This is a genomic window from Empedobacter sp. R750, from assembly GCF_030324345.1.
Classification (GTDB): Bacteria; Bacteroidota; Bacteroidia; order Flavobacteriales; family Weeksellaceae; genus Empedobacter; species Empedobacter falsenii_C.
This window is the reverse complement of the sequence record NZ_JACAGF010000008.1, coordinates 57355-115025: the sequence shown is the minus strand read 5'-3', so window position 1 is coordinate 115025 and position 57671 is coordinate 57355. Positions and strand designations below refer to the sequence as shown.

50 protein-coding genes and 2 tRNA genes (2 of these 52 only partly in view) are annotated in these 57671 nt (G+C 31.1%); 21 read left to right on the top strand and 31 right to left on the bottom strand.

Annotated elements, in window-relative coordinates; all coding sequences use genetic code 11:
- The 13 genes from HXZ74_RS09985 to HXZ74_RS09925 all read right to left on the bottom strand — a co-directional run.
- Positions 1-1226, bottom strand: the 5' portion of a protein-coding gene (locus HXZ74_RS09985; protein WP_286475150.1) for a tetratricopeptide repeat-containing protein. Its footprint begins 22 nt before the window's first position; 1226 of the gene's 1248 nt are visible here — the first part of the coding sequence; it begins with the start codon at positions 1224-1226; the stop codon falls past the left edge of the window.
- 138 nt (positions 1227-1364) lie between these two features.
- On the bottom strand, positions 1365-4820 hold the full coding sequence (locus HXZ74_RS09980) for a DEAD/DEAH box helicase family protein (RefSeq protein ID WP_286475148.1): 3456 nt from the start codon (positions 4818-4820) through the stop codon (positions 1365-1367).
- 80 nt (positions 4821-4900) lie between these two features.
- A complete protein-coding gene (locus HXZ74_RS09975; protein WP_286475147.1) occupies positions 4901-5449 on the bottom strand; it encodes a hypothetical protein in 549 nt (182 codons plus the stop codon).
- A 7-nt stretch (positions 5450-5456) separates the two neighbouring features.
- The gene (locus HXZ74_RS09970) at positions 5457-6599 is read right to left on the bottom strand and encodes a restriction endonuclease subunit S (RefSeq protein WP_286475143.1); all 1143 of its coding nucleotides are present in this window, start codon (positions 6597-6599) and stop codon (positions 5457-5459) included.
- Positions 6599-8164, bottom strand: coding sequence for a class I SAM-dependent DNA methyltransferase (locus HXZ74_RS09965; protein WP_286475140.1), 1566 nt, complete (start codon positions 8162-8164; stop codon positions 6599-6601). The genes HXZ74_RS09970 and HXZ74_RS09965 overlap by 1 nt, the downstream gene beginning before the upstream one ends.
- A 65-nt stretch (positions 8165-8229) precedes the next feature.
- Positions 8230-9483 carry a hypothetical protein gene (locus tag HXZ74_RS09960; protein WP_286475139.1) on the bottom strand — a complete coding sequence of 418 codons (1254 nt, stop codon included), beginning with the start codon at positions 9481-9483 and terminating at the stop codon, positions 8230-8232.
- The gene (locus HXZ74_RS09955; RefSeq protein WP_286475136.1) at positions 9483-11957 is read right to left on the bottom strand and encodes an N-6 DNA methylase; all 2475 of its coding nucleotides are present in this window, start codon (positions 11955-11957) and stop codon (positions 9483-9485) included. The genes HXZ74_RS09960 and HXZ74_RS09955 overlap by 1 nt, the downstream gene beginning before the upstream one ends.
- 69 nt (positions 11958-12026) lie before the next feature.
- The gene (locus HXZ74_RS09950) at positions 12027-13013 is read right to left on the bottom strand and encodes a helix-turn-helix transcriptional regulator (RefSeq protein ID WP_286475134.1); all 987 of its coding nucleotides are present in this window, start codon (positions 13011-13013) and stop codon (positions 12027-12029) included.
- A 147-nt stretch (positions 13014-13160) separates the two neighbouring features.
- Positions 13161-13787 carry a hypothetical protein gene (locus HXZ74_RS09945; protein WP_286475131.1) on the bottom strand — a complete coding sequence of 209 codons (627 nt, stop codon included), beginning with the start codon at positions 13785-13787 and terminating at the stop codon, positions 13161-13163.
- 53 nt (positions 13788-13840) lie between these two features.
- Positions 13841-14446 (bottom strand): ATPase, encoded by a 606-nt coding sequence (locus HXZ74_RS09940; protein WP_286475129.1) that lies wholly within the window; start codon positions 14444-14446, stop codon positions 13841-13843.
- Positions 14447-14461: 15 nt separating this feature from the next.
- Positions 14462-15256, bottom strand: coding sequence for a hypothetical protein (locus tag HXZ74_RS09935; RefSeq protein ID WP_286475127.1), 795 nt, complete (start codon positions 15254-15256; stop codon positions 14462-14464).
- Positions 15257-15365: 109 nt separating this feature from the next.
- A complete protein-coding gene (locus tag HXZ74_RS09930) occupies positions 15366-16013 on the bottom strand; it encodes a DUF6266 family protein (RefSeq protein ID WP_286475125.1) in 648 nt (215 codons plus the stop codon).
- Positions 16014-17502: 1489 nt separating this feature from the next.
- Positions 17503-17587, bottom strand: a tRNA-Ser gene (locus HXZ74_RS09925).
- A 340-nt stretch (positions 17588-17927) separates the two neighbouring features.
- Between HXZ74_RS09925 and HXZ74_RS09920 the strand changes: the two genes are divergently transcribed.
- From HXZ74_RS09920 to HXZ74_RS09910, 3 genes are all read left to right on the top strand, one after another.
- Complete coding sequence (locus tag HXZ74_RS09920; RefSeq protein ID WP_286475123.1) at positions 17928-19367, top strand: glyceraldehyde-3-phosphate dehydrogenase; 1440 nt, start codon at positions 17928-17930, stop codon at positions 19365-19367.
- A 181-nt stretch (positions 19368-19548) separates the two neighbouring features.
- Positions 19549-21621, top strand: coding sequence for a RemA C-terminal-like gliding motility protein (locus tag HXZ74_RS09915; protein WP_286475120.1), 2073 nt, complete (start codon positions 19549-19551; stop codon positions 21619-21621).
- Between the two features lie 7 nt (positions 21622-21628).
- Complete coding sequence (locus HXZ74_RS09910) at positions 21629-21877, top strand: hypothetical protein (protein ID WP_280062506.1); 249 nt, start codon at positions 21629-21631, stop codon at positions 21875-21877.
- A 52-nt stretch (positions 21878-21929) separates the two neighbouring features.
- On the opposite strand, the gene HXZ74_RS09905 is transcribed toward HXZ74_RS09910, so the two are convergent.
- Complete coding sequence (locus tag HXZ74_RS09905; protein WP_280062505.1) at positions 21930-22967, bottom strand: hypothetical protein; 1038 nt, start codon at positions 22965-22967, stop codon at positions 21930-21932.
- Positions 22968-23071: 104 nt separating this feature from the next.
- On the opposite strand from HXZ74_RS09905, the gene HXZ74_RS09900 reads away from it, so the two are divergent.
- Entirely contained in the window at positions 23072-24583 is a 1512-nt protein-coding gene (locus tag HXZ74_RS09900) for a carbon-nitrogen hydrolase family protein (protein WP_286475117.1), read from the top strand.
- Positions 24584-24782: 199 nt separating this feature from the next.
- Here the strand turns inward: HXZ74_RS09900 and HXZ74_RS09895 are convergent, their stop codons facing one another.
- The gene (locus tag HXZ74_RS09895) at positions 24783-26051 is read right to left on the bottom strand and encodes a DUF3748 domain-containing protein (RefSeq protein WP_286475116.1); all 1269 of its coding nucleotides are present in this window, start codon (positions 26049-26051) and stop codon (positions 24783-24785) included.
- A gap of 200 nt (positions 26052-26251) precedes the next feature.
- Here HXZ74_RS09895 and HXZ74_RS09890 point away from each other — a divergent pair, with 200 nt between their 5' ends.
- The gene (locus tag HXZ74_RS09890) at positions 26252-27667 is read left to right on the top strand and encodes a phage tail-like protein (protein WP_280062502.1); all 1416 of its coding nucleotides are present in this window, start codon (positions 26252-26254) and stop codon (positions 27665-27667) included.
- 9 nt (positions 27668-27676) lie between these two features.
- A complete protein-coding gene (locus HXZ74_RS09885) occupies positions 27677-28189 on the top strand; it encodes a phage tail-like protein (protein WP_260392415.1) in 513 nt (170 codons plus the stop codon).
- Positions 28190-28237: 48 nt separating this feature from the next.
- Here HXZ74_RS09885 and HXZ74_RS09880 read toward each other — a convergent pair.
- Positions 28238-28322 (bottom strand) — tRNA-Ser (locus HXZ74_RS09880).
- Positions 28323-28499: 177 nt separating this feature from the next.
- On the opposite strand from HXZ74_RS09880, the gene HXZ74_RS09875 reads away from it, so the two are divergent.
- From HXZ74_RS09875 to HXZ74_RS09860, 4 genes are all read left to right on the top strand, one after another.
- Complete coding sequence (locus tag HXZ74_RS09875; protein ID WP_114999301.1) at positions 28500-28922, top strand: GNAT family N-acetyltransferase; 423 nt, start codon at positions 28500-28502, stop codon at positions 28920-28922.
- A 41-nt stretch (positions 28923-28963) separates the two neighbouring features.
- Complete coding sequence (locus tag HXZ74_RS09870) at positions 28964-30133, top strand: MFS transporter (protein WP_280062501.1); 1170 nt, start codon at positions 28964-28966, stop codon at positions 30131-30133.
- A gap of 376 nt (positions 30134-30509) precedes the next feature.
- Positions 30510-31940, top strand: coding sequence for a TrkH family potassium uptake protein (locus HXZ74_RS09865; RefSeq protein ID WP_260392013.1), 1431 nt, complete (start codon positions 30510-30512; stop codon positions 31938-31940).
- Between the two features lie 9 nt (positions 31941-31949).
- The gene (locus HXZ74_RS09860) at positions 31950-32645 is read left to right on the top strand and encodes a potassium channel family protein (protein ID WP_038334000.1); all 696 of its coding nucleotides are present in this window, start codon (positions 31950-31952) and stop codon (positions 32643-32645) included.
- Here HXZ74_RS09860 and HXZ74_RS09855 read toward each other — a convergent pair.
- On the bottom strand, positions 32632-33012 hold the full coding sequence (locus HXZ74_RS09855; RefSeq protein ID WP_114999305.1) for a hypothetical protein: 381 nt from the start codon (positions 33010-33012) through the stop codon (positions 32632-32634). The two genes, HXZ74_RS09860 and HXZ74_RS09855, sit on opposite strands and share 14 nt — an antisense overlap.
- Positions 33013-33265: 253 nt before the next feature.
- On the opposite strand from HXZ74_RS09855, the gene HXZ74_RS09850 reads away from it, so the two are divergent.
- On the top strand, positions 33266-33604 hold the full coding sequence (locus HXZ74_RS09850; RefSeq protein WP_286475113.1) for a hypothetical protein: 339 nt from the start codon (positions 33266-33268) through the stop codon (positions 33602-33604).
- A gap of 62 nt (positions 33605-33666) precedes the next feature.
- On the opposite strand, the gene lysA is transcribed toward HXZ74_RS09850, so the two are convergent.
- Both lysA and HXZ74_RS09840 read right to left on the bottom strand, forming a co-directional pair.
- Entirely contained in the window at positions 33667-34878 is a 1212-nt protein-coding gene (lysA, locus tag HXZ74_RS09845; RefSeq protein WP_180906035.1) for a diaminopimelate decarboxylase, read from the bottom strand.
- Positions 34879-35040: 162 nt separating this feature from the next.
- Positions 35041-36174: an MBL fold metallo-hydrolase gene (locus HXZ74_RS09840; protein ID WP_286475111.1), complete on the bottom strand. Its 1134-nt coding sequence runs from the start codon at positions 36172-36174 to the stop codon at positions 35041-35043.
- 128 nt (positions 36175-36302) lie between these two features.
- Between HXZ74_RS09840 and HXZ74_RS09835 the strand changes: the two genes are divergently transcribed.
- From HXZ74_RS09835 to HXZ74_RS09805, 7 genes are all read left to right on the top strand, one after another.
- Positions 36303-36851 (top strand): YeeE/YedE family protein, encoded by a 549-nt coding sequence (locus HXZ74_RS09835; RefSeq protein WP_038334022.1) that lies wholly within the window; start codon positions 36303-36305, stop codon positions 36849-36851.
- Positions 36852-36855: 4 nt separating this feature from the next.
- Positions 36856-37269: a YeeE/YedE family protein gene (locus tag HXZ74_RS09830; protein ID WP_038334026.1), complete on the top strand. Its 414-nt coding sequence runs from the start codon at positions 36856-36858 to the stop codon at positions 37267-37269.
- A 2-nt stretch (positions 37270-37271) separates the two neighbouring features.
- Complete coding sequence (locus HXZ74_RS09825) at positions 37272-37901, top strand: Crp/Fnr family transcriptional regulator (RefSeq protein ID WP_038334031.1); 630 nt, start codon at positions 37272-37274, stop codon at positions 37899-37901.
- 170 nt (positions 37902-38071) lie between these two features.
- The gene (locus HXZ74_RS09820) at positions 38072-38989 is read left to right on the top strand and encodes a YeiH family protein (RefSeq protein ID WP_280062499.1); all 918 of its coding nucleotides are present in this window, start codon (positions 38072-38074) and stop codon (positions 38987-38989) included.
- A gap of 114 nt (positions 38990-39103) precedes the next feature.
- A complete protein-coding gene (locus HXZ74_RS09815) occupies positions 39104-40498 on the top strand; it encodes an MBL fold metallo-hydrolase (RefSeq protein WP_286475109.1) in 1395 nt (464 codons plus the stop codon).
- 25 nt (positions 40499-40523) lie between these two features.
- Positions 40524-40793, top strand: coding sequence for a rhodanese-like domain-containing protein (locus HXZ74_RS09810; protein WP_038334123.1), 270 nt, complete (start codon positions 40524-40526; stop codon positions 40791-40793).
- Positions 40794-40818: 25 nt separating this feature from the next.
- On the top strand, positions 40819-41127 hold the full coding sequence (locus tag HXZ74_RS09805; protein ID WP_052217688.1) for a thioredoxin family protein: 309 nt from the start codon (positions 40819-40821) through the stop codon (positions 41125-41127).
- Positions 41128-41197: 70 nt separating this feature from the next.
- On the opposite strand, the gene HXZ74_RS09800 is transcribed toward HXZ74_RS09805, so the two are convergent.
- From HXZ74_RS09800 to HXZ74_RS09775, 6 genes are all read right to left on the bottom strand, one after another.
- Positions 41198-41425 carry a YHS domain-containing protein gene (locus tag HXZ74_RS09800; RefSeq protein WP_038334051.1) on the bottom strand — a complete coding sequence of 76 codons (228 nt, stop codon included), beginning with the start codon at positions 41423-41425 and terminating at the stop codon, positions 41198-41200.
- A 2-nt stretch (positions 41426-41427) separates the two neighbouring features.
- A complete protein-coding gene (locus tag HXZ74_RS09795) occupies positions 41428-42393 on the bottom strand; it encodes a hypothetical protein (protein ID WP_286475107.1) in 966 nt (321 codons plus the stop codon).
- A 10-nt stretch (positions 42394-42403) separates the two neighbouring features.
- Positions 42404-43444 carry a cytochrome-c peroxidase gene (locus tag HXZ74_RS09790; RefSeq protein WP_286475106.1) on the bottom strand — a complete coding sequence of 347 codons (1041 nt, stop codon included), beginning with the start codon at positions 43442-43444 and terminating at the stop codon, positions 42404-42406.
- Positions 43445-43488: 44 nt separating this feature from the next.
- On the bottom strand, positions 43489-44331 hold the full coding sequence (locus tag HXZ74_RS09785; RefSeq protein WP_286475103.1) for an MbnP family protein: 843 nt from the start codon (positions 44329-44331) through the stop codon (positions 43489-43491).
- Between the two features lie 84 nt (positions 44332-44415).
- Positions 44416-44763, bottom strand: a complete 348-nt coding sequence (locus HXZ74_RS09780; RefSeq protein WP_286475099.1) for a hypothetical protein — start codon at positions 44761-44763, stop codon at positions 44416-44418.
- 91 nt (positions 44764-44854) lie between these two features.
- On the bottom strand, positions 44855-45169 hold the full coding sequence (locus HXZ74_RS09775) for a hypothetical protein (protein WP_286475097.1): 315 nt from the start codon (positions 45167-45169) through the stop codon (positions 44855-44857).
- 531 nt (positions 45170-45700) lie between these two features.
- On the opposite strand from HXZ74_RS09775, the gene HXZ74_RS09770 reads away from it, so the two are divergent.
- Positions 45701-46078, top strand: a complete 378-nt coding sequence (locus tag HXZ74_RS09770; RefSeq protein WP_038334079.1) for a GreA/GreB family elongation factor — start codon at positions 45701-45703, stop codon at positions 46076-46078.
- Between the two features lie 104 nt (positions 46079-46182).
- On the opposite strand, the gene HXZ74_RS09765 is transcribed toward HXZ74_RS09770, so the two are convergent.
- The 4 genes from HXZ74_RS09765 to HXZ74_RS09750 all read right to left on the bottom strand — a co-directional run bounded on the left by HXZ74_RS09765 (position 46183) and on the right by HXZ74_RS09750 (position 53745).
- Complete coding sequence (locus HXZ74_RS09765; protein WP_286475094.1) at positions 46183-48552, bottom strand: T9SS type A sorting domain-containing protein; 2370 nt, start codon at positions 48550-48552, stop codon at positions 46183-46185.
- Positions 48553-48569: 17 nt separating this feature from the next.
- Positions 48570-51269 (bottom strand): M36 family metallopeptidase, encoded by a 2700-nt coding sequence (locus tag HXZ74_RS09760; protein ID WP_114999334.1) that lies wholly within the window; start codon positions 51267-51269, stop codon positions 48570-48572.
- Positions 51270-51708: 439 nt separating this feature from the next.
- Positions 51709-52518, bottom strand: coding sequence for a glutamate racemase (gene murI, locus HXZ74_RS09755; RefSeq protein ID WP_038334087.1), 810 nt, complete (start codon positions 52516-52518; stop codon positions 51709-51711).
- Positions 52519-52650: 132 nt separating this feature from the next.
- The gene (locus HXZ74_RS09750) at positions 52651-53745 is read right to left on the bottom strand and encodes a PepSY-associated TM helix domain-containing protein (protein WP_114999337.1); all 1095 of its coding nucleotides are present in this window, start codon (positions 53743-53745) and stop codon (positions 52651-52653) included.
- 68 nt (positions 53746-53813) lie between these two features.
- Between HXZ74_RS09750 and HXZ74_RS09745 the strand changes: the two genes are divergently transcribed.
- Together HXZ74_RS09745 and HXZ74_RS09740 are read left to right on the top strand one after the other, a co-directional pair.
- Positions 53814-56036 carry a TonB-dependent receptor gene (locus HXZ74_RS09745; RefSeq protein ID WP_038334089.1) on the top strand — a complete coding sequence of 741 codons (2223 nt, stop codon included), beginning with the start codon at positions 53814-53816 and terminating at the stop codon, positions 56034-56036.
- A 208-nt stretch (positions 56037-56244) separates the two neighbouring features.
- Positions 56245-56796 (top strand): lipocalin family protein, encoded by a 552-nt coding sequence (locus tag HXZ74_RS09740; protein ID WP_038334090.1) that lies wholly within the window; start codon positions 56245-56247, stop codon positions 56794-56796.
- Positions 56797-56872: 76 nt separating this feature from the next.
- Here the strand turns inward: HXZ74_RS09740 and HXZ74_RS09735 are convergent, their stop codons facing one another.
- Together HXZ74_RS09735 and HXZ74_RS09730 are read right to left on the bottom strand one after the other, a co-directional pair.
- Positions 56873-57424 (bottom strand): ferritin, encoded by a 552-nt coding sequence (locus HXZ74_RS09735; RefSeq protein WP_286475092.1) that lies wholly within the window; start codon positions 57422-57424, stop codon positions 56873-56875.
- Positions 57425-57550: 126 nt separating this feature from the next.
- Positions 57551-57671, bottom strand: the final stretch of a protein-coding gene (locus tag HXZ74_RS09730) for a hypothetical protein (protein WP_038334092.1). 434 nt of this gene lie beyond the right edge of the window; only the last 121 of its 555 coding nucleotides appear in the window; its start codon lies beyond the right edge, outside the window; it ends in the stop codon at positions 57551-57553.

The window sequence follows — 57671 nt, the reverse complement described above, 5'->3', positions numbered from 1 at the left end:
AAATTAATTGTTTCTTCAAAGGTTTCAATTTCCCAAGTTTCAGGATTTTGCTCTAAAAATTTAGTTTGAAATGCCTCAAATTCATTTTTGTTATTTAGTGCAAAGTAACAATTGCTTAATGTTGCATAAATCCACTTTAGATCACTTCTAATTTCAAAATCCTCATCCAATTTTAATTCTTCTATAATCTCAATAATTTTTTTACGCGTTTTTTTCGCTTCAACTTTCAAGTAAATTTTTTCATCTTCCTCATTTTCTACTGCAGATTTTAAATCTAAACATAAGGCGTAATTTTCTCCTGTATAATAATCTTGATTTATAGTAAAACCATTTTTATAATATTGAATTGCACGCTCCAAATAAGCTATTGATTTTTTATCATTAAGCCATAATCTCTTATAAATTGCACCTGTAATCCCTAATGTTTCAGGATCTGTTGTAAATCTATTATCAGGTTCCAATTCGTTAATGATTTTTAGAGCATCTATTAATGCGATATTCGGCTCTACGTTCTTATTCTTATATGTACAAAGTGCTAATTGTTGAGTGTAATACACATCATTATCCACTTTATTTTTGGCTAATTTCCAATACTTCGCTGCCTCTTCAAAATTTTCATTCGTCATTTCAATCCTTGCTTTTTCAGCTAAAGCAAATAAACTATCTTCTTTCTCTGCTAATTCTTGAATAACTTGTATATATTCATTTTTAGGTAAAGTATAAGGTTCAACCCCTCTGATATGATGAAATAATGGACTATCTACTTCTTTTGTTTTATCTACCTCAATAATCAAATTATGAAGTGCATTAATACTTCTCTCAGCTTCTGATACTCCAATATCTTCACCCATGTGTGAATAGGTAAACATTTTATTGTGACTTAAATCAAATGGAATTGTACCATCTTTCTCTCTCATAATAATAGTTGAGAATGGACGAGCTGCATGTCTTATTCCAAGTTCATAGATGGCATTTGCATTAAATGTTGTAATATCAGCAATCACTAAGTCCGCATGTATTAATAAAGCATACATACTTTTGTCGATCAAACCTGATTCTAGCACTTCATCTCCACGAACACATTTAAAACCTGCTCTTTCAACAGCTGGTTTTATAATATTGATGTAAGTACTATCTAAATCATAAGTCTTACCTAGTGTTGGATCAGTCTTTTTACCATATCCCATAATTACAAAACAAAGTTTTTGTTGTATTGTATTTTTCATTTTGAGTGTTATTAAATTTCTATTGCAAGATTACGGCTGACTTGTGCAATCTATTTGCATAGTTATTTTTACTTTATAAAAAAATCCTCCACGTGTTGTGAAGGATTTTTATCGTATTTTATTCAAAAGAAATTAATATTAAGAAACACGTTGTGCATTCTCGTTAACTTCATCAATTAATCGTATAATTTTACCAATTTTTGCCGTATCCTCGAACACCCCAAAAATACCTGAGTCACTATAATCTGTAAAAGGAGGTTGGGTCAACATTTTTTTGTCTAGCACCCCATTCACATTTAGGTAATCGATGATTTTTTCTACAAAAATAATTTGATTAGAATTTAAATTTTCAGCTTGAATGAAATCTGTGAAATGTTGTTCAACAGCAGTTCTTTCTAATCCTAATATTTTGCGAACAAATAAGGTTAATGAATCTGTTTGGTATTCCTTTTCTATTTCTTCTACTTTAAATTGTTCGTGTTGGAAGAAATTCTCTAACAATTCTAATTCTTGTTGAGTAATTGGAATATTTTTGTATAATTTATCAATAACAATATGATTCTTATTCTTGCGAATAAAATTCTCGACACGGTCTTTATAGCTTTGTAAAGAGGTATATGTCGCCATTAAATTATATTCTTCCACTTTATTATTATCCAAAGAATCTTCCAAGTAGGTGTACACTGGTTTTTCTTGATTTGTGTTTTTTAAGAATTGAATTAAATCGCGTAATTCAGTACGTAAAGCTTCAATACGGGCCAAAGAAATAGCGACCCAAAATTGATCTGATGAAACCGCTTTGATTGTTGCTTCACTTGGTTTTACTGAAGGAATATTTAATTTACCTTCTAAGGCTTTTCCAATTTCAGCAATGTTCGAAATTAATTTTTGCTGTCTTTTTTCCCCATTTAAAATTGCTAATTCTAATTGATAAATTAATAAATCGAACTTTTTAGCCATTTCATCCTTATCCTCGTTGTATGAAATTAGATGCGAAATATGATTTTGAATTTCTAAGATAGATGAATTGTTTAAACTGTACCAATTATTAATGTCGCGGTATTTTAATACTGCTTCCAACTGTTTACGCACTTCAAAACGTTTATCGTCTAATGCGACCACTTTTTGATGCAATAGTTTGATGTATTCATCTGCAAAAGTTTTTTCCTCTTCTGTTGCTTTGGCGTTGCTTTGAATAGTAAATACTACTTCTGTTTGTGCTTCAAATAAACGTTGCTGTAAAGGTTTTACAGAAGTCGATTGATGCCCATCAGGAAATTCTTCAAAGAATTCGAAGTTGCCACAAATGTCAAAAATTAAAAAGAATTCTTTGTCTTTTCCTGGACCAAATACATTGGCACATTTTCGTGTTCCACGCCCCACCATTTGCCAGAATTTAGTATAGGATTTCACTTCTTTAAAAAACACTAAATTTAATACTCTAGGCGCATCTACTCCTGTATCCATCATATCTACAGAAACAGCAATTTGAGGCATTTTATCAGGGCCCTTGTCGAAACAAAAATCTTCTAATAAAGCTTGTGCGTATTTCGTTTGATCATCGATGACTTGTAAAAATTTATTTCCATATTCTGGATACATTTTATTGAAACGCTCTTCGATAAATATGGCGTGTTTATGGTTCTTCGCAAAGATGATTGTTTTACCTAATTTGTCACCCGATTCTACTTTTAGCCCATTGTTCATTAAATGCTCTAAAACTAAATCGACCGTCTTTGCATTGAAAAGAAAACTATTGATTTTGTTGCTTGGAATTTCCACATCCTCTAAAAGATCTTCATCCGTATTGATTCCGAACACTTCTTCGAAATGTTTTTTATCTTTCTCTGATAACTCGCGGTATTTAAGCCCTTCTCGTTGAAATTTAACAGGCACTTTATAGGCTTTTGCAGGCACTAAATATCCTGCTTCTACAGCCGCATCTAATTCGTATGCAAAAGTTGGATTATCGTCTTCAATATCAAACAAATCATACGTATTTCTATCGATGTCTTTTTTTGGTGTAGCAGTTAAGCCAATTAACAACGCATCAAAATATTCGAAAATTGCTTGGTATTTTTGATAAACCGAACGGTGAGCCTCATCAATAATAATGACATCAAAATGACCAATTCCGAATAATTTATCTCCTTCATTTTTTACCTCATCAATACGATTTAGCATCGTTGGATAAGTAGAAAAAACAACACGCGTATCCTTTACGTCGTTTTCTTCCGTTAAATTGGCCGTTGATAAATTTGGTAAATGCTCGTTAAATGCATTTTTTGCTTGTTTAACTAAAGCTGTACGATCTGCTAAAAATAAAATACGTTTCGCCCAATTGTATTTTGTCAACATTTCGACTATGGCTGCGGCTGTACGTGTTTTACCACTCCCTGTTGCCATTACCAATAATGCTTTACGGTTACGACCTATCAAAGAAGTTTCGTTAGAAGTTACAAAAGCTTCGGCTACACGTTGTATGGCTTGCATTTGATAGGGACGTTCGACAATATTTTTATTGACTTGAAAGCTACGAATATCCTTGCGTTCCGTTCTTCTACGAATTAAAGTCTGTAACTCTTCTTTGGTATAGAACCCTGAAACTTTTCTTGGAATATAAAATGTATCGTCCCATAAATAGGTTTTAAATCCGTTGCTGTAAAAAATAATTGGTCGTTGCCCAAATTTTTCTTCTAAAGCGTTGGCGTATAAAAAGGCTTGGTATTTCCCTTTATCCGCATCATTTAGGGTGCTTTTTGCTTCGACCACTGCTAATGGTTTCCCGTTGTCGTCCCATAATACATAATCTATAAAACCATGACCTGAAGGATTCGCTGAAACAGGCATGTTTGTTATTGGGTATTCAATATCGTGTCCATTTGCCAAATTATCCCAACCTGATTCCCTTAATGCTAAATCAATCAGTTGCTTTCTGGTTTCTTTTTCGGAAGTTAATTCGGGTACATCAACCGTTTGTTGATATTGTTCGATACGTTCTTCTTTACGCGCTGCAATCAATTGATTTTTGGCTTCAATTTCAGCACGAAGTTTTTCGTTTTCTTCGGCTAATAGCTGTTCACGTTTAATGGCTCTTTCGTGCGCTAGTCTTTTTTCCTCGTTCTCTTGAAGTAATTTTTCAATTTCTTTTTGAGATTTATCTTGTTCGTTTCCGTAAGGAATTATCTTATCATCAAATGGAGGGATAATCGGATCTGTTTCGCTGTAGTACTTGCTAATCCATGATAAGAAACGAAACATATTTTTTAAAGCTTGTAACGCTTCGTATCCAGTTACTTTTTTACCATGAGCCCCATTGTTTCCAATTTTACGCACCACATCAATTTCTTGAAACATTGATGGTTTTACGATCGTTTTAAAAGAATCTGAGAACAATAAAGCAGCAAGATGTGTTTCGTATGGTCGATCTAACTCTTCGTCGTTATCGAATAACCAAGTTATAGCATTTTCTAAAGTGATACGACATAATACCGCTGCATGGCGAGGTGCAGTGAAAGCAAATTTTTCTGCTTCTTGCATGTCCTTGTACCATATAGGATATTCGTCTTTTAGAAAGGTAAAATTAGAGTTCATTGTGTTGTTGATTAGAAAGTGTAAGTTAGCAATATATCAAAAAAGCACAAAGGATTTCTTTGTGCTTTTCTATGATCTATTTAATGTCTGCACAAAATAGGATGACCATATTGTAATCGCCATAATTTTTCTATTTCGCTGGCATACTTGCTATATGCGTTTTCTTCTTTTAAGAAGGGTAAGACTTCGTGATGAATAGAATCATCGAAATTAAAAAATGAAACGGCAAATTGGTCGGTGTCTAAATTTGTATTAATAATATTTAACGTACCTGTCCTTGGGTTATTACAGTGAAATTCTTGCCGAATACGTTCCCTAAGACCAAAACCTGGTTTTAATTGATTTCTATAGCCGCCAATCCCGTTGTATATGACTTGAAAGTTATTGGTTTTGACTTTACAAATCCCTTGAAAATCTATTCGTTGATTTATGAGGTATGCCATGTTTACATGACGACTACCTTCTTGGGGTTGATATTCCATCGCCGCCAATTCATCGAACGTAAAAGCTGTCCAAATCCAATATAACCCTCTTTGCTTAGTTTTTAGATATGCATTAAGCTCTTGGAAAGGAATTAATGTTTTTAATTGCTCTTGCTGAATGTAGGCTACCGATGAAAGATCTACCATATTTGTTTTACTTTTTAAATGCTTGTTGCAATAAACTGTTGAATAAATCTTCGCTTTGTTGTAAAGCTTGTACGGCTAATTCTTTTTGCGCTTCTATATGTATAAAACTTTCTGCAAATTGATTTTGCAACTTTAATGGTGGAAAAATAAAATTAATTTTTTCTAATTCACTTTTTGAAATCATTTTTTTCATTCCATTATTTGCAAAATTTTGAATATATGTAGATGAATTTTTTAATAGATTATATAAAAAATAACTGTTCATTTCTGAATTAGGTTGAATAGCATTAATTTGTTGATTAAAAGACACTTTTCTATTTGTTAAAGCACATCTACCAATAGACTTAATACTACCTGCTATGCATGCTATTAAAATGGCTCCTTTATCAACTACACGTCCTTTTTTAGAACCGATTTCTGATAAATATTCTAACGCATTTGTAACGTATAATGATTCAGAATTAATATTATCAGTTTTGATCCATTCTATAAAATCTTGATCATAATACTCTTTTACTTTTCTTGAAGGAGTATTCCCAGTATAAATTTTCCCAAAATATTTTAACTCTTTTTTCTCCCAACCCTTCTCATTTTTAACAGGATCTCCAAACATATCGATGAATAAGGCTTGGATTAATTCGTCGTAATGGTTGATGATTTGTTGGTTCAATTGACGAATCTCGTCGGCTTTATCTAAACGTGCGGCAATGGCTTTTTGTACTTCTAAAGATGGTAGAGGGATATGGATTTTAGAAAAATTAGAATTATTAATTGCCTTTTGAGTAGCACCTGTACAATATTTATCTTTTTGTCTTTGAAAATCTTCTGCTAAAAAAATATTTTTTAAATAATTTATATCAACATTATTTTTTGGTCTAATCACAAGAAAACCTGTAGATACAATAATATTAGAAATATCATAAGTGATTACTTTTACTTTAGTAGTTCCTTGCATACGAGCAACAATGATATCGCCCTCTTTTACATTTAAATTCGCTCGTGAAGGTTTCTCTTCAAACGTTAAATATTCTAAATTTGTAATTTGATCTACATTTAAATCTCCTGTACTTAAAAAAGGTCTTTTCTCTTCATATGGAGATACAGAATCAGTAATTAAATCAACACAATTAAGTATTTTTTCTAAAACCATTACTTCAATAAATTTTCAAGTTCCACAATAGCTGCTTGGCGTTGTTTGTCTAATGCTTTAATGGTTGCAATGATGGTTGCAGGCGCTTCGTAGTGTACCTCTTCGTAAATTACTTCTTTGTAACGGTTAATGGATAAATCGTACCCATTGTCTACAATTTCTTGTTTAGGAACCAAGAACGATTGCGCTGTATGGTCTGCAAAAGCCTGTGGGATTTCTGTTTCCGTTAATTTATCGCTTATGTTTTGCCAATCCGTTAAAATGGCAGGAATGTCGCATTTACCTTTTACCTCTTCAACAATCTCTTGTGGCGTAGTGAAAACTTTCGCTGTTTGTTCTTCGGTAATTAAAAGGTTACGTTTATCATCTAAGCTGTACCCATCGGCTTGCATGTCGTAAAACCATACTTTATCTGTACCCCCTGCATTTGTTTTTGTAAAAATTAAGATGGATGTACTTACCCCAGTATAAGGCTTAAACACCCCAGCAGGCATCGAGATTACCCCTTGTAATTGGTGATTTTCGATGATTTCTTTACGGATTTTTTTAGCGGCAGCAGTACTCCCAAACATTACCCCTTGAGGAACAATAACAGCTGCACGTCCACCCACTTGTAACATACGCAGAATTAAGGATAAGAATAATAATTCGGTACTTTTCGTTTTTGTAATTTGCAATAAACTTTTTTCTACCTCATCGTAATCCAATGCTCCTGTAAAAGGTGGATTCGCTAAAATTAATGAATATTCATTGGCAATGGCATTGCTTTCGGCTAATGCGCTCCCATCGATTGCTACAGGGTTATCAATGCCATGTAATTGTAAATTCATCATCGCGATACGCATCATCGACGGGTCGATCTCAATTCCATTAAACATCTTACTGTTGTAGTGGTTACGGAACTCTTCGTCCATAAACCAATCGTTGTGCTTTTCTTGGATGTATTGGCTTACATTGACTAAGAAACCCGCAGTTCCCATGGCAGGGTCGCATACCGTTTCTTCTTTTGTCGGTTGCATTAATTCGACCATCATACGAATGATATGACGAGGCGTACGGAATTGTCCATTTGTACCCGCCTCGGCAATTTTGCCTAACATGTATTCGTATAAATCTCCTTTGGTATCTTTTTTATCTAAAGGTAATTTATCAATTTGTTGTACGACTTTGTCTAATAACTTCGCGTTATTGATCATAAACGTAGCTCCTTGCATGTATTGCGAGAATTTACCACCATCTGCACCGATTGTTTTCATGAAATCGAATGCTGTGATGTTGTCTAATTCAGGTTTCTTTACCGTGAAAATCTCCATCATTTCTTCTGGTTCTTTGTCTTTAAAGAAACTCCAACGTAAAGGTTTTTGCTTATCTGAATAGATTAATTCTTTATGAGATGCCCCTAACATTGCGATTTCTTTTTCAATTAGAATTTGTCTGTCGTCTAATTGTTTTAAGAAAATTAGGTAGGTAAATTGTTCGATAACCGTTAATGGATTAGAAATTCCTCCTGTCCAGAAGTCGTTCCAAATTTTATCGATCTGTGATTTGATTTCGCCTGTTATCATGGGTTATTTTTTTATTTTTTATGTGCTGCGAAAATACGATTTTGAAATTGAGTATTTTCGATTGTTTATTTTTTAATGGTTTTGATGTGGTATTTATTTTTTTCTTCGTTAAATTCCAAAGCTACCCAAATATTTTCTCCAATTGCTAAGTCATATTTCTCTATTGATTTGGGATGAACTGAAACTTCTTTTCCATCAATACATTTGATCGTTCCCCAATTGGATTCGTTAATTGAAATAAATATTGCTTCGATATATTCCAATTCATTTTCTTGTAGAACAATCCCTATAGGTTTTGGGGATTTATCCTCATTAATGATCTCTTCCCAAAACGATTTATTCAGTGCTTTGTCTTTGTTTTCTTCGGAATACGAATTATACCAAAGGAATAAATCACTAACTGTAAAAAGTAATTGAAACAATAAATAAGGAGTTTGGATTTGCGCATAATATGCTTGATAATCCATATTTTTTGTTTCATCAACTTCTGAAGTATGTGAAGCTGCACCTGTTATAAAAATTAAATTTTTTACATTTTCGGCTAATATTTTCGGAAAATGGGGTTTATTGCATTTGATTTTTAAATAAGATGAAGGTAACCCAGCTAATAATTTACTAGATTCTGATAGATTGATTTGACCGTTGTTTTTATCAACACACTTATTGTGAAGAATATCTAACTTTACTAAAGCTCTGAACACATACTCTACGCATTTCCGGATTTGTGTAAAATAAATACCTGGTTTTATATCCTCAGCATTCTGAAGGAAATTGAATAATGCAACCATGGTACTCATTTCTTCTTTCGAGATATTTAAATCGCGAGCAATTCTGAAAACTTTTTTGTATTTATATTCTACTGATTTGGCTAATAGTCTATTAATTTCGTTTTTGATATCTACGAGTATATCATCGTCGTTTTCAGTTTTAATGTAGTAAGTCAATTCAGGTCTTCCAAATTTTATATCTTTTTGGAATCTTTTGATTTCTCGCTCAAATTCGTTGACTTTCTTATTTCGATCTGCACCAGTAAAAACGAACCATGGGATTATTCTAGTACTTCTGAATTCTTTTAAAAACTCAATCGAATTCTTCAATCCAATATTAGACAATTCATTATCATCCTTATTTTCAAAACCAGTAGCATCAAGAATTACCGCTTGGAATACGTAATCTCTATCTTCCTTTAAAATTCTCATCCCCTCGTCGTGGAATTTAACAGGAACAATTTCAATTGATGAAACTTTCGCATTCAAAATAAAATCTTGAATACTTTCTTTTTCGAATTCATCGTCAATCATTAAAACTTTGTAACTCATTACTTATTCACTTTAAATTTTAGGTCAATTTTAAAAACATAATTATTCAATTCATGATCATCATAAGATTCAATCGAAACAATACCCTCATTTCTTTCCATGCACTGTTTGATGATATATCCGCCTTTTCCTGAATTACCTGTAGTACCTTGTTTTCCGCCATCCGCAAAATAATCCTCTGAATTGATCGGGATATAAACTCCAGTATTAAAAATAGATACTACGATAAAATCATCTTCAAATTGGTATTTGATATAAATTTTATCATCTGCTGTAGGTTCACCTTGAAAACCGTGTCTTAGGATGTTTTCAAAGACATTTGAAAAAATATTTTCCAGATCATTTTCATTAAAATTAATGATATGGTTGCGTTTTAAATCTTCGAAGATTTGATCAAAAGAAACAATACTCTTATCGACATATTTTTGCTTGTTCAAAAACTGTTTGATAAAATTAAGAATTGAAAATTCTGTTTTATCTCCATAATTTTCCTGCTCCTCGTAAATGGTCGAAAGTTTTTTGGCCAAATCTCTTGAATTCACATATAAATCATTGATTAAATCCTGAAGGGTAAGATTACGCTTTTCGTCAATCATCAAACCACTTACTTCTGGAAACTGAGTTATGATTTTTTTCAGAACAGATGCTTTATTCTTGATGGATAAAAGTTCGCCATTACGAAGATTATGTAATTGCCACTTTAATTCATTGGTACGTTGATTAATTAAATTTTCAATCGTATCTTGTAAGTTTGCTTCCTTAATTTTATCCTTATCCGCCTGTAATTTACTCGCTTGATAAAATAACTGTTGCTCTTGAACTTCTAATCTAACTAATTCTATTTTAAGATTTAGTAAATCGGCTACAGTAATGGTTGGAATAGTAGATCCCATACTTTTACTTTCTAATTGAGCAGTTACCAAATCAGAATATAATTGTAGTACAAGATAATCAACGGAAATAGTATCGTTAATGATTTCAAACGCATGGATATCATTTGAAATATACACCGGGTTCTCCTCCGTAGCTTCAACTAAAGTTGGCTTTAGTTTATTAAATCTACGAGCAACCAGTAATACTTTAGAAGTTATCTTTTGGTATCTTCGTTTATTATTAATTTCCGATTCAAGATTTTCTAGATTGATCGAATAATTAAATGGATCATCAGATAAATTCTTAATTCTAACTAATTTTAATTCGTTTGGTACATCCATAACACGGTTGCAAACACGAACAACTTCACTATAATTAATTAAATGTTTATCCGATAGATCAATATGATTTTGAACATCATAACGTTTGAAGTCTAAAACGACATCACCATCTAATAAGTCATTTTTCTGAACTAAATTAGAAAAACCGTCGATAATCTCGTTTGATTTCCAAGTTTCGACAATCTTTTGAATCGACTCTTCTGGGATAATATTTTGATACTTATTTTTAAGGAATTCTTTACTCGCATCAATAAACAATACATTACGATTGTATTTCTTCGATAAAACTATAATCGTAGTATTGATCATTGCACGATTAAATACCCCACTTGGTAAATGAATAATAGATTCAATTAGTCCATTATTAATCAGAAATTCACGAACTTCTTTATCTCTACCATTATATAAAAACGAATTTGGAACAATTACAGTTGCAATACCATCTTCTTTTAACGAATCTAAAGCTTGGATTAAAAACGCGCTCTCTCCAGAATGTTTATCCATACGTAATGGATATTTACTCCATCTATCATATGATGAAACATCGCTATAACCTTTCCATCTGCGAAGTCCAAAAGGAGGATTTGTTACTACAATATCATATTTTTGAGAATCGGTACCCTCTGAAAAGTTAGAATTTTCTAAAACATCTGCAACACGCAAATCAAATGAAAGTATATTGTTTACAATTAGACGCATTTTAGCCCATCTAATCGCTTTTTCGTTTAGATCTTCCGCAAAGTAATAAGTATCCTGAGGTAGGATTTTATTTAATTCTACTATAAAACTTGCTAAACCAACACAAGGATTATAAACCTGTAACTGGTTTTTATTTTCAAAACGAGTAGAAACGATTTGACTAATTATCTGACCGATAGATCGTGGCGTAGTATACACATCTTGCATAGATCTATTATCTATAATTGATTCTATCAATTGATCAATTAAAGTTTTACCTACAGATTTGTACTCTGATAAATCAATACGATAAATTTCATTGAACAATAAAATTTGAACCTCAGAATTTACACCATTAAATACATCCGAATTAAATATTTCTGCAAGTTCTTCATGATATAGAATAATATTATTTATACCAATTTTTAAATCATTTAGATTGTCAATTTTGGTTGGAACAATATTTTTAAGAAGAAATTTATTGTTTTCTGTAATATATCTATAAAATATAATTGTCAACGCGACATCTACATTAGTACCTGTTTTATATACTACTGAATTAATTGTATTCAATGGACTCATATTCTTCATTTTCAAAGGAAATTAAAATTACATTGCAAACATAGATGTAAACTATGCAAGGTAATTGCATTAATAAAGATTTTTTAATTTTTCAATTCTTTCTTTTAATCTCTGAACTAATTCTATTGGTTCTATTACTTTCATATTTTCGCCATACGAAAGAATTAAAGATTCTAATTCGTAATTTAACTTCACTTTAATTTGTAATCTATTCTCTGCTATTTTTTGAGAACCATGAATCGGTTTTGATTTGATGTAGGGGATGATATGATCTGTTAGTTGGATTTTAACCTCAGTAAGTTCTGTATCTAAATTATTTGTAACCCCAATGATATCCTCAAAATACTCATCAAAATCCACTTCTGTTGGAATGTAAGTTTCCTTATTAATTTCGATCCCTTGAATTCGATCTAATGCCAAATTTTGAAGGTATTGATCCTTATGGTTCCACCCAAATAAAAACCAACGTTTGTTGAATTGTTTTAAGTGATAAGGTGAAATACAGAATTCTTGTTCATTTTCTGTTTTAAATGATTGATAAACTATTTTGATTGTTTGGTTGTTTTTGATGAAATTATATAAGGGTGTTAGATGTTCTAATCCTATCAAAAATTCGCTTTCCTCGAATGAAATTAATTTTTGATTTCCTTTGTTATCTTTCACTTCATTTAATTTAGCTTCAATATTTTCTATTGCATCAATCCCAGGAATCCCTTTCATACGAGAAAGTAATTCTAACGTATTTTCTAAGGCTAGTTGTTCTTCTTGGTTTAATGGTTTATTTTGAATTGTAAAATTAGGATCTTCATAACGGTAAAATTTTTTACGGCCGTCTTTTATTCCAATGATAGGTGCTTCATATCCTGCATCGCTTTCCATAAACTCCATATCATATAAAATTTGACGACGAGAAACAGATGTTTCTTCACCGTAATGATTAGACAAGACTTCATTACATTTTTCGATCAAATCGTTGATATAAAACTTACGGTATGGATTACTGAAACATTGGTCTAATGTTTTGTATCTGATTAATGCGTTTTTGTTGACAGCCATAAACGAATATGAATAGTTGTAAATTTAATAAAATAAAAATTGCTTCGAACGGCAAAGTAAAGATATAAGTGTGCAATAAAATTGCAGAGATTAGGAAAGTATTAAATAAAAAAACTCAACTGGGGAGTTGAAGATGATTAAAATAATTTATAAACTAGAAATTTCACCATCTTTTACGTATAAATAATCTAACCATCCTAATTTATATTTACCTGTTGGAGCTGGTTTATCATTAATAAAAACTTTATCACCTATAGTATATCCTATAGATAATTTCGTTTTTATATTTAACTGAATTCCATCTAACGTATTAATAGTATTTAAATAAAAATCTGGACGTACAATATTTTCATTCTTAAAGGATTTTTCACTAGTATTATTTTTAATGTATTTATAATCAATAAAATCATTAATTTGTTGAAGAGAATTAATAATTCCCTGAACTTTATTTTCATTAATGAATACTACATATTCATTTCTTCCATCTAATTTTAAAATAAACAGGTTTTCATCTAAAAATGAAGGTGTAAAAAGGTAGTTTATATTCTTAATTTCTAATGAAACCAAATCATTTGTTATATAATCCCAACTTGATTTTTGAATAATTCCATTTTCAGATATTAATAATTGATTATTTTCTCTAAAAATAAACGAGGATTTTTCGTCTGATTCATCTACTAATATCCATTTTTTATTTATAATCAAAGATTTATCATCTAACTCTTTAGAATATGAAGTTATTTTTGAAATGATATCTAAAATGAAAGTTTTCATAATACAAATACTTTACACGAATATAATAATTTATTGAAAAGATCATATTGTATTTAACTTCTCTTATCCTTCCTATCCGCAGGAACAGAAAGTACATTCATCATCTGACGAAGGCGAGAGCGTACACGTTCGGTGTAATACTTTTCGATTTCGGAAGCAGATAGATTAGTTGTGATGTGGGTTTTGATGTTGAGGTTCATGAATAGGTCGTAGCGAGAAAGAATAATCTCGGCCATGACGTTGCATTCGTTCCCGAAATATTTGATGTTGTTTTCTGTTCCTAGATCATCGAAGCAAATGTTTTTCATTGGGAAATCCAACGGGATTCCTCTGCTGTATTTGTCGATGGTGTTGTAGCCTTCTTTGATGAATTCGAATGATACGTCTCTACATGTAGTGTAAAAGAATTTTTGTTCTTTGACCATAATGCGTTGCATTAAACGGAACCAAGTTGTTTTTCCGATTCCGATTGGTCCAGTTAGTAAAATTCCTTTGTCTAGGTCTATTGCTAACTCCTTGCATTTTTCTTCGTCGTTTAGGAAATAAGCAGCTAAACGGACAATATATGGGAAATCCTCTTTTTGAAAAGTGTAATTTGGGTGAATATGTTTACGTCCCTGTTGTTCCAGGTGAAATAAAAGTTTTTGATAATTGATCATAGCATTACAATTTGGTTATAAAGGTTCGTCGTATCGTTTGTTGATGGATGTGTCTAATGGTTTTTGAGTTGTAAATTTTGAATGTGTAGTGTATTGGGAAGCATTAATCATCCAATTATTCGCAGCTGCTTTCAACATTTTTAATTTTTGTTCGTATTCCGTAAAGGAGCAGTTGAAATAGTAGTTGAATCCTTTTTGAATTTCATAGTAAGTAAATTCCGTATCTGCTGTAAAAGCATAAAGTGTTTGGTTTTTTTGCAGGCATTCTTTGTAAATTAATTTGAGTTTTTGAATGGGAATATGATAAAACTTTTTCCAATGGCCTTTTAATTCTTGGCTTTTGACTTGGATCGAAACACAGTAATAAGTAAATTCATTTTGTTTGTGTCGGTGGATAAAACCTGCAAGATGATGGTAACCGTCTGATAAACCTGAAATATCAATAAGAAAAGGAAAATATTGATTTTGATTATAAGTGATTTGTGTATTGATTTTTAATAGTTCGCAAATTGCTTTTATGTCAACATTAAAATCTATGGATAGGGTTGGGGGACCAGGACATTCGCAGACATCATTGAAGTAAAAGATTAATTGCGGAATAAACAACAGTTGTGATTGATAATCTTGAATCGCAAACAAATTGATTTTTTGAATAAAACCAAATGCATATTCTATCATTTGCATATACTGTTTGTTTAGGATATCTTGTTTTGCCTCGACTTGTGGTTCAATTTTTTTGATTACATCCCCATATCGATGAATAAAAAAGTTCAGGTACTTGATATATTCTTCATATACTTCAATTTTCATAGGCTTAAAAATTAAAATTGAAAATGCTTGTAGTAAAGATGTAATTCTTTAATATACAATAAATTATAAAATAAACAAAAATCCCCTCTAAAAAGAAGAGGGGAAGTAATTAAAGTACAGTGACTTGACCTAAATAAACAGACGGTGTAGCGTCTTGTTTTATGACGGATAAAAAACTCATCCAAACATGCACATCTGTTCCTTGATATTTGGGCAGAAATTGTAGTACATAGGATTCTTCAGAGCGTTTTACCGTTGTTTGTACAACCGTTGATTGTGCTTTTGTAATGCCATCTTCTGCATACAATATAACCAAGGTGTCATTTTGATCAACAAGTTCTGTTGCATTATTGGTCCATGTAATCGTTGCCGATAGTGGATCGTCTGCTGTAATATTTACAGGTTGAGGTTCGAGTAAGTTACCTTTTGTGAAGTGAATGTTGTTGTACTGAATAGAAAAAGTTAACGTATCCATATCACATAAAATAGCTTGTAATAAATTTGCCATAGCTTGGTTGTAAGGTGATTTTAGACCAGACCTTTTTCCGTAATAGGTTTTAGCCAATGCTTTATACCCTTGTATAAACTGCACAGCAAAATTGAACCTGTTTTTTATAACTTGTTGTTTTGGCGTTGGTATACGATTTGATTTTCGTGGTCGCATACGAGATATTTCATGCCCTTCAATATTCGAAACAACAATTCGTCCTGTACGTCCTCGCGTACCCGACAAAAGAGAATCTGTAATTTTTCCCATTTTTAATAGATTTTAAATTAAACTTTATTTGACTTGGTTCAGCAACAATTCGAATGTAGACTGAATAGCTTTAAGTGATTGAAACCTGACGAGCTGTGAACAAAATTGGTGGATGATGAAGGGGAATGATTGCTAAGGATGTAGATGTTAGATATTAGTATTGAGGGGGTTGTAAAATGTACAATGTATTATGTAAAAAGTAGTTGTTAGATATGAGATATGAGATTTGAGAAGTGAGATTTTAGAGTTGTATTATGTACAAAGTATTTGAGCTTAGGACTAAGGAAGAGATTCTGAAACGAGTTCAGAATGACAAAATCTGTTGTTTAAAAGTGAATTTGAATATTGAAAAGGATGAAAACCAGCATTAAAACTCTCACGTTAAGAAAATGTTTGAGTGCAACGTTAAAAAGATTTTAGGCCGTAGGGTTTTTTTAGATCTTTAGTGAAATGAAAATATTTTTAGTAGAGAGGTTTACGGCCTTGACTTGCTTGTGCTGAGCCTGCCGAAGTATTGATTACTTTTTTGCTCTCTTCCCTGTAAGGCATATGAATACCGATAATTAAAATAGATAAGCTATGAATAAAAAAGTGATAGAAAGATTTCTCGATACCTCGAAATGACATATTGAATGCGATTCTGAGACAAGCCCAGAATGACAAAATCCGTAAAACATTAAGCGTAGAGCGCAAAGCTTAATAAAACCTATGTTTCTATTGTGGTTAGAGAAATTAAGTGTTAAAAAGTGTTAAAATCCTGTATCGGTGTATATCCAAAATGACACTTTTCTGTATCGGTTGTGTATCCGCGCTGTATCCATTCTGTATCCATTGTGTATCCGTTCCGTATGGTTTGTTCGGTGTTCGTATATCGATGTTAAGTTGTAAAATGTATTATGTATTATGTATTATGTATTTTGGTTTAAGAAATAGGATCTGAACATAATTTAGGATAATAAGAAAATAATTAATAGTTCTTTATTACGTTCTTTTTATTGATGACTTATTATTGTATTCATTTGAATTCATGTGCCCATCAGGGAAGTTTTAACACAAAAGGAACCAAAAAATTCAAGACTGCGATTTTCAACGTTCAATCTTCATTTTACTCCTTAAAAATATAAATGACTCGCTATCGCTCACAAATCTTTTATATGCTCGTTTAAATGGGTTGAAGCTAGTCTGAAAATTGTATGTGTTTCTTGAAATTTGTTGATATAAGTGAATTCGTGTATTAATAACAAAAAACGTACAAGGTTAACCATAAACCGTAAAAAACCAAAACCTAACAGATTACTCTATTTGGGTTTATCAGCGGAGATAGAGTGATTATTTCATATTCCCTAGAAAAAGAAAGTAATTCTAAGAAAACTCTAGATACTTCGCTTCTATTATTTTTTGTTTTTCCTTTCAGTTTTATGAAAATGAAATTTTCAACAACTTCAGAAAAGCAAAAAACCCAACAGATTACTCTATTGGGTTTTATTAGCGGAGAGTGAGGGATTCGAACCCCCGGAGGTGTGACCCTCAACAGTTTTCAAGACTGCCGCATTCGACCACTCTGCCAACTCTCCAATAACGCAGTTTATTGCGGTATTGCGAGTGCAAATATAGAACGCTTTTTCGAATTTGCAAATAAAACTTTTTAACAATTATTTTACGAAATCGTTTTCGTAAAATAAAATTTAATTTAGATAAAACAATAAAATTATGGTAAACAGCCATTTATACGTATTCGTAAAATTTAAAATTTCTCATTAAAAAATTATTTATTTTCTATATTTTAGTATTTCCGAAGAAATAGTTGCATTTTTATGACAATAATTAGTTTTTGTAAAAAAAATGTACGAAATCGTTATAATTGATTACTTTTGCCAAGAATTAAGTAAATAAACACAAATAAACATTTATTAAATGAACCACTCTTCTTATGATCAACAACTTGCATCTTTCAATGAAATGAGTAAAAAGGTTGTAGAATTCATTAAAATTGTTTCAGATTTATGGTATGATCAATCTGTTGAATTGGTAATTTTCCGTAATCAATTAGTTGATAAAAACGTTAGTGACATCGTAAATCTACATCAGTATGCTGAAGAATTTGTAGAAAAAAAGATTGCTATCGACGATACGTTAGCGATTGCTAAAGCTATTTCTGAAGCTAAATTACCAGCTTCTAGACTTGATGTTGGAAAATTAGCTAAAGAATATATTTCTGGAGATTACGCTTCGGCAGAAGCTTTTGTTGAAGAGAAATTAGGTGCAAGCAAAAATGTAAAAAGTGTTGAACCAAAAGATGTTGTTTTATACGGATTTGGTCGTATCGGACGTTTATTAGCTCGTGAGTTGGCTTCTCAAATGGGAAAAGGTCAACAATTAAGATTACGAGCTGTTGTGACACGTGATAAAAACGATCCTGTTTTATTAGAAAAACGTGCTTCATTATTACGTCATGATTCTGTTCATGGTGATTTTGACGGAAACGTTATTGCTGATCACGAAAATAATGCTTTAATCATCAACGGAGTTTCTGTTTACATGATTTCTGCAGCGCAGCCAGAAGATATTGATTATACTACTTACGGAATTAATAATGCTTTGATTATTGATAACACAGGTGTTTTTAAAGATGAAGAGGCTTTATCTCGTCATTTGAAATCTGTTGGTGCAGACAAAGTTTTATTAACAGCACCAGGAAAAGGTGTTCCGAATATTGTTTACGGTGTTAATCATGAAGAATATAGCCCAGAAAATGTAAATATTTTCTCAGCTGCTTCTTGTACAACAAATGCAATTACACCAATTTTAAAAGTTGTTGAAGATAATTTAGGTGTTGTAAAAGGACATTTAGAAACAATACATGCGTATACAAACGATCAAAATTTGGTTGATAATATGCACAAAAAATACCGTCGTGGACGTGCAGCTGCTTTAAATATGGTTATTACTGAAACTGGTGCTGGTAGCGCAGTTGCAAAAGCTTTACCAAGTTTAGCAGGTAAATTAACTTCGAATGCAATTCGTGTTCCAGTTCCAAATGGATCTTTGGTTGTCTTGAACTTGGAAGTTGATAAAAATACTTCTGTTGAAGGTGTGAACAACATTATGAAAGATGCTGCATTGAACGGAGAATTAGTAGAGCAAATTAAATATTCGTTGAACAATGAATTGGTTTCTTCGGATATTGTTGGAACTACTGCTCCATCTATTTTTGATAGTAATGCAACAATTGTTTCTGCAGATGGTAAAAATGTTGTGATGTACGTTTGGTACGATAACGAATATGGATATAGCCACCAAGTAATGCGTTTAGCGAAACACATTGCGGGTGTTAGAAGATATACATACTATTAATAGTATTTTTTCCCTTTATTTAAAATTAATCCACTAGCTTTTTAGTTAGTGGATTTTCTTTGTAATCTATTCGTTTAAAAATAGCTAAATAAATTAATTGTTTTATTTTTGTTAATATTATATTAATGTTGATTATAAAAATTAACACTATTTTTGAACAACTAAAAAAAACATTTTATTTATGAAGAAAATTTACTTTAAATCGTCCTTATTAACTTTATTGTTATCAGGATTTGCCTTTGGGCAAAATGTGATTGTATCTGAGAATATGGGTACAGGAACAGGTACTCAAGCTATCAACGCTAATAGTTTTCAAAATTCAAACTTAACATTTGAAGGTGATGCTGACACGAGAGTAACTTCACCTAGTTCAGGATACACAGGTGCTTCTGCAAAGAAGAATGTTATGGTTAATGCAAATAATGAATATTTTCAAGTCTCAAATATAAATACATCAAATTATACAAATTTAAAATTAGTATTAGGACTTAAGAAAAGTACTGGAGGAGCTACTAATAGTGGTGATTTAAAAATAGAAGTAAGTTCTGATGGAACTAATTACAGTCCTTTGACATACTCTATTTCAGGAGCAAATTGGGGATTGATAACAATTTCGGGAGATATTCCATCAACTGAAAATTTAAGAATCAGATTTACTGGAACTAATAGTACAGAATGGAGAATTGATGATTTGAAATTAACAGGAGATGTTAATATTAACTCTACAACATGGGACGGAACTGCTTGGTCTAATGGAACGCCAGATCTAACAAAAGAAGTTATTTTACATGCAACTCCAACAGAAAGTTTTTCTGCAAAGAAATTAACAGTTGAGAGAGATATGATTATTCCTGCAGGAATTACAATTACTGTAGAAAATGAAGTTGTTAATCAAAATGATGTAACATTTAGATTCAGACACGGTGCTTATTTGATTCAAAATAATAATAGCGCAGTAAATGTTGGTCCTGCAATGTTTGATAGATCATCAACACCTATTTACCGTTTAGAAAATTTAATGTGGTCTTCGCCAGTTATTAATCAAAATATTTTCGAAATTTCTCCAAATACTTTAACAAATCGTTTTGCAAGATTTTTAGAATCAACAAATGATTGGACAGAGAATGTAACAGCTGCAGATAATTTTAAAGCAGGAGAATTAATTTCTTTTAGAGCTCCTAATAATTATAATAATTATGGAGAAGGTGAAGCTCAGGTATTTGATAGTTCATTCAGAGGTCAATTATTTAATGGAGAAGTAACGATTCCTGTAACTAAAGCTTCTAAAGGAAATAATGCAGTAGGAAACCCTTATGCATCACCACTTAGTTTAGATGCTTTAATTGCTGCTAATACATCAGTAGGGATAAACTCTGTTTATGTTTGGACGCATTCTAAACCAATTGTAGATGGAGCATATCAAGGTTCTAACTGGGCTATTTACAATGGAACAGGATGGAATGATAATAGCGTAACTTCTCAAAATATTGATATTGCACAAGGATTTATAGTAAAAGTAGCAAACGCTGGTAATTTAGTGCTTAATAATGCGATGCGTACCTCAGCTAATGGTCCAGTTTATTACAAAGAACAAAAAGATAGATATTGGTTAAGTTTATCAAATAATCAAGGTAAAATAAATTCTTCTTTAATAGGGTATGTAAATGGATCGACAAATAAATTTGATCAAAATTTTGATGCTAAACCATTTGATAACAATAATGAAGGATTATATTCTGTTTTGAACAATGATTTATTTGTAATTCAAGGACGTGGAGATTTCAATAACGAAGATTCTTTTGATTTAACTTTCAATGTTAAAAAAGCAGGAACTTATCAAATTAATTTAGAGCAATTTGAAGGTGTTTTCGAAAATCAAAATATCTATTTGGTAGACAAAAAATTAGATAAAGTATTTAATTTAAACGAATTAAAATCTTATTCTTTTGATACAGAAGCAGGTGAAATTAATGATCGTTTCTCTATAAATTATCAAAATAAAACATTATCTACGAATGATTTATCTAAAAAAGGATTGGTAGTTTATGCTCAAAATAAACAAATTACAATTTCATCTAAAGAATCAATTAAATCAATAAAATTAGTTGATATTTCAGGAAGACAGTTACAAAATATTCAAAACATAAATACAAAAAATTATGTAATCAATTTGAATGTAAATCCTCAAGTTGTTGTAGTTGTTGTAGAGAATACAAATGGTACAATTGAATCTAGAAAAGTAATTTTAAAATAATTAACGTATGAAAAATATAAAAAAAATAACTTTATTATTTTGTTTGATGTCTACTGTGACTTTTGCAAATACTGAAGAAGGTGGAATTCGTTTTTTTGAAAGTAATAACACTACTCAAAAAGCTGATAATACAGATGATCCAAATGGTCCTAGTACAGATCCAGATCCAACTCCAATAAATGATTATTTTCCTTTATTGGTAATTGGAGCAGGTTTAGTTGCTTTACGTTACAGAAAACAGTTATTAAAAAACTAATTTCTAAATTATATCAAAAAAGAAAGCTTCTCAATTTTTGAGAAGCTTTTCTTTATTTTATCTGTTCCAAACTATTCGCAATTGCTTTATACAAGACTTCCCCCATTCTTTCACAATTTTCGTAAGATTGATCTTTATAAAACTTTGCAAAACCAGTTCGTAATTGTGCAATATTTTCTGGTTTAGAAATATGATCATTTTTCATAATTTTCATTAAATCACGAAAACGTTTCGAACTATTCGAAATTCTTTTCGAAATCAAGGATTTTACTTCTTTTCTATATTGATCGACAGAATTTGGTTTCAAACGATTATTCACCAAATCAACCATAATTTTATTTTCCTTAAAATACTGTGGTCGATAAATTTTTAAATTTCCTTCATAGCATTGTTGATCAAAATCTATTGGTCGAATTCTATAAATAACTTGATCAAAATCGTGAATTGGAATCACCACATAATTATAGGATCTCATATCCCCCAAAAGACCTATAAAACAACGTTCATTGAACTTTACAAACTCTTTTGCAATCTGATTTTTCTCTAAATCATTACATTTATCCAAATAATTTTTGATAAAAACATCGCCTGGAATTCCTAAAATATGCTCTTCAATTAATGTATTTTTGTAGACCAAAAAATTGATTCGGTGAGGCGATAAAATATCTTCTAATTCTAAACCATAAATACGCGAAGCATCTGCTTTTTTAATGTAAAAATTGGTATAATTATCATTCAAAATATTACGAACCCGAATACGAAAAGGTTTCGAATTTCCGAATGTACAATAATCAATAGAATCAACAACAAGATAAGGCAAAGACTCCTCATCTCCGTCTGAATGTAAGTAAGTATAAATTCTGTTTAGGCTATCTTGTATTTCCTGATGTTCCGAGTCTGTATAATAAACACCCAACCAATGCGTGTCATTCCCTTCCTTATCTTCCAACGCTACACAACCCGAAAAACGCATCAAATCATCATATTCTATACTCGCTTTTGTTGTGCGATGATATTTCTCTAAATAATGATTCAATTCGTCACTCACAGGATAAATAGGCTTTCTAAACTCTATTTTTACATCTTTCATTTCATGCTTATTAGTCTATACGAAGATAGGTCTAAATTTATTTTTTAAAATTGTTTATTGGATTAATATTTGCTAAATTCAAGCATAATCTAAATCTAAATAAAATGAATATTCAGGTCAGAAATTTGACTCTTGAAGATTATAGTGATTTGACTGAATCTACAAAAGAAGCCTATCACAATCAGCTTGGAACTTGGACTGTCGACGAAATTAAAGAATTATTAGCTATTTTTCCGCAAGGTCAACTCTGTGTTGAAGTGGATGGAAAAGTTGTTGCTTCGGCATTGAGTATTGTGGTTAATTCGAAAAAAACGAATATAGAATCAAATTATGATACGATAACATCTAATGGTAAGTTTTTAAAACATGATCCAGATGGCGATGTAATGTATGGAATTGAAGTTTTTGTTCATCCAAATTATCGTCAATTGCGCTTGGGAAGACGTTTGTACGACGAACGTAAAGCCCTTTGCGAAGAAATGAATTTAAAATCAATTGTTGCAGGGGGTCGTATTCCAAATTATCATAAATATTCGCAAGAATTATCTCCTAGACAATATATAGAAAAAGTAAAAAGTAAAGAAATTTATGATTCAACTTTAGCTTTTCAGATTTCGAATGATTTTAATGTCAAAAAAATCTTGAAAAATTATCTGAAAGACGATAAAGAATCCTTAGAATATGCCACTTTATTAGAATGGAATAATATCTATTACGAACCTGAATTGAAATCTAATTCACCAACAAAACGTACTATTCGTCTTGGTTTGGTACAATGGCAGATGCGTTTGTTTAATGGTTTGCAAGATTTTTACGATCAAATTGAGTTTTTCGTAAGTGCGGTGAGCGACTATGGTTCTGACTTTATCATGTTTCCAGAGTTTTTCAATTCTCCGTTGATGAGTCCGTATAATCACTTGAAAGAGATTGAAGCTATGCATCAATTAGCGACGATGACGGATGATATTGTAAAGAAAATTCAAGAATTTGCAATTACATATAATGTCAATATTATATCTGGTTCTATGCCGCATCTAAAGGAAGGAAAACTGTATAATACGTCATTTTTATGTCATCGTTCTGGGAAATTAGATTCGTATAGTAAAATACACATTACGCCAAACGAATTCAAATATTACGCATTGAATGGTGGTGAAGAAATAAAAGTTTTTGATACTGACTGCGGAAAAGTAGGTTTGCTGATTTGTTATGATGTCGAATTCCCTGAATTGAGCCGTATTTTAGCCGATCAAGGTATGGAAATTTTATTTGTTCCGTTTATGACTGATACGCAAAATGGTTATACGCGAGTACGTAGTTGCGCGCAAGCTCGTGCAATAGAAAATGAGTGTTATGTGGCCATTGCGGGTTCTGTAGGGAATTTACCGCGCGTAAATAATATGGATATTCAATATTCGCAATCGGCAGTTTTCACACCTTCAGACTTTTCTTTTCCAAACAATGGAGTCAAAGCAGAAGCAACTCCGAATACAGAAATGGTACTGATTTCAGACGTTGATCTTTATCTTCTAAAAGAGTTACATGAGTATGGAACTGTAAAAACGATGAAAGACAGACGCAAGGATTTGTATGAAGTAAAACTAATAAAATCATAAAAAAAACCTCCAAATTGGAGGTTTTGTTTTAGTTCTTATTCTCGTTGGTTAGACTCGAATAAGAGCATGCAATCTAACTTTTTTTTAAAGCATAGACCTTAGGTTCGGTTAAGTATCTGTACTAAATTTAGAAATATTTTTTATGAGGGACAAATATTTTTTTAGAAAACTTATAATTTTAACATATTTCAAATTTGTTTTACAACTCTAATTCGAAGATTTGAATATACTTTTTATTGAAATTATTTGGAACAAATTGATTAAAATAGATTTTTTTTCCATCATTAGAAAAATGTGGTATTCCTGTTAATTCAGTATTGATTTTTTGAACTTGATAGATTTGTTTAGATTTTTTTTCGGTTAAATCATTTAGATATATTTTGTCATCAACAAAGTAAATAGCACATTTTCCGTTTGGTGAAAGATTGAATGGAGAGGTAATCGAATTTTCTAAAAAAGAATATTGAATAATTTCATTCGAAACTAAATTTACACCAAATAATTGCGTTTTATCGAATTCATCTTCCATCAAAAAATAGATGATTTTTCCGTCTGGTGAAGAACGTAACCAATGTCTAAAATTGCTAATTCCATTTTGAGTAAAAGTGATTCGTTTTTGCGAAATACAGCTTGGCACATCTGGCAAAGTCGTTAAAGTTCCTTTTAAATCATCATTTTCATTAATCGTTATTTCATCTGGAATTTCAGCAACAAAAATTTCTGTTTTCAAATTCCCTTTTTCATCACGCACATGCCCCTGAAATGCAATATTGTTTGTTGAGTTAATCCAACATTCATCAAAAGCTTTTTCGATTTCATCACTTCCATTTATAGGATTTACTACTACTTTCGAAACGATAATCGAAAACATTTCGCCAGAATTATTCTCTAATGATTCATCCAACTCAACCTCAACTTTTTTTGGAAACATCATTCCAACTACTCGCTGATCTTTTATGGTAGAATTTTGTTTAGATTCTTGTTCCAAGACATAATCGTTGTAGGTAAAACTAATCCAATTCTTTTCTTTTTTCCAAGAATGTGAATGTGTTCCTCCACGCAAAGCACCATTTGTAAAGGGAAAATTTATATTTCGGGCATCCATAAAAATAGGTTGATTTGGAAATTCTAAATCAATTGCAACACCTGTTCTTCTTGTTGGTGAATATGGATTTGCTTGATTTGCATTTCGAATACCATGTATAAAAATAACTTTATTCTCAATTTGCGAAAACGAGGCTGCACCTACACCAGGACCAAATTCTGTTTGACTATTTGTGGTATAGATAATTTCGGATTCGTAAGTTTTCGTGTGAAGTAAACAGATGGAAGAAGTCTCTCCTATTTTTGTATCATCATTACGTGTATCAAAAACAAGATAATTGCCATCAACCGATTGAATTTGATTATGATGAAGCGTATGTCCAAAATCATCATAAGTAAGTTGAATTGGATAATTTAGTTTCATAAAATGATTTAAACGTTTTTAATCGATAAATATTTTACAAAATGTTAAACTTATTGAATTTTAACACTTTGTATAGTATTTATTGAAATTATGTAAATTAATTTTCACCGGTTTAGATAAATTACAGATTATTTATTTTTTACAAACATAATTTTGTTCTCGTAAAGATAATTTTTTCTGTATAAAAATGAAGAGAGAATATGAAGAAGATATACTTCCTTTTAGGATTTGTACTGAGCGTTGGTATGCTTTACAGTCAAACTATAAATGTAATATTTAATGAAGATTTTGGAAAATCTACTACAAGAATTGGTTCGCAATATGTACCACAATCTGGAAACGATAATAATTTAGAGAAATTTGATAGTCACGGATCTAGTTTTTATCATTTGGCAGATCAATATTTTCAAGTAGCGCCCAATCCAAGTAAAACAAGTCGAGCTACATCAAACCAAGATATTTGGAATATTGATAACGGATATTACGCTGTAATTGCGCCAAAAAATATTTACGATTTTACAACTAATGCTCCTGATGGAAATAATTTCTGGAAAGGTAGTTGGTGGCAGAAAATTCAAAATCATACCGACTCTTCTGATGATGGCGCAGTCTTAGTCGTAAATGGAGGTAAAGTTTTGAATCAATATTATAGACGTGTTGTGGTTTTAGAACCAGGAAAAACGTATAAAATTTCAGCTTGGTTTTATGGTTCTGGAAGAAATAATGTTGGTGTAAATTTTGAAGCGCAGAATATTACAACAGAAGAAATTTTAGGATCTTCAAACAAAGATTTAGGCATAACTAATTTCTATGATGATTCTAATAATGTGATGAGATTAACAAACGCAAATAAATGGGAACAAAAATCTTGGAGTTTTAAAGTACCTGATAGTAAAACCTGTTCTACGATTGCAATTGCGTTGCGTAATAATGTAATAGCAGATGGAGGAAACGATTTTTACGTAGATGATATTGTACTTGAAGAAACAACTGATGAGGCAAATGTAATTGATTGTTCGGATAGCCCAGAAATCGATGCTGTTATAAAAGCGAATGACGATTCTTTTATTGTAACTTCTACAAATCGTACGTTTAATATTATTTCTAATGACACTTATAATGAAGAATTAGACAAAATAATATTATCTGGAACTAATAAAAACACAACAATTGCAACAATTGATAACTGGCCTGAAGGAATTACGTTAAATCCAGAAACTGGAGAAATTACAGTAGCAGAAGGAGCAACTATTCCCACAGAACCTTTGCGTTATCAAGTATGTAATACTTTAGGTGTGTGTTCGACAGCGCTTATAACGTTGAAATTCTCTTTTGATACGACAACATGTACTCAAAATCCTATAATTGGAACTCCAAAAGGATATACAAATGTTGGAATTTCTTCTTATAGTCAAAATGATAATTTTCCTTCTAATATTGCAAATGGATTTCTTGCTTTGCAATCGAGTAACAAAGGATTGGTGATAAGTCGTACAACTTCTTCTCAGATTTTAAAACCTCTTGAAGGAATGATTATTTACGATACTACAGATAAATGTGTCAAACTTTATAATGGCTCTGCTTGGAGCTGCATCAAAAAATCTTGTAATAATTAAACAATAAACATGAAATTTTTAATATATCTATCTTTATTTGTTGCACTTGCAATGAATGAAGCGAAAGCTCAGTTAATTATAGCAACGGATGAAAAAAGTGTAAACACTACAGAATCAACACTTTTACAATTCGAAGACAATAATTCTAAAGGAATAATTTTACCTGCAAACACAACAACACCTACCGAAGTTACAAATGGTACTTTTATGTTTGATCAAACAGATGCTAAAGTAAAAATGTACGAAAACAATAGTTGGATTGATTTATCAGATACCGGAGATAAATCTTCAATCATTACGAATTCATCTGCTGATAATGGCGAGGGTGTAATAGTTGGTTCTGAAAAAACTGATGCAAAAGGAATTTTAGTTTTAGAATCAACGGATAAAGCAATGGTTTTACCTCGTGTAAACGACGTTGTCAATGATATTATTTCTCCTTATCCAGGACTAATGTGTTACGATATCACATCCAAAACAATTGCCTTTTTTGATGGTAAAGTTTGGAATTTTTGGAAGTAGAATTTAACTCAAACAAAAAAAAGCTTGAACAAATGTTCAAGCTTTTTGCGGAGAGTGAGGGATTCGAACCCCCGGAGGTGTGACCCTCAACAGTTTTCAAGACTGCCGCATTCGACCACTCTGCCAACTCTCCAATAACGCAGTTTATTGCGGTATTGCGAGTGCAAATATAGAACGCTTTTTCGTTTTTCCAAACTCTGAAAACAATTATTTTTAAAATAATTTTTAACAAAATGATTCTCAATAGAATATTTTTTATTATTTTTTTTTAAAAGAGTCATTTATATCTTTGTCTAAATTAATTATAGTCATGATTAGAAGAATTGAAGAAGTTGATTTTCCGAGATTGAGAGAGATTTGGGAAAGTGCAGTACTAAACACACACGATTTTTTAGCAAAAGAAGATTTCGAATATTATAAAGAAAATTTACCAAATTATTTTCCGCATGTAACTTTGTTTGGTTACGAGATAGAAAATCAATTGGTAGGATTTGTCGGTGTCGCAGAACAAAATCTCGAAATGTTATTTATTCACAATGATTTTCGACGAAAAGGAGTAGGGAAGGCGTTGTTGGATTTTTCTATTCAAGAATTGCATGTAAAATCTGTCGATGTGAATGAACAAAATCAGCAAGCAATTGATTTTTATTTAAGTCAAGGTTTTAAGGTTATTTCTCGTTCTGAAAAAGATGGTGAAGGAAAAGCTTATCCTATTTTGCATTTGAGTTTATAATTTCGGGAGAGTAGCTTAACTTTGCAAATCATTTTTTAGCCATGCATTCATCAACAGAATTATCATCAACTCAAAAAAATCGCATTCGTTTAGCTGTTTCGCTTTTCTTTTTTTCGCAAGGTTTAGCCTTTTCTTCATGGGCAAGTCGTATTCCGACAATCAAATCAGATTTAGGAATTTCAGAAGGACAATTAGGAACTTTGTTGTTGATAATGCCGATTGGTCAATTGTGTACAATGGCACTTTCCGGAAAATTAGTAGCGAAATTTGGAAGCAAAAATGTCTTACGAATAGTTGTTTTAATTTATCCTTTGATCCTTTGTTGTATTGGTTTGGCTCAAAATTTTTATCAATTAGGTGCTGTCTTATTTTTCTTTGGAGTAATCGGAAACATGTGCAATATTTCGGTGAATACGCAAGGCGTTGAGGTTGAGAAAATATATGGAAAATCGATTATGTCATCTTTTCATGGAGCGTGGAGTATTGCGGGTTTTACTGGTGCTTTGATTGGATTATTGATGATGAATTTGCATGTGAATACATTTTATCATTTTGTGATTATTTATGGCCTAATCATTTTGAGTTGGTTCATTAATAAAAAATATTTAGTCGATTCTACGCCAGCTCCAGCAAAGGAAAAGAAATCTATTTTCTCTAAACCAGATACAGTTTTGGTTCAATTGGGAATTATTGGATTTTTGAGCATGGCAACAGAAGGAGCTATGTTCGATTGGAGTGGTGTTTATTTCCAAGATATTGTAAAAGCACCGCAAAATTTGGTTGTCGTTGGTTACGCATCGTTTATGGTGATGATGGCAACAGGACGTTTTGTTGGAGATTATTTTATCAGCAAATACGGAAAACAACGCATCATGCAAATTAGTGGAATTTTGATGTTTTCTGGTTTGATGCTTTCGGTATTTTTTCCTCAATTTATTGTGTGTACAATTGCATTTATGATGGTTGGATTGGGCGTTGCGTGTAATGTGCCAACGGTTTATAGTGTAGCAGGAAAAAACAAAAATGTTAACCCAGGTGTTGCATTGGCAATGGTTTCGAGTATATCTTTTTTAGGATTTTTGATGGGACCTCCATTGATCGGATATATTGCAGAAGCTTTTGATTTGAGATACTCTTATGCCTTATTTGCTTGCTTTGGATTGATTATGGTTTTTATGGTTGGCAGAATGAAAATTTTTAAAGCAGAGTAAAAAAATAATGAAAAACTTGTAAAAAGTAAACATAATTATAAATTTGTTTTTTATTAAATGAAGTAAAACTATGTTTCGATTTTTAGTCAATAACAAGTTTTTTAATGTACTACTTTCAATTTCTTACATCCTCGCAATTATTGCGTTGTTAGTGATGTTTGGATTTGGATTTCCCGTTGTTTATAAACTTTATATCAATATATTTTTTATAATACTTTTGTCAATCGGAATTCTGAGAACTATTCTCAAATATATCTACTTTAAAGAAAAAATTATTCCGCGAGTCATCATTTTTGATATTTTAAGTATTTTGTTTATTCTTTATTGTATTAAAATTCAAGTCACCGATTATAGTTGGTTTTTTGTTAGTAAATATTTGCAATTTGCGATTGTACTAAAATTAATTCGAGAAATTGCTACGCCTAATTTTACATTCAAACGATCAGTTATTACGCCGCCGCAACTATTTATTTTCAGTTTTTTGATTTTAGTTTTTGGCGGAGCGTGTTTATTGATGTTACCAAAAGCAACTTATCATCCAATTTCTTTTTTAGATGCATTGTTCACGTCTACAAGCGCCGTTTGTGTAACGGGTTTAACGTCTGTTGATACCTATGTCACGTACACGCCAGTTGGTCATTTTATTTTGATGTTACTCATTCAAGCAGGAGGTTTAGGAATTTTGACTTTTGCCGGATATATTGCTTATTTTTTCAAAGGAAACAGCTCTTATGAGAATCAAATTGCCTTGGGAAGTATTGCAAATAATGACTCTTTGAGTGAAGTTTTTTCGTTTGTAAAAAAGATTATTTATTTAACTTTTGGAATCGAATTAGTAGGTGCGGCTTTAATTTATATTTCGATTGCACCATATAATATTAGTATTGTAGACAAATTATTTTTCAGTATTTTTCATTCGGTTTCGGCTTTTTGTAACGCTGGTTTTTCGACTTTGCCTAATGGTTTGATGAACAAAGGATTTGTACACAATTATGGTTTTCAGTCAGTTCTAATCACTTTGATTTTTTTAGGAGGAATAGGCTTTCCTATTTTGATTAATATTTTGCGTTATGTGGATTATTTAATTCGAAAATTAATCTCAAAAATTATTCACAACAAGAATAATCGTAAAAATTGGGTGTTTTCGTTAAGTTCTAAAGTAAATTTAATAACTTCATTAGTCATATTAATTATTTCTACGATCATTTTATTCTTCGAAGAATATTATTTGACATTAGGTCAACATCATGGTTTTGGTAAATTTATTTCGGCTTTATTTGTTGCAATGACGCCTCGTACAGCAGGTTTTAATAATATCGATTTTTCTCATTTACAGTTCTCATCTATCCTTTTAGTTATTTTATTGATGTGGATTGGAGCTTCGCCAGCTTCGACAGGAGGAGGAATCAAAACGAGTACTTTTGCCATTGCAATTCTTAATTTTATTAATATTGCACGCGGAAAAAATAAGATTGAAATTTATAAAAGAGAATTAAACCCGATTAATGTACAGAAAGCTTTTGCAACGATGACATTATCTTTTTTAGTGATTGGAACAGGAATATTTTTGATTACTAAATTTGATAATCATTTGCATCTCATTGATGTTGCATTCGAAGCTTTTTCGGCATATTCAACAGTTGGTTTATCTTTAAATTTAACACCAACATTATCCGATCCAAGTAAAATTGTTGTCATTACAATGATGTTTATTGGTCGTGTTTCGATGATTACAATTTTGATGGCTTTTTTCAAGAAAACGGTTTCGTCAAATTATCGTTATCCATCAGATGATATTTTAATTTAAAAGAAAATTATGAAAGTAATAATTATAGGTTTAGGAAATTTTGGAGCAGCGCTTGGAAAGAAAATGGTGAAACTTGGGCACGAAATTATTGGTGTTGATAATAATATACAACGTGTTGAAGCTCTGAAAGATAAATTGTCTTATACCATTTGTTTAGATGCCACAGACGAATTGTCTATAAACAAGTTACCGCTTAATAATACCGATATCGTAATTGTGAGTATTGGCGAAAATGAAGGCGCAAATATTATGGCGACGGCTATTTTTAAAAATAAAAATGTAAAACGTTTGATTAGTCGTTCCATAAATTCGTTGCACGAAAATGTATTGCAAGCAATTGGAGTGTCAGAAATTATTCGTCCCGAAGCTGAATCTGCGGAGCGTTGGACCAAAAAACTAAATGTAAAAGGTGTTGTAGATTCTTTTGAATTGAACAAAGAATACAGTATTATAGAGGTAGTGACGCCAAATGAATTGGTTGGAAAGACGTTTGATGAAATACAATTCAAAAAGCAACATAATATTTTGGTGATGACGATTATTAAAAATAAAGAAGAAGCAAGTTTCTTGGGACAATATAAAATTGTGCCAGAAGTACAAGGTTTTCCGTCATCTAATACGGTAATTACCAAAGATGATGTGTTGGTGATTTATGGTGCAAATCAAGAGATTTATAAGTTTTTGAAGAAATTTAATATTCAATAATCTTATGCTCATTTTTTAAGAGATAAGGCTTATGGAATTTTAAATAAAAAATAATTCCGATAAAATAGCAGACAACATCCAATACATCTGCTGTGTAATTTGAAGAAAATTTTGGCATAAGATATTCTAACAAAAAACTGAGAACAAACGCCGTAATGACTAAATAACTTGTAGGGTAAATATATAATTGATTGTTGTATTTTACTTTCGAAATGATATAACTTCCCAAATGTGTCATTGCAGGAACGGCAAAAATATCTGTCAGATAATGATTGAGATACTCAATTTCTATGGAATAAATTCGTGTAAGTTTGATAAAAATCCAACTCAGAATATAGAAACTAAAATAAGTATCAAATAGTTTCATCTATTAGACTACAACAAGAATTATTAACACACAAAAAGCTCCAAGAATCATCAAAAATAGGAAGAAAGCATCGTCTATAAATTTTTGAGAGGTACTTCGTTTGTCTTTTTTTTCTTCCATATGCTAACTTTGAGGCAAAAGTATTTAATTCATTTCGAATTGCATAAGACGAATGTCATTGTAAAGTTTTTAAAATTGGATAGATTATATCTTCAAAATATTTTCATAACTTTAAAAAAGTAAATGATTGATAATGAGAACACTTTTATTTTTTCTTTTTCCAATTGCTCTTTTTGCGCAAGAAGTTGCTCAGAATGATAATTTAAAAAATAAATTGTTGATGAATTTTGCTCAACAATCTGGATATTTTGATTTTAAATATTCGCAAGATTTATCGCTTGAAAAGAATAATGAATTGATGCAAGATTATTTCAAAAATTATACAAATCAACAACAAGATGTTTCTCCTTTAAAGCTAGTTGAGAAAAGAATTCCTTACGAATATGATGATTCAAAAACATATGGACAAAATTTAGTAAGAAGTGTTATACATGATATTTTTTTCAGCAAACCGCTGAAATTAGGGAAATAAAAAAAAGCCCAATCCTTGGATTGAGCTTTAAAATACTATAAAAATATATAAAAATTCTGAGCTTAGAATTTTATATCCTCTGTTGTTGCGATTAAATCTTGAATTGTTTCGCGACGACGAATTAAATAATCCTTATCGTCAATTAACAAGACTTCCGCAGGTTTGAAACGCGAATTGTAGTTCGAAGCCATCGAGAAACAATATGCTCCCGCATTGTGGAAACACAACACATCTCCTTCGCTAATTTCATTTATTTTACGATTCGATCCAAACGTATCTGTCTCACAAATGTATCCCACAACTGTGTAATAACGGCTACGACCTTCTGGATTTGAAATATTTTCTATTTCGTGATGAGCACTATAAAACATCGGACGAATTAAATGGTTGAAACCTGTATCAATTCCAGCAAAAACAGTAGAAGTTGTTTGTTTCACAACATTTACGGTTGCTAAGAAAGATCCTGCCTCAGAAACCATATATTTTCCTGGCTCGAACATTAATGTCAAAGGTTTTCCGTACGCTTTCTCAAATTCATTAAAACGAGCAGATAAACGCTCTCCTAAATATTCAATATCTGTTTCGTCTGCGCCTGGATAATATGGAACTTTAAATCCTGAACCAAAATCGATGTAAGATAAATTCTTGAACTCTGCTGCAACTTCAAATAAAATTTCAGCTCCTTGCAAGAAAACATCAATATCTAAAATATCAGAACCTGTGTGCATGTGAACACCATCCAAATGTAAACCTGTATTTTCTACAACACGTTTGATATGTGGTAATTGGTGAATAGAAATTCCGAATTTTGAATCAATATGTCCAACCGAAATATTTGCATTTCCACCTGCCATAATATGTGGATTAATACGCACACAAACTGGATATTTAGGGAAATCTTGACCAAATGTTTCTAAAACCGAAAGGTTATCGATGTTGATACGAACACCTAAATCAATTGCTTTTTTAATCTCTGCATACGAAACACCATTTGGCGTATAAATGATTTCTTTTGGCTTGAAACCCGCCATTAATCCCAATTCTACTTCTTGAATAGAAACCGTATCCAATCCTGAACCAAGTGATTTGAAATACTTTAAAAGATTAAGATTCGTGTTCGCCTTACATGCATAATTTAACTTTAAACGTTTGACTGTAGAAAATGCATTTGTCATCTTTTCATATTGCGATCTAATTTTGTTCGCATCATACACATACAGCGGCGCACCATATTTTTGCACCAATTCCAATAGACGTTCTCTATTCAGTTCCATTTTGTTTATTTTTTTGTTTAAAGTTAAATTTCAGTTGCCAAAATTACGGAATACAAATGGTTTTCTGAAGAAAATTCAGAATAAACTTATTATAAATCAATAATTTCGAATATTATTTAAAAGTTTGAAAAATATTTCGAATATTATTCGGGAATAAATGTTTTAATCCCTCCACCATTCTTTGAAGTGAAAGACAGAATCGTTCAAATTTAGTGGTTCACCGATCATTGGTGTCAAAATATCGAGCTTATTTTGCTTACCATTCGTCATAATTTTCTCCAAAGGTTCGTCCCAAGCATGTTTTGCCAAAGCAAATTTTGCAGCATGAACAGGAATAATATGTTTTGCTTTCAAATCATTGATAATTGCAGGCAAATCTGTAGGTAAAGCGTGAATATATTTCCATGCTTCGTTGTATTGACCATTTTCGAGAATCGCAAAATCAAACGGACCATATTTTTCTCCAATTTCTTTGAAATGCGTATCATAACCGCTGTCACCACCCAAAAATATTTTTTGCGTAGGTGTTTCCAATACATAAGAAGTCCAAAGTGTAGTGTTTCGTTTAAATTTTCGACCAGAAAAATGACGAGCTGGTGTAAAAGTTATTTTTAAGTTATTTTTTAAAGCTACACTCGTGTTCCATTCTTCTTCGATTAATCGTTCGGGCGAATAATTCCACTTCTCAAAATGCGCACCTACGCCAAGCGGAAGGATCACTTTATCCACTTTTAGGCGTAATTCTTTCACTGTTTCATAATCCAAATGATCGTAATGATCGTGAGAAATAACCAAATAATCAACCTTTGGGAAATCTTTTGCGTGATACGTATTTGCTCCTTTAAATGCTTTATTGAAAATTGGTAATGGAGAACCATAATTACTAAAAACAGGATCAATTAAGAAATTAACGCCATCCAATTGAATATAATAAGACGAATGTCCCAACCAAATAAACACATTTTCGGTTTTGTCGATTGATTTGATATCTGTTTGAATATGAGGAATAGAATCTTTTGGATTAAGTTTTGGATTTTTCGCACCAAATAAAAACGAAATCATTTCTTTTTGCATACTATAACCTTCTGCCATAGCTGGCGTATGATGTATATTTTGAAATTGTCCGTCTTTGTACAACTTCGATTGTTTCATTCGTTCCAATCGTTTTCCAGTTGCATCAGCACCAAAAGTATCCATTTGTAGAATAGCAAAAGTTGCAATTACAAGAATTACAATCAAGCCTAATAGGAAGTAAAGCATTCGTTTAAAAATTTTTCGTTTATTGATTTTTTTCATTGATGGTCAAAATTATAAAATTATTGGATTGATTTTGAAATAATATATCTTAAGTAAACTGTAACATTTGTAACTTTCATTTTAATTTAGATTTATCAACTTTGTACACGTTTTAGAAAAAATACAAAATGGAATTTATCTTACAACCTTGGCCATGGTATATTGGCGGACCAATAATTGCGATTGTAATGCTTTTATTGATTTATTTCGGAAAAAGTTTTGGATTTTCTTCAAATTTCAGAACGATTTGTTCTGCTTTGGGAGGAGGAAAATCATGTGATTTTTTCTCGTTTGATTGGAAAGCTCAAAAATGGAATTTATTATTCTTAGTTGGCGCAGTAATCGGAGGTTTTGTTTCGGTACATTTCTTATCAGATAATCAAATTCCTGAAATTTCAGATGCTACAATTGCAAAATTGAATACAATGGGATTCGAAAGTGCAGGAAAAGCATATTCTCCAACCGAAATTTTCGAAACAATGTCCGTTAAAAATATTGCGTTATTATTTGTTGGTGGATTGTTAATTGGTTTTGGAACGCGCTACGCAGGAGGTTGTACATCTGGGCATGCGATTTCGGGTTTAAGTGATTTGCAGTTACCTTCATTAATTGCTGTTATCGGCTTTTTTATCGGTGGACTTTTGATGGTTCACGTTTTGTTTCCTTTAATTTTTTAATCGCATGAGAAGTTTAGTTTATATCATATTAGGTGTTATCTTTGGTGTAACCATGTACAAGGCAGAAACAGCCTCTTGGTTCCGCATTTTCGAAATGTTCAATTTTCAATCTTTCCATATGTACGGATTTATTGGTTCGGCTTTGGTTGTTGGTTTGATTGGAATACAATGGATGAAAAAGAAAGAAGCAAAAGATATCGATGGTGAAAAAATTGTGATTCAACCCAAAACAAAATCAATTGCTCGTTATTTGATCGGAGGAATTTTCTTCGGATTAGGTTGGGCGTTGGTTGGCGCTTGTCCTGGACCGATATTTGTGCTGTTAGGCGCAGGAGTTTATCCAATTTTAATTACAATTGTAGGTGCATTAGTCGGTACATTTCTTTACGGAAAAATTAGAAACAAAATCCCACATTAAACATGATAAAAGAGAAAATAGAAGCAACTTATCCATATCAATTTGAAGACGAATTATTGAATGAAATTGATGAATTAGGATCTTTGATAGAATTTAAAGCGAATGATGTAATGATTGATTTGAACCAATTTATCAAGGGAATGCCAATTCTTTTGAGTGGTGCAATCAAGATTATGCGCGAAGATTTTGATGAAGGAGAACTATTGTTGTATTTTCTCGAAAAAGGTGATACATGTGCGATGACGATGGCGTGTTGTTTGGGTGATAAACAAAGTAAAATACGCGCTGTAGCTGAAACTGATGGAGAATTGGTGATGATTCCGATTGTAAAAATGGACGAATGGTTAGCAAAATATCCATCGTGGAGACGTTTCATTTTTGATAGTTACAATAATAGAATGGAGGAAATGTTGGTAGCAATTGACAATTTAGCTTTCAATGATATGAACGAACGTTTGAAAAAATATCTGTTGGATGTCGCAAGTATCAACAAAGGTAAAGTTGTGGTAAAAACGCATCAAGAAATCGCTTACGAGCTCAATACTTCTCGTGTTGTTATTTCTCGTTTGTTGAAAGCGTTAGAAAAAGAAGGTTTTCTTCAACTAAACCGAAACGAAATCACGATTAAGTAAGAAATTATTTAAAAAAATATATACAAAGGAAGCTCAGTTTTTGAGCTTCCTTTTTTTATTTGAAACAACTTATAGTAGAAAATTTTTCTAAAAATAATCTCATTTGTAACAAATGTTACAATCTATTTTGATACGGTCAATTACTTTTGTTTTTGTATTTCATAAAACAAATGATTGCCCGTATAGTTTATTTTGGATTGTTGCTATTTACTTTTTTTCCTTTTGTAGAGTCGTCTGTGGCGTTACTTTTAGGGATTGGTTATGGTTTAATTTTTCAGAATGAATTTGGGGAAATTTCAAAGCGATATTCAAAGAAATTATTGAATATAGCAATCATTGGTTTAGGATTAGGTTTGAATCTTCACGAGGCTATTTCGGTAAGTAAAGATGGATTTTTTCTCACTTTTATTTCTGTATTAAGTGTTTTTACATTAGGATTTGTATTCTACCGATTATTAAAAATCAACAAGAATACATCGCTGCTGATTACTTCGGGAACTGCTATTTGTGGAGGAAGTGCTATTGCTACAATTTCTTCGGTTTTACAACCAAAAGCCAATCAAATTACCATTGCCATGGCAGTTGTGTTTGTGTTGAATGCGATTGCATTAATGATTTTTCCATTTATTGGACATTATTTTAAGTTATCGCAATACCAATTTGGTTTGTGGTCTGCAATTGCAATTCACGATACAAGTTCTGTTGTCGGTGCTGCTAAACAATACGGTGAGCAAGCTTTGGAAGTTGCAACAACTGTAAAATTGAGCCGAACATTATGGATTTTTCCATTGGCTTTATTAATTGGTTATTTCAACAAAAAAGAGAACTCTTCTTACAAATTTCCTTATTTTATAATTGGTTTTATAGCAACAATGCTTATCGCTACTTATTTTCCTCAAGGCGAAAAAGTTTATCATATTTTACAAGGAATTTCGAAACAATTAATGATTGTTGCTTTATTTATGATTGGCTCGTTGATTAACTTACAATCCATCAAACAAGCAGGTTTTAAAACCTTATCATACGGAATTTTACTTTGGATTTTTATCTCCATTTTATCTTTGGTTTTGGTTTTAAATTATTTTTAAAATCTTTATTCTCTCTATTTTAAGTCTGTAACATTGGTTACTGTCGATTGTTTTTTAGCAACTTAACTTTGCTTAACAAATTAGAAAAAGGTTAAACCATAAAAATATTATCATATGTTTTTTCAACACATTTTTGAAAAGTCATTGGCACATTCAAGTTACCTTGTAGGTTGTCAAGCAAAAGGAGAAGCAATTGTAATCGATCCAAAAAGAGATATTGATACATACTTAAAAATAGCAGAAGAAAATAAGCTGAAAATTACGCATATTGCCGAAACACATATTCATGCTGATTATCTTTCTGGTAGCCAAGAGTTGGCTTATGTAACAGGAGCGAAGATGTATTTGTCTGATGAAGGCGAAGAGGATTGGCAATACGATTTTGAACATGTCGGATTAAAAAATGGCGATAAAATAGAAGTTGGAAATCTAATTTTTGAGGTGATGCATACTCCAGGTCACACGCCAGAAAGTATTAGTTTTTTGTTGACAGATACGCCTGCGACGAAAGAACCAGTTATGATTTTTACTGGAGATTTTGTTTTTGTAGGAGATATTGGTCGTCCAGATTTATTAGAAGAAGCAGCAGGATTAATTGGTACTAAAGAAGTAGGAGCGAAGCAGATGTTTGAATCGTTGAAAAAATTTCAAGCATTACCAGATTATTTACAAGTTTGGCCAGCACATGGAGCAGGTTCTGCTTGCGGAAAAGCTTTGGGAGCTGTAGCTAGTACAACGGTTGGTTATGAGAAAATCAGAAATTGGGCGTTGCAATTTGATTCGAATGAAAAAGGATTTGTTGATTATTTGTTGGCAGATCAACCCGAAGCGCCAGCTTATTTTGCAATGATGAAAAAGCTGAATAAAACAAAACGTCCTTTATTGATTGAAGTTCCGAAATGGGCTAAATTAACATACATCGAATTTGAAAAAGCGAAAGATTTTGGAATGAAAGTGATTGATGCGCGTATCAAAACAGATTTTTCTCAATTCCATTTACCAGGAACATTAAATATTCAAAACAATAAAACATTCAATACATGGATGGGTTGGATGGTAAATTATCAAGAGCCAATTGTATTGATTGTAGAAGAGGATGAAGTAGAAGAAATGACACGGAAATTGATGCGAATTGGTTTGGATAATGTCTATGGTTATATTACTCCAACTGATATATTGAGTAATTTTAGTTCTTTACAATCTTCTATTTTAATCGATGCAGATACAATGGAAAATTACATTGGAAATGATGAGGTTCAGATTTTAGATGTTAGAGGAGAAGCAGAATTTAAAGAAGGTCATATTGAAGGAGCGAAGCATATTTTTGTTGGTTATTTACCAAAAAGATACAATGAATTAGATCCAATTAAAAAAATTGCTTTGCATTGTCAAGCTGGAGATCGAGCAACGATTGCACAAAGTTTTTTGGAATCGAAAGGTTTTGAAGTTGAAAATTATAGTGGAGGAATTGCTGACTGGAAATTGAATCAAAAACCATTAGTTAAATAATATGTTTTTCAAAAGGATTTTAAAAATGTTGACATCAAATTCGAATGTAGAAAATTATCTACAAGAAGGTGCTTTATTGTTGGATGTTCGTACAAAAGCAGAGTTTTTGGTGGGACATCATGCAGATGCGGTGAATATTCCGTTGCAAGAATTAGAAGTGAGATTAAAGGAATTACCAAGTAAAAAAATTGTAACAGTTTGTAGAAGTGGAGCTCGTAGTGCGCAAGCAGCAACAATTTTAAATAAAAATGGATTTGATGCAATAAACGGCGGTCCTTGGCAAACGATAAAATAAGTGTAATAATATCTAAATTTTAAAAATGGATTTATTGGATAAAATAAAAGGAAATAATTATTATTTGATTGATTTTTATGCAAATTGGTGTGCTCCATGTCAGTTACAACTTCAGTTTTTAGAAAGTTTGAAAGAAAAATTTCCTGATAATGTAGAAATTATAAAAATAGATGTAGATAAAGACAAAGTAAGTACTATTCAATTTGATGCAATGTATCAAGTAAATGGTGTACCAACTTTGATGCTTTTTCATCAAGGAAAGCTACTTTGGAAACATTATGGAGTAAAGTTTGAAGATGATTTACAGGAAATTGTAAAACAATTTTTGATATAAAAAAGACAGTAGTTACTCAATAATTCTTCTTAGAATCAAGTGTAACTACTGTCAAATTATTTTCTTATTCTTACTTTTTCTTCACGTATTTTTTTGGATTTTTTTTGAATTCAACTTTACAGCTTTTACTACAAAAACCATAAATTTTCTTTTGATAAATTGCGGTATCTGTTAAGAATTGTGCGGTATTCATTCCACAAATAGGATCTTTCTCGTTTACAACTTTTACTTTTAGTTTTTGTTGAGCAAAAATTGAAAAAGAGATGATGAAGAATGTTAATGTTAATATTTTTTTCATTGTTATTGATTTTTAGATTGAAATAAATTGTAATTAAAAAAGAAACCTATTCTGTTTTTTACTTCGATTTCTCCCGAATTTAAATCAGAAAGTATAGGTTGAAAATATTCTATACCAAAATTAAATTTTCGAGCAGCTGCTTCTAATCCTAATTTCGCAAATTGAGCTTTTCCCTTAGATTTTGGAATCGTCTCCCCAAATTGTTCATTTTTATAATAAAGTTCGTTTTGAAAACCGACTTTTCCAAGTAATTTTAATTCATTGTTAATGAAAAGGTGTTGTAATTGAATTAATTGATTCCATTGATCTCCAAATTTGTATTTCTTCTTATTCTCTCCTTTCAAATTGTAGTCTGTTACTAATTGTAAAGTCGAATTCTTATAAGCTAATTGGTAATTTATTGCAAACTGAGTATCCCAGCTTCCTGTACCTAATTGAAAACTTGGATTGGTTGTTTCAGCATTTGCTTGATTAAATTTTGCGATTGGAATTTTTAAACCTATTGCAGCACTTAATCCATGTTTTAGCTCATTAGAACTTGTATTTGATTTAATGACTTTAACTATTCCCATCATATTTAAATCTCCAATACCAGAAATAGAAGAAGAGTTTTTACCTTCTTTATTATGAAAATGGTAAGGAATGCTAGCATTGATGTCAATTCTATTATTTATTGGAATTCTTGCCCATAATTGAATGGTATTGAATTGTTGCTTTTGTGTTCTTTTATTAGAAAAAGCATCTTCTTTAGCTTTATAAGATTGATGTAGATAACGAATCCCAATGAAATTTGAATTTATAAGATTTTCAATTCCATTTGAGGTTGAAGTTGCTGAACAACCACAAGCATCACAATCTAATTCTAAATCATATAAATGAGAGATTACAATAGAATCATTATCAGTATGTGCAAATAATGAAATGGGAGTAAATAATATAACGAAAAATAAATTGATATATAATTTCATTTGAATAGATTTAAAATTCTGCATAAGCAGGGTTATTAATAAATGAGTAATCAGTTAATGTTTTTAGAAAAGAAATAATTGCCTTTTTTTCTTCTTCTGTCATAGGAATTCCAATTCGATTATTTTGTTTGAGTTGAGAATCCAAATATTTATCATTTTGTACACCTTCTGAATAAAAATTCAAAACAGCTTCTAAACTATAGAATCGTCCATCGTGCATATAAGGTTTGGTCATTTCAATATTTCTTAAACTTGGAACTCTAAACTTCATAAAATCAGTCGAATCTAATGTCACACGATATAAACCTCCATCTTTGTATTGTTTATTATAATACATTCCTGTATTTCGAAAAGACTCATCTGTAAAAAGTGTTCCTTTATGACAGCTTGAACATTTCTGTTGAAAAAGTTGTAAACCTTTTTTTTCGGTTTCATTTAAATCTGCCTTTTTCCTTAAAAATTGATCATATTTAGAATCTTTTGATACAACTGAAGCCATAAACTGTCCTAATGCGCTGAGAATACGATTTGCATCGATTTTATCATCTCCGAAAGCATTTTTAAACATTTTTCGATAAGAAGAATCTGATGATAATTTCTTAATGATTTCGGGAAAAGTTGTATCCATCTCTTCTTCAGCTGTAATAGGAGAAATTGGTTGTTGAGCTAAATCATGAATAACGCCATCCCACATAAATCGATTTAGAAAAGCTAAATTTTGAATAGGAGGAGCATTTCGAATTCCTAATCGATCATCAATTCCATGACTAACAGGATGTCCGTGGTGAGTAAAGGCATTTTCTTGAATATGGCAAAAAGCACATGAAATAGTATTATTTCTAGATAATCGACCTTCATAAAATAGTTTTTTTCCTAACTCAACTCCATTTTTAGTTAACGGATATTTATCTGTATCAAATGTTATTTTAGGAAAATAAGAAGGAACTTCTAATTGATAAGGTTCATAAACGATTTGTCCATAATCAATATCATCATCGTTACAACTTAACAAGATGAATAAACTGAATATAATTGTTATTATTTTATTCATTGTTTGTAGAATTATGCGGTGTTTTATAAACACCGCTATAAACTTTATTGATTTTTTTCATCGTTATGTACATGATCAACTCGAAACATATTTTGTATGTTCTCTGTTACCAATTGTGCAAAGTTGGAAGATCCCATAATATTATTGTTCGACTCATCTAATGTCAATTTATGATCACCACTTAAATAGGTATTCAAATTTGCCATAATATGAATAGAAGGCTTAATTTTAGAAGTTACTCGTGCAGATGTAGGTAAATCTAATGTTACTTCTCTATATAAATCTTGAACATTATTTTTGTTAATGTCTCCCATATTTCCAGTATGAGTTAAGAAGAAAGTGTCAGTAGTAGTTTTCCCATAAAAACCTTCTATTTTAAAGAAAACATAACCTGCAGCCCAAGCCCAAGTCATTCCATTTTTCTTTGCTTTTTCCCAAAAAGTAGCTTGTCCAGTCTGGCCTAATAAATAAGCTTTCTGAGATACACCAAGTCCAAAACGTACTTTTGTATATTTATTTTGAGGAATATTATCCAAATTTAAATAAACGACATTAGCTATTGCAGAATCTTGATTAATAACAAAAGCACCTTTGTCTGGATCGTTTTTATGATAATCAAATTCATTCCCTTTTTCGTCAATTAATGTGATGTTAGAAATAATATATTTTAATGTTGTTAATTTATGTTTTTGTCCGTTTGATGAGGTTTGCGTTGTTTGATCTAGAACAATTCCTCCCAAATTATCAAATCCATTTTCAAACTTTAATTGAATTTTACCTGTTTCAGTTGATTTAATTTCAGAGAAATCATCTTCGTTGTTGCAGGAAGTAAATAAAGTAAGTAATGCGATAAATGATAAGTTTAAAAAATATTTGATTGTTTTCATTGTAATAATTGTTTAATTTTTTTGAATAAAAATGCTGTTGGAAAACAATTATTGTTCTCCAATACTGAATATTTGTTCTATTAATTAAACAATTGGAGGTTTTAGATATTTAAAAACCCAATCGATAGAATAGGATGATTGCCAAAAGAATCGATGTTTTATTTTTATAATAAAATCTTGAATAAATGGAATATCTAAGCATTCGAAATGTATATAAATTTCTGCAAATCGAATATTTTTTACTAAAACCGAATCAGATTCTTGTTCCGTTTCTTTTAGTTGCTTCGATAAATAACATTTTCCATTACATTGCATTTCTGGTCGCTCTTTATTGATACAATATTCATCAATAATCTTCTCCTGAGTACTAATGAATACAGTAAAAGGAATTAATGATCGAAAACCAATTAAAAGCACGAACAATGCAATCAATAAACAATTGAAACTTTTGACAAATCTTATATGAAATGTCAACTTGATTAAATGTTAATGAGATAATAATTTGATAAATATGGGCTATTTATCAAATAGGAGGCTGAAGTTGTTGATCTAATTGATATTGAGTTTCGAAAGCTAATTCGAAAGTCGATATTTTTTCAATAGATTTTGTAAAGGTAGATGTATTAATTTCGAAGGTAGGTTGATAGATAAAATAATCAATTGTGCGTAAAGAAACTTGAATTTTATTGTCATCATTTTGTTCATCAGTAACAGTCTTGGAAATCTGTTCTTTCAGATAACAAACGCCATTACACAATAATTCTGGACGCTCTATATTAACACAATATTCTTTAGAAATCTTATCATAATTCACTAAATAGTCAATAACTGGTAGCAATGGTCTACAAGTTATTAGAACAACAGTTAGTATGAAAAGGTAAGATTTCAATTCCTTAAAATTTTTATAAAATTAGACAGTTTTTATTTATTTTGAAAATGAAGATTATCAGTTTTTTCAGAACTTGGATTCAAGTTCCTTTTTATTGAAATGATATTAATGAAATAATCTTAAAAGGTTTATATTTTTTAGATTGAGAAAGATATCGTAACTTTGAATTAATCATTTTAGGATCAATTTATGGCAAATTTTATCGACATCTATAGAAGAAACAACCAATCGTGGTTGTTTTTGTCGTTGGCATATTTGCATGATGATACTTTCTTAAGAAGCTCGAAAGAGTTTATCAACTAATCCCTGTTACGACTCGAGACAGGGAACCTTCTATTTTTTTTCAATTTTCAATTATTTTCAATTTTCTGTAAGGAGATTTGTATCAAATTTTAGCGAATTTTATTTTCGGTCATTTGATATTTGAGTCTTAGGAAATCTTCTTCGAATGATTGAAAGTTTAACTAAGAATTTATCAAAATGACAACAAATATTATTTTAACAACAGGATTATACGATTTAATTAAAGACCATTTAAGAAGAAAAAAAGTAACAGCAGAACAAGAAAATATCTTGACAAAAGAATTGCGTCATGCAGAGCAAATTTTGAGAAGAGATTTGGCGGATAATATTGTGACTGTTGGGAAAAAAGTAACAATAAAAGAATTAAATTCAAATCAAGAATATCAATTAAATTTTGTTAGCCCAGAAAAAGCAAAACCGAAAAAGAATCGTCATTCTATTTTAATGGACGAAGGTTTAGCAACAATTGGTTATAAAATTGGTGATGTAATTGAATGGCCAGCAAATGATGGTACAAAAAAATATGAAATTCTGAATGTAGAAGCAGTTTCATAATTTGTCTAAAAGCATAATAAAAAAACCGAGCTAATGCTCGGTTTTCTTATTAACACAATTGAAAAATATGAGTGATTATTAACACTTTATTTCTTGATTATTTTTTAGTAAAAAACTTTTCCTTTTTCATCAATTGCTTTTAAGATATAAACACCTACTGGTAAATTACTCAAATTAAGCTGAGCAGTTTTAGTATTCATCTCTTTCGAGTTTACTTTTAGTCCAGCCATATTGTATATTTCTACAGCTTTGATGTTATAGATAGACTCTATTGTAAGTATATCTCGGAATGGATTAGGATAGATTTTAGTCTCTCCTAATTTTTCTATTTCTGTTGTTGCAAGACTACTACATCTTATTTTTAAATTATACACAAACTCTGATTTATGATCAACCCAAACATCAGTATCTTGTGTAGGATTAGCTGGCAAAGAAAAAGTATAAGCAGACTTACCTACTGTATGTTCAGCATACGGTGTAATGCTCCAAGCATCTATATTACTTTCTTCTTCTAAAGATAGCCAGTATCTATTTGTATTTTTACCATCTAACTTCAATGGCTCTTTAAAATCTATTTTGGCACGGAATTTTTCTAAATGATAATATATTACACCTTCATATTTCAAGTGGTAATTCTCTAAAAAGGCAGTATCTATAGTCGAAATAGGAATGTTTTTGATTGTTTTATCTGTCGCTTGTATATAGGGCATATCCGTTTTTGGATTATTTTCTAACAGAAATATTTTAAGAAATGGCATTTCTGGCCATACTATCTCTGGCTTATTTGTTTTATCATTTACCCAGTAATCAATGTCTAATCCATCAATCTCTAACGAGTAATTTTTGTCTACTACTACATCAAATATATTTTTGTTAGTGGTGGCACCTGAGAGTTCAGGAACAGCCATTTCTAATATTTTTGGAGCTTCTGGTACAGTTTGTTTACATGAGCTATAACTACAATCTGCTTTTAACTGATAGACAAATTCTGAAGAAGGACTTTTTGTCCATTTATCTTGCGATTTAAGAGCAAATTTATTTCCAAGACTATATAAGGCATTTATTTCTACTGCTTGCGCATCAGTTACTAATTTTAACCATTTTTTTGTAACATTATCTGATTCTAATGCATCTAATGTAATTGGTTGATCAAAATCGATGTTATATTCGTAACCTTTTATTCCATTGATTGTTGCAATTAATTTTTTAGAAACAATTTTTCCTTTTATTTTCGAAATTAGAGTAGAAGGTAATTCATTTGCATCAGCTAAAAGGTCAAAATCAACTTGTGTGGCTTCTCCAAGTAAATTTATTTTAATTCCGCTAATTGTTGTCGCACGACCAGGACTTGCGTTGATATCAAATGCAAGTTCTTCATTGCTTTTAAACTCTTTTAGTAATTGAAATTGAGTTGTAGGTATCCCAAAATTACAAGCTTCATTAATAGGATTCGGATTTGGGTTAGTACCTGTTAATTCAAGCTTAACTTTTTCTGTACCCACTGTACAGTTTTCATCACTATGTATATATAAGCGAACTACACCTGTTATTGGACTTCTAAAATTAATTGCACCAGGACTTGCAGCTAAAACTTTATTGGTTTTAATATTCTTTAATGCTAATTGTATTTTTGTGTTATTATTTACTTCAAAAAAATATTTAACATCTTTATAAACAAAAATATCTACATAGCTTCCCATGCTAATTTCTTGAGGCAGGCTTGTTAAACTATTCATGACAGGAAGTATAACTTCATTTGTTACTGCTCCATTTGGAGTATTGGTACATGCGACAGGTTCTACAACATTAATTGTATAATCTTCTACTTGCCCAAAAGTAGAGCCAATATCACAGCCATCACGTGTATGAAAAGCTGCTCTATCATCAGTTTGTCTTTTCAGAATACGCATTCTTGTCTGTCCTAATTTCGCATCTTGTGGAACTCTTACTCTAACAGTGATTGATTTTCCATCTTTCCCGTTCGAATTATACAACAAATCATCACCAAAAATTATTTCTGATTGTGAATCACTATAATTGTCATAATAATTACTAAAATTTCCATCTTGGTTAAAGTCTATCATTACTGTAAATGAACTATAGAATAATCCTTTTGTATCACCCTCTAATGTAATGTCGTAATAACTCGATTGCTGTAATTTGGCTGGAGTTAAAGCTGTAAAATCTTCATAACCAATATTAGTGTCGTTACCACTGCTGTTTACCAAATAAGTGTTAGCATTACTTTTAATAGTTACTTTAGTAATTTCCTCTGGTGTAGGAATGTTAGCAGGTGTACAATAAGTTAATCCCAATTTGGGTTGAGGACTTGTAAAGTCTGCAAGTTGATTAACGACAACTTTTGGTGTTTTTGCTTGCTCTAACCAACTTTCAAGAATGGATGACTTTGCGTGTTGCGCAAAAACATTCGCACTTAGTAATGTGATTAGAATTATATTTAGATGTTTTTTCATAATAAGTAAGATTAATATTATTTTTTAATGATTTTTTTCGTTACAACACCTTTATTAGTATATAATTTCAAAATATATACACCAGTAGCTAAACGATTTGTAGAAACACGGTTGACTTGATTGTCTTTTTCAACTTGTCCTGTTTCAATCAGACGTCCTGTTACATCAATAATTTCATATTTATTAACATTATCTTTTGCGTTAATGTACACTAAATCTTTCACTGGATTTGGGTAAATGGTAACGTCGTTTACTTCTAATTCATCAGTACCTAAACGTGCACAAGTAGGAGGAAGATCAAAGGCTTCTTTTCCATCTGTTCTTAATAAAGGATCACCTTGATTAGCACTATAGCCTAAGCCTCTTTTGGCAAAAGCTTCCCAAATCAAACATTGGTTAGTTCCTTTGTTTAAAACAACATCCGCCATTAAAATTCCATCACGACCATCAACAAAACCTGGATCATTCTTTTGTATTTTTAAACCTTGTAAAACTAAATCTAAGGTCATATTATTACCGCCTGTATTTGATTTGAAATCTGGATTGAAACCATATTTATCTATCATTTTCCAGTGTAATTCCCATAACATCAATGCCCATACGTAACCTGTAGGATGCATTTTATTTTCACCTGCTCCAATTACTTTCAAATAATCATACGTATGCGGATTTGCTTTCATATCAGTTGTATAAGGTAGGATTCTTAATCCGGCACCATCAAAAGCATATTCTCCCATATTGATTAAATCTTTTGATGTTTGATAAGCTTGTTGTGTCAAATTAAGTGCAACATAATCACTCCAACCTTCACCCATACCTTCTTCGCCATTAATATTTCCTCCAGTTAAACGATTACTAACGGCGTGTGTATATTCGTGCAAAATAACTTGGCTATCAAAACCGCTGTCACGTGTTCTAAAGCTAAAGTTAGAAGATGGCATAGTTCCTGACACCGTCTCATTTTTGGCAATGGCAGCTTTGATTTGATCACCAACTACCTTTTCGATAGAAGCAATTGGAATAGTTAATCCAAGCTCATCTTGTCCTACAGAAACCATTCCGTCCAATGTTGATGTTGGATCATTGTTAATAAAAATAATGGCTGCGGGATTGTGAGGTGCAATATTTTTTACTTTTATATCAAAGGTACATCCACCTCTATCTACTAAAGCGATTTTACCTTTTATTGTTTGGTTATCATCCGGGAAAGCTTCACAACCATCATGTTCATTAATTCCTTTTTTATCGTTAATTAGCATCATATCAGCAACTACCGATGGTGATTTACCATAAGTATAACCAGTGTTATTTCCACTAGCTCCTTTGTATATACCTTTTATAGGTCCGTCTTTAATTTCTAAATAACCTGCATCAGCTGGTAAAGTTTCGAATGTTAAGAAAGCCGTAGTAGGATTTTTCATGATTGTTGGACTATATGCCATAAAAGCATTGTTTTTCATTGGTGCTTTTGTTCCGTAGCCAGAAGTTGTAAATCCAAGTACACGAGCTTTATCACCAACATTCATCTGAAAACTTCCTGCTTTTGGTGTAAATCCATGGTAATGTAAAATATCATGAATAGAATTTACCGAATAAAACATCTGTGTTGTAGCTGCCGAAGTATATTGTAATGGATCATAGTTCATTGATTTACCAGGGTTTGGAAAGTCAAATAAGAGTTTTTCTCCTCCGTAAGCTTCATTACCAATCATAACATGTGCGGCAACAATATAGAGAGCACCACTTCCAAAAACGTAATCTGTCAATACACCATTTTTGTCGTATCCTACTTGTGCATTATTTCCTACAGTATGATATTTAGTTAACGACGGATTGAATTTTAATGCTTCTGGTAATGCTTTGTGCCATCCTTCTAAAGAAGCTACAGGATCATAAACATTTGTCAATAATTTGAAATCAGATTTAAGTGGACTTTGCTGATTAGCTGGAATCACACGATATGTTCCATTTAAAGGAGCATCTAAAGTTGTAGTTTCTGCTGCGAAAGCATTGGTTACCCATTTAAAATCTTCAGGATTATTATGGTAAACATTTTCAGAAGTATTATCATGACCACCACAAGCATAAATAATTGATTTTTTTGACAATAATTCACCTGTATTGGCATCAATTATTGTTTCATACAAATTATTCAGATTATTTTCTTGTAATTCATCTTTAATTTCTGTCAAAGCTAACCAAGCTAATCTTAGGTTTCCATCATTATTATAGTAATACAAATAAGATGGCGACTCTTTAAGAAAAGAAACAGAATTTTCAGTGTTAATAGGTTGATTATTTTTGAATTGTTTAACCAAATCCTCTGTAGAAGTAGCAATAAAGTTTTTACCTAATTTTTGAGCCATTGATTGAATAGCTTGCTCAACTGTAAGACTTGGAGCAACATTTAACGATTTGTTATTGTTTCCATAAACAAATGTTTCGTTATGATTGATAACTTTACCATCTTGAACAAAAAAAGTTGCATTACCTCCATAAACTGGAATGCCATTGATTGTTTGTTGAATTTTTACATAATCTGCTTGATTGTTTCCGATCACATCTTCTGTGATGACATTGTAGTCTAATTTCGAATCAATAGTACCTTTTTGTTTGGCTTGATTCAAAAAATCATCGACTACTTGAACTGGTGTTTGAGCAAATGTGCTTTGAGAAATAAAGCCAATTAGCATCAGTAGGAAGTAATTTTTTTTCATGAATGTGGAATTTCAATAATTGTCCACTAAAATTATAGATAATTGTTTTTTAAAAAATTTACTTAAATATTGAAAAACTTCTATGTAGACAAAATGTAGACATTATATAAGTTTAAATAACTTGTTATAAAGTATTTATGTAAAATACTTAACTTGATATGTAGACAAGATGTAGAAATTTTTTCTTAAAAAATAAAAAAAATAAAGTGTATTTTGAATTAATATTTAATTTTTTATTAAGAAATAATTAAGAATTAGAAGGCTTTTTTTTTGTAAAAGAATTAATTAAAAATGAATATTTATTCAGAATAAATAGCTTTTTTTTAATATTAATACATCATAATTTTCAATATTTTATATTCAATACTTCAAATATTTCCTAAAAAAAAAACCGAGCAGTTGCTCGGTTTTTTTATTTGTATTTTTCTGAAAAAATATTTTAAACATCTAAATGTGAAGCAGTAATTTTCTGACCATAAAAAATTGTCGTATTTGCTTCAAAACTTTTCGCATCATCTGTCGTATAAAATGTAAGATGTCCATTTTTTGAGCATTGTGTTTCTACTTCGGGATGGCGATGTAAATAGTCAGTTAATTTATTCGCGACCAATTCTCCTTGCGAAAGAATTGTTACATTTTCTAGTACATATTGCGAAATCACAGGAAGAAGAAGCGGATAATGTGTGCAAGCCAATACAATTGTATCGATTTCGGATGATTGATCAAATAAGCGTTGAATATCTTTTTCTACAATATCGTGCGCAGCTTTGCTATCAATTTCATTATTCTCAACCAAAGGAACCCAAAGTGGACAAGCTAATTGAAAAACATCAATTGTTGGATGAAATTTGTTCATCTCAATTTTATACGATTCGGACAAAACAGTTCCTTGCGTAGCTAAAATTCCGACTTTGTTATTCTTTGTGTATTCATTTATCGATTCTGTTGTTGGGCGAATAACACCCAAAACTCTTTTGCCTTCGGGTAAATCATTTTGCTGAATTGTTCGTAAAGCCTTTGCAGAGGCTGTATTGCAAGCAAGTATAACCAAATTGCATCCCAAATCAAACAATTTAAAAACGCATTCTTTGGTGTATTCATAAACTGTCTCAAACGAGCGAATTCCATAAGGGCAACGAGCATTATCACCTAAATAGATATAATCGTATTGCGGAAGTTTTTTCTGTATTTCTTTGAAAACGGTTAATCCTCCATAACCAGAGTCAAAAACACCAATTGGTCCTTGCATATTCGCTTATTTTTGAAGTACAAATTTACAAAATGTATTAAGATGTTAGCCTAATAATTTGGTTTGAAAAATTGCTTATGATTAATAGAAATTATAAATTTTATAATCTATTCAACAATTGTTTGAATAAAATTATTTTCTTTTCTGCTTTCGTTTTTTATTCCGCCAAATAATAAAACCTGTAATGGGTAAACTTGCCACAATTATTGAAGAAGTAAAGGCTAATATTTTACCAAATAAACCTAATATTTGTCCTGTATGGATGTCATACATTGAGTTTGCAAACTTTTTACCATTTGATAAATTCTCATTCATTAATTTAGAAACCTGAAATTGTTTCGAATCAAATTGATATTCGTCAACCGCATAATAGCGCAAACTTTTATGATATGCTCTTACGGCTAAAGGATTTTTATCAGGAACAGGTAAATAAATCCAATACATAGAAGCTGTTGGACTATTTTTTAAACTATAAGCATATGCCGAATCAACAATAGTGTAATTGTCTTCTAACATTTTTTTAGGCTGATAGACATATCCTTTTTCTTCATTAGGAAATGATTTTCCAAGATTAACAATTTGTGTATATGAATTGCGAACAGGTTTGAAACTAAATGCAATACCTGATAAAGCGACAATAAAAGCAATGCTAAAAGCATAAAATCCTAATACATTATGCAAATCATAATTGATGCGTTTCCATTTTGCTTTGTATTTTATCGTTAATCCATTTTTAGCTTGTTTTCTCTTTTTGGGCCACCAAAGTATTAATCCACTTATCATAATCATGATAAAAATAACAGTCGAAAAACCAATTATATTTTTTCCGATATCACCCAATAAAAGATTCATATGAATGTATTGTATCACCAAGAAAAAATCTTGTTTCATATTTTCTTGATGTAAGATTTTCCCTGAATATGGATTGACATATACAAAGTAAGATTCTTTTTTATCATCCATCGTCATCACAACAGTTGATCGATCTTTATCCATATACATCACTCGAAGAACAACATGTTTAGGATTTTTGTCTTGTACTTTAAGAATAATTTCACTTGGTTTTATGAATGGTTGATGAACAATTTCAACTTTTCTATAATCAAACAGTGCATCTTTTATTTCATCTTGAAAACAAAAGATAGCTCCTGTTATTGCTACAATACAAATAATAATACCTGTAAATAATCCAAGCCATTTGTGAAGAAAAAGAAAATATTTTTTCATTAATAAAATTAATTTAGAATAAATAAAAATTATATTTGCAGCAAATATAAATTATTTAAAAACACACTATGAAAAAAAATATCATCTGTTTAACAATTTTATTTGGGAGTGCCTCGCTGTCATATGCCCAAACGAATGATAGTATATCCACAGATTTGAATGATGTTGTGGTAGTTGCTTCAAGAAAACCTACAAAAATATCTGATTTGGCAGGAACTGTTTGGGTGATCAATCAAGAACAAATTGCGCAACAAGCTAAAAATGGTGTTCCATTAAAAGAAGCTTTAGCGATTATGATTCCAGGGATGGATGTTGGTTCACAAGGAAGATCAAATTATGGTCAGAATATGCGTGGACGTTCGATGTTGGTGATGATAGACGGTGTTTCCTTAAACAGTATCCGTAACATAAGTCGTCAATTGGATGCAATAGATCCATTTAATATCGAAAGAGTTGAGGTTTTATCTGGTGCAAGCGCAATTTATGGCGGAAATGCAACAGGTGGTATTGTCAATATTGTAACGAAAAAAACGCTAAAAAATGGAATTAGTGGCGAAACAGAACTTGGTTCACGTACAGGTTTTTCAGGAAGTGATGATCATGATTGGCGTGCAGCTCAATCTATTGGTTACAAAGATGATAAATTTACTGGACGTTTGGCTGTTGCTTTTCAACAAAATGGTGGAGCTTATGATGCAGATGGTGATCAAATATTTGCAGATATTTCGCAATTAGATTTACAATATAATCAATCTATTGATGTGTTGGCAACAGCGGGTTACAAATTCAATCCGAAACATCAAATCAATGGATCTGTGCAATATTATCGTTCAAAATATAATGGAGATCGTAGTTTATATTTAGGTGAAAATATTAGTGTTTTAACCAAAGGAGATGCTTCTGTTTTGGAAATGCGAGATGGTTTTGATACGGATAAAAATCCAGGAACAGAGCGTGTAATGGGAACATTGAGTTATAATGGAACGAATATTTTAGGAGGGCAAGACGTTTATGTTCAATTTGCTTCTCGTGTTGAGAAATTAGGATTTTACCCATTTCCAGGTAATTTAACGTTGCCTTCTGGGACAAGTCCTTATATGTCGGCTTCTCAACAGGATACGTATTATTCGGGTCTAAAAGCTGTTTTGGTAAAAGATTGGGGGAAATTGAAATTAACATATGGTGTAGACGCTGACTTTGAAAAGTTTGAAGGTCAACAAAATGTATTTGATTCTCAGAAATCATTATCAAGTGGAGGAATGATTAATCACACTGTTTTAACAATTGATCGTTATCCAACCAATCATTCTACAAGTTTTGCAGGATATGCGCAAGCTGAGTATGATATTTTACCTCAATTGAAAGTTTCGGGAGGAATTCGTTACCAAGATATTTCGATTAAGTTGGATGATTTTGTTGGTTCTACTCAACAATTGCAAATCGCAAATGGTTATGGAAACAGCGCCGATTATATTCCAGGCGGAAAAAGTAGCTATAATATGACGATGCTAAATGCTGGTTTGTTGTATAAAATTAATGAATTGAACCAAGTTTGGACAACTTATTCACAAGGAGTTTCGTTGGCTGATCCATCAAAATTTTATGGATATGGAAATTATAAATTTAATTCTGCAACCAATAATTGGGATTTAAGTTCGAGTGTCAATGTAAAAGATTCTCCTCTTTCTGGTGTGAAAACAGGACAATTTGAACTTGGTTATCGTTTCAGAACAAATAATGGATTTAAAGGACAAATCTCTGGATTTATCAGTAATTCCGATAAAAATATTGCTTTAAAACGTGATGGATTAAATCTTTGGGTAGAAGTAGTTGATCAGAAATTAAGAAATATGGGCGTAGAAACAGAGGTTTCTTACACGAACGGAGGATTTTATGTTGGAGCAAATACATTGTTAATCAAATCTGAAGTGGAGAAAAATGGTGATTGGCAAAAACAAGACGTTTCAACTTCTGGACCTTCTAAATTTACAGCTTACGCAGGTTATGGATTTGATAATTGGAATTTTAGATTTCAAACTTTACAAAGTTTCAAATACACAGATGGTTTGGAAAATGTGATTGATTCATACAATACATCAGATTTAATGATTGCTTACAAATTACCTTTCGGTAAAATTAATTTAGGTGTTCAGAATATTTTTAATACCGATTATCAAACAATTTGGAGTGCAAAATCACAAGTTTTGTATAGTGCATATAAAGTTCCAGAATTGTTTTATTACGCTGGACGAGGAAGAACTTTTAATCTAAGTTTTACATACAATTTTTAATTTATGACAAGCGAATCTTTTGATTCGCTTTTTTCTTGAAAATATTTTTTAGATAGGAAATATTGAAAACTGTACTAGAAAGTTTTGTGTATTTCATTTATAAAGAAAACTAAACAAGAAAATGTATTAAAACCTTTTCAAATATGGTTATTGGCTTAATGATTGCAATTGAATTTATAAATAAAGTTTCTCACAAAAAGAATGAATTATGAAGCAATTAAATAAAAAAATGATCTCAGGTTTAGCGTTAGCAGGTTTGGGAGGGTTGACTTATGCTTGGTTGAATTGTCGAAAAGTTAAAATCCCGGATTATGTTACAGCGGTCGAAAATTTTGATCCGCAACAATACATGGGAAAGTGGTATGAAATTGCACGATTAGATTTCAAATATGAAAAAAATATGAGTCATGTAACTGCGACTTATTTTTTGAATAAGAAAGGTGTAATAGAAGTTCATAACAGAGGTTTTGATGATAAAGAAAACCAATGGACAGAAGCTCATGGAAAAGTTAAGTTGAACGGAGAAGAGGGGAAAGGAGCTTTAAAAGTTAGTTTCTTTGGACCATTTTATTCAGGATATAATGTAGTGTTGATGGATCCTAATTATGAAACAGCTTTGGTTTTTGGTGAAAGTCATGATTATATGTGGATTTTATCACGACAAAAAACAATTTCGGAAGAAACAAAACAAAAGTTTCTTTTGTATGCAGAAGAAAAAGGATATGCGATAGAGGAACTTACTTGGACTGTACAAGAATAAGTTGATAAATATAGTTTCATCTCAAAGGGCTAATTTCTTTTAAGAAATTAGCCCTTTGAGATGAATGATGAATATATTATTCTGCTAATGGATTAATTTGATCTGCTGTAGGAAAATCTTGCCCTGTATTACCAATCGTTTTGTTTAAATCAAATTTTGCAGCATCAGACATATTAGCACCACCCGCTAATTTTGCTTTGTCTAATAAATCGAGTGCTAATTTTTCTTCTTCACGTTGTTCAGCAACCAACCATTGTAAGAAATTCCATGTTGCCCAATCTTCTTCTTCCATACTCATTTTTACAATTTTGTAAATGGATTCGGTATTTTCGATTTCTTGTTTTAAAACAGCTTGAAAACACTCTAATACATTTTTAGGTTCAGGTCCAGGGTTTTTAATGGCTTCAATTTTTACAGTTCCACCACGTTCTTGTACATATTCTATAATTTTAGCCATATGTACGCGCTCTTCCTGAGAGTGTTTCATCATAAAATTTTTGACTCCGTCCAATTGATTTTCATCTGCCCAACATGCAAGCATTAGATAAATTTGTGCCGAAAAAGCTTCTAATGTAATTTGATCATTTAGTGCTTTTTGTAATGTTTTAGAAATTCTTGTTGTATTCATTTTTAAGGGTTATTTAAGTTGAGAATATTGAATGGAATTTTCGCACCAAACCCAATTTTTGAATGTTAATACTTTCTAAAATATTGATATTTAGATTCGTTTCAAATATTTTGATAACATTAAACCTTACTTCTTATTATAAAAATCAATTTGTCGTTGAATTGTTTTTTCGGTTTGAATAATGTCTAGTATTAGAATTTTGATGGTTTCTTTTTTGTTCTTTTCTGTTTCATAAAAGTTGGAGTAC

Excerpts from the sequence above, each read along its gene's own strand:
- HXZ74_RS09980 (WP_286475148.1), bottom strand. The coding sequence starts at position 4,820 with ATGAACTCTAATTTTACCTTTCTAAAAGACGAATATCCTATATGGTAC.
- HXZ74_RS09975 (WP_286475147.1), bottom strand. The coding sequence starts at position 5,449 with ATGGTAGATCTTTCATCGGTAGCCTACATTCAGCAAGAGCAATTAAAA.
- HXZ74_RS09970 (WP_286475143.1), bottom strand. The coding sequence starts at position 6,599 with ATGGTTTTAGAAAAAATACTTAATTGTGTTGATTTAATTACTGATTCT.
- HXZ74_RS09965 (WP_286475140.1), bottom strand. The coding sequence starts at position 8,164 with ATGATAACAGGCGAAATCAAATCACAGATCGATAAAATTTGGAACGAC.
- HXZ74_RS09960 (WP_286475139.1), bottom strand. The coding sequence starts at position 9,483 with ATGAGTTACAAAGTTTTAATGATTGACGATGAATTCGAAAAAGAAAGT.
- HXZ74_RS09955 (WP_286475136.1), bottom strand. The coding sequence starts at position 11,957 with ATGAGTCCATTGAATACAATTAATTCAGTAGTATATAAAACAGGTACT.
- HXZ74_RS09950 (WP_286475134.1), bottom strand. The coding sequence starts at position 13,013 with ATGGCTGTCAACAAAAACGCATTAATCAGATACAAAACATTAGACCAA.
- HXZ74_RS09945 (WP_286475131.1), bottom strand. The coding sequence starts at position 13,787 with ATGAAAACTTTCATTTTAGATATCATTTCAAAAATAACTTCATATTCT.
- HXZ74_RS09940 (WP_286475129.1), bottom strand. The coding sequence starts at position 14,446 with ATGATCAATTATCAAAAACTTTTATTTCACCTGGAACAACAGGGACGT.
- HXZ74_RS09935 (WP_286475127.1), bottom strand. The coding sequence starts at position 15,256 with ATGAAAATTGAAGTATATGAAGAATATATCAAGTACCTGAACTTTTTT.
- HXZ74_RS09930 (WP_286475125.1), bottom strand. The coding sequence starts at position 16,013 with ATGGGAAAAATTACAGATTCTCTTTTGTCGGGTACGCGAGGACGTACA.
- HXZ74_RS09920 (WP_286475123.1), top strand. The coding sequence starts at position 17,928 with ATGAACCACTCTTCTTATGATCAACAACTTGCATCTTTCAATGAAATG.
- HXZ74_RS09915 (WP_286475120.1), top strand. The coding sequence starts at position 19,549 with ATGAAGAAAATTTACTTTAAATCGTCCTTATTAACTTTATTGTTATCA.
- HXZ74_RS09910 (WP_280062506.1), top strand. The coding sequence starts at position 21,629 with ATGAAAAATATAAAAAAAATAACTTTATTATTTTGTTTGATGTCTACT.
- HXZ74_RS09905 (WP_280062505.1), bottom strand. The coding sequence starts at position 22,967 with ATGAAAGATGTAAAAATAGAGTTTAGAAAGCCTATTTATCCTGTGAGT.
- HXZ74_RS09900 (WP_286475117.1), top strand. The coding sequence starts at position 23,072 with ATGAATATTCAGGTCAGAAATTTGACTCTTGAAGATTATAGTGATTTG.
- HXZ74_RS09895 (WP_286475116.1), bottom strand. The coding sequence starts at position 26,051 with ATGAAACTAAATTATCCAATTCAACTTACTTATGATGATTTTGGACAT.
- HXZ74_RS09890 (WP_280062502.1), top strand. The coding sequence starts at position 26,252 with ATGAAGAAGATATACTTCCTTTTAGGATTTGTACTGAGCGTTGGTATG.
- HXZ74_RS09885 (WP_260392415.1), top strand. The coding sequence starts at position 27,677 with ATGAAATTTTTAATATATCTATCTTTATTTGTTGCACTTGCAATGAAT.
- HXZ74_RS09875 (WP_114999301.1), top strand. The coding sequence starts at position 28,500 with ATGATTAGAAGAATTGAAGAAGTTGATTTTCCGAGATTGAGAGAGATT.
- HXZ74_RS09870 (WP_280062501.1), top strand. The coding sequence starts at position 28,964 with ATGCATTCATCAACAGAATTATCATCAACTCAAAAAAATCGCATTCGT.
- HXZ74_RS09860 (WP_038334000.1), top strand. The coding sequence starts at position 31,950 with ATGAAAGTAATAATTATAGGTTTAGGAAATTTTGGAGCAGCGCTTGGA.
- HXZ74_RS09855 (WP_114999305.1), bottom strand. The coding sequence starts at position 33,012 with ATGAAACTATTTGATACTTATTTTAGTTTCTATATTCTGAGTTGGATT.
- HXZ74_RS09850 (WP_286475113.1), top strand. The coding sequence starts at position 33,266 with ATGAGAACACTTTTATTTTTTCTTTTTCCAATTGCTCTTTTTGCGCAA.
- lysA (WP_180906035.1), bottom strand. The coding sequence starts at position 34,878 with ATGGAACTGAATAGAGAACGTCTATTGGAATTGGTGCAAAAATATGGT.
- HXZ74_RS09840 (WP_286475111.1), bottom strand. The coding sequence starts at position 36,174 with ATGAAAAAAATCAATAAACGAAAAATTTTTAAACGAATGCTTTACTTC.
- HXZ74_RS09835 (WP_038334022.1), top strand. The coding sequence starts at position 36,303 with ATGGAATTTATCTTACAACCTTGGCCATGGTATATTGGCGGACCAATA.
- HXZ74_RS09830 (WP_038334026.1), top strand. The coding sequence starts at position 36,856 with ATGAGAAGTTTAGTTTATATCATATTAGGTGTTATCTTTGGTGTAACC.
- HXZ74_RS09825 (WP_038334031.1), top strand. The coding sequence starts at position 37,272 with ATGATAAAAGAGAAAATAGAAGCAACTTATCCATATCAATTTGAAGAC.
- HXZ74_RS09820 (WP_280062499.1), top strand. The coding sequence starts at position 38,072 with ATGATTGCCCGTATAGTTTATTTTGGATTGTTGCTATTTACTTTTTTT.
- HXZ74_RS09815 (WP_286475109.1), top strand. The coding sequence starts at position 39,104 with ATGTTTTTTCAACACATTTTTGAAAAGTCATTGGCACATTCAAGTTAC.
- HXZ74_RS09810 (WP_038334123.1), top strand. The coding sequence starts at position 40,524 with ATGTTGACATCAAATTCGAATGTAGAAAATTATCTACAAGAAGGTGCT.
- HXZ74_RS09805 (WP_052217688.1), top strand. The coding sequence starts at position 40,819 with ATGGATTTATTGGATAAAATAAAAGGAAATAATTATTATTTGATTGAT.
- HXZ74_RS09800 (WP_038334051.1), bottom strand. The coding sequence starts at position 41,425 with ATGAAAAAAATATTAACATTAACATTCTTCATCATCTCTTTTTCAATT.
- HXZ74_RS09795 (WP_286475107.1), bottom strand. The coding sequence starts at position 42,393 with ATGAAATTATATATCAATTTATTTTTCGTTATATTATTTACTCCCATT.
- HXZ74_RS09790 (WP_286475106.1), bottom strand. The coding sequence starts at position 43,444 with ATGAATAAAATAATAACAATTATATTCAGTTTATTCATCTTGTTAAGT.
- HXZ74_RS09785 (WP_286475103.1), bottom strand. The coding sequence starts at position 44,331 with ATGAAAACAATCAAATATTTTTTAAACTTATCATTTATCGCATTACTT.
- HXZ74_RS09770 (WP_038334079.1), top strand. The coding sequence starts at position 45,701 with ATGACAACAAATATTATTTTAACAACAGGATTATACGATTTAATTAAA.
- HXZ74_RS09765 (WP_286475094.1), bottom strand. The coding sequence starts at position 48,552 with ATGAAAAAACATCTAAATATAATTCTAATCACATTACTAAGTGCGAAT.
- HXZ74_RS09760 (WP_114999334.1), bottom strand. The coding sequence starts at position 51,269 with ATGAAAAAAAATTACTTCCTACTGATGCTAATTGGCTTTATTTCTCAA.
- murI (WP_038334087.1), bottom strand. The coding sequence starts at position 52,518 with ATGCAAGGACCAATTGGTGTTTTTGACTCTGGTTATGGAGGATTAACC.
- HXZ74_RS09750 (WP_114999337.1), bottom strand. The coding sequence starts at position 53,745 with ATGAAAAAATATTTTCTTTTTCTTCACAAATGGCTTGGATTATTTACA.
- HXZ74_RS09745 (WP_038334089.1), top strand. The coding sequence starts at position 53,814 with ATGAAAAAAAATATCATCTGTTTAACAATTTTATTTGGGAGTGCCTCG.
- HXZ74_RS09740 (WP_038334090.1), top strand. The coding sequence starts at position 56,245 with ATGAAGCAATTAAATAAAAAAATGATCTCAGGTTTAGCGTTAGCAGGT.
- HXZ74_RS09735 (WP_286475092.1), bottom strand. The coding sequence starts at position 57,424 with ATGAATACAACAAGAATTTCTAAAACATTACAAAAAGCACTAAATGAT.